Source organism: Micromonospora sp. NPDC050187 (genome assembly GCF_044459745.1).
Lineage (GTDB): Bacteria > Actinomycetota > Actinomycetes > Mycobacteriales > Micromonosporaceae > Micromonospora.
In genome coordinates, this window is record NZ_JBITJH010000032.1 from 1 (window position 1) to 56,398 (window position 56,398).

At 75.1% G+C, this 56,398-nt stretch carries 6 protein-coding genes; all 6 read left to right on the forward strand.

The window, feature by feature from the left end:
* Window positions 1–3,146, forward strand: a 3,146-nt coding sequence (locus ACIBJE_RS29420) for a type I polyketide synthase (RefSeq protein WP_396753535.1), incomplete at its 5' end; no start/stop codon positions are given.
* Window positions 3,147–3,189: 43 nt separating this feature from the next.
* Window positions 3,190–17,988: a type I polyketide synthase gene (locus ACIBJE_RS29425; RefSeq protein WP_396753536.1), complete on the forward strand. Its 14,799-nt coding sequence runs from the start codon at window positions 3,190–3,192 to the stop codon at window positions 17,986–17,988.
* A gap of 44 nt (window positions 17,989–18,032) precedes the next feature.
* Window positions 18,033–29,255 (forward strand): type I polyketide synthase, encoded by an 11,223-nt coding sequence (locus tag ACIBJE_RS29430; protein ID WP_396753537.1) that lies wholly within the window; start codon window positions 18,033–18,035, stop codon window positions 29,253–29,255.
* 46 nt (window positions 29,256–29,301) lie between these two features.
* The gene (locus ACIBJE_RS29435) at window positions 29,302–43,554 is read left to right on the forward strand and encodes a type I polyketide synthase (protein ID WP_396753538.1); all 14,253 of its coding nucleotides are present in this window, start codon (window positions 29,302–29,304) and stop codon (window positions 43,552–43,554) included.
* A gap of 44 nt (window positions 43,555–43,598) precedes the next feature.
* Window positions 43,599–54,548: an SDR family NAD(P)-dependent oxidoreductase gene (locus ACIBJE_RS29440; protein ID WP_396753539.1), complete on the forward strand. Its 10,950-nt coding sequence runs from the start codon at window positions 43,599–43,601 to the stop codon at window positions 54,546–54,548.
* 36 nt (window positions 54,549–54,584) lie between these two features.
* Window positions 54,585–56,398: type I polyketide synthase (locus ACIBJE_RS29445; protein WP_396753540.1), on the forward strand; the 1,814-nt coding region annotated here is incomplete at its 3' end.

The window sequence follows — 56,398 nt, forward strand, 5'->3', positions numbered from 1 at the left end:
AGAACCTGCGGCGGACGGTGTTGTTCGATCCGGCCGTGCGGGTGGCGGTCGAGGCGGGTCACACGACGTTCGTGGAGATCTCGCCGCATCCGGTGCTCACCATGCCGGTGACCGGCATTCTCGACGACGTCGGTGTCTCCGGGCACACTTTGGGGACGTTGCGACGGGGTGAGGACGATCCGACCCGGCTGCTGACCAGTCTCGCCACCGCCCACACCATCGGCCTGCCGGTCGACCTGGGCAGGGTGCTCGCCGAGACGGCGGTCGTCGACCTGCCCACCTACCCGTTCGCCCGGGACCGGTACTGGCTCCAGGGCACCGGCACGAGCCGGGCCGGGCTGCCGGCCGCCGGCCTGGACGCCGTGGACCACCCGCTGCTCAGCGCCGTGGCCGACCTGCCAGGCGACGAGGGACTGCTGCTCACCGGCAGGATCGGCCTGACCACCCACCCGTGGCTCGCCGACCACGCCGTACTCGGCACCGTCCTGCTGCCCGGCACCGCCCTGGTCGAACTGGTCTCCGCCAGCGGCGGACACGTCGGTGCTGCCCACGTGACCGAGCTGGTCCTGGAGGCCCCGCTCGCCGTGCCCGACGAGGGCGCGGTTGACCTGCGGGTACGGGTCGGGGCGGCCGACGGCGACGGCCTGCGGCCCGTCTCGGTCCACTCGTCCGTCGACGACGCCGACGACCAGCCGGGTACGGTCCGGCAGTGGCGGCGCCACGCCACCGGACTGCTCGCCCCCACCCGACCGGTCGACGCGGCCCCGGCCGGTGCCTGGCCCCCGGCCGACGCCGAGCCGATTGCCCTCGACGCTCTCTACCCGCACCTCGCCGACCAGGGCTACCACTACGGACCGGTGTTCCGCGCGCTGCGGGCCGCGTGGCGCAGCGGCGGCGACATCCTCGCCGAGGTGGCCCTGGACGACGACGCGTCCACCGACACCACCGCGTTCGGGGTGCACCCGGCGCTGCTCGACGCCGCCCTGCACGCCATCGGCGCCAGCGTGCTCGACCGCGCCGGGACCGCCCCCCGTGACGGTGCCGCCCAGCCGGGGCTTCCCTTCTCCTGGACCGGGGTGGCGATCCAGCCGACCCGGGCCCGGGAACTGCGGGTCCGGCTCACCGTCGGGGAGCAGTCGGTGGCGGCCACCGTCACCGACACCGGCGGGGTGCCGGTCGCCTCGCTCGACGCCCTGGTGCTGCGACCGATCACCACCGAGCAGCTCGGCGCCGCCCGGCGTACCGCCAACCGGTCGCTGCACCGGCTCGACTGGACCGAGCCGACCGCCGCGCCGGCTACCGCCCCCCGGCTCGTCGCACTCGGCGACGCCTGGCCGGGCGTCGAGAGGTACCCCGACCTGGCAGCCCTGGTCGCGGCCCTGGCCGGCGGGGCGACCCCGCCCGACGCGGTGCTCGCCCCGGTCACCGGCCAGCGCGCCGACGAGCCGGGTCCGGCGCGGGCGGCGCACCTGGTCAGCCACGAGACCCTGGCCCTGGTGCAGGAGTGGCTGACCCACCCGGAGCTGGAGGGTCCGCGCCTGGTGGTGGTCACCCGGGGCGCGGTCGGCGTCACCGCCGACGACCGGCTCACCGACCTGCCCGCCGCCACCGTGTGGGGGCTGCTCCGTTCCGCCCAGTCGGAGAACCCGGACCGGATCGTCCTGGTCGACCTCGACGACGACCCCCGCTCGGTGAACGCGCTGCCGGCGGCCCTGGCCACCGATGAGCCGCAGCTCGCGGTCCGGGCCGGTCGGCTCCGCACCCCCCGGCTCTCCCGGCTCGGCCCGCCGCCGTCCGACCGGCCGGCCCCCGACCTCTCCACCGGCACCGTGCTGGTCACCGGTGCCTTCGGGGCGCTCGGCCGGCTCGTCGCCCGGCACCTGGTCACCGGACACGCCGTCCGCCGCCTGCTGCTGGTCAGCCGGAGCGGCCCGGACGCCCCCGGCGCGGCGACGCTGACCGACGAGCTGACCGCGCTCGGCGCGACCGTCCAGGTGGCGGCCGTCGACGTCACCGACCGGGACGCGCTCGCCGTGCTGCTCGACGAGATCCCCGCCGACCAGCCGCTCGTCGGCGTCGTGCACTCCGCCGGGGTCCTCGACGACGGGGTGCTGCCCGCCCTCACCCCGGCCCGCTTCGACGCCGTCCTCGGCCCGAAGGTCGACGCCGCCTGGCACCTGCACGAGCTGACCGAGAAACTCGACCTGGCCGCGTTCGTGCTCTTCTCGTCCGCGTCCGGACTCTTCGGCGGTCCCGGTCAGGCCAACCACGCCGCCGCGAACGCGTTCCTCGACGCCCTCGCCCTGCACCGGCGGGCGCGCGGGCTGGCCGTCACGTCGATGGCGTGGGGGCCGTGGGCCAACCCGGACCAGCCCGGCGGGCAGCCCGGCCACGTCGACGAGCGGCGGATGAGCCGGAACGGCTTCCGGCCGTTCGACGGCGACGAGGGCATGGCGCTGTTCAGCGAGGCGCTGCGCTTCCCGGACCCGGTGGTCGTACCGGTGAACCTGGACCTCGGGGTGCTGGGCCGGCTCGGTCCGGCGCTGCCGCGCGTGCTGCACGGCCTGGTCCGGCCGGCCGGTGCCGCGCCGACCACCGCCGTCCCGGCGGCCGACGCGGCGGCGGCCCTGCGGGACACCCTCGCCGCCACCGGCGAGGGGGAGCGGGACCGGGTCCTCTCCGACCTGGTCCGCACCCACGCGGCGGCGGTCCTCGGGTACGCCTCGATGCGTGCCGTCGACGAGGAGAAGGGCTTCGTCGAGCTGGGCTTCGACTCGCTGACCGCGGTCGAGTTCCGCAACCGGCTCACCGCCGCCACCGGCCTGCGCCTGCCGTCCACCCTGATCTACGACCGGCCGACCACGACCGCGCTCGTCGGCTACCTGCGCGCCGCGCTGCTCGCCGAACGGACCACGTCGGCGCTGTCCGTACTGGGCGAGCTGAACAAGCTGGAGACCGCCATGCGGGCGGTCGCCACCGACGACACCGACCGTACCGCCGTCGCCGCCCGACTCCGCGAGCTGCTGTCCCTGTGGACGTACGCCGAGGCCGACGCCGACGACACCACCACGGGCGACGGCAACCTCGCCTCCGCCAGCGCCGAGGAGCTGTTCAACCTCCTCGACGACGAGCTCGGAACGGCCTGACCGCGGATGCCCCGGACCTCTGATCCCGATACGGAGTGGCCCGATGCCCACTGAGGCAGAGTTCCTCGACTACCTCCGCCGTGCCACCGCCGACCTGCGCGAGGCGCGGCGGCGGGTGCGCGAGGTGGAGTCGAAGGACCGCGAGCCGATGGCCGTCGTCGGCATGGCCTGCCGGTTCCCCGGCGGTGTCCGGGGCCCGGAGGACCTGTGGGACCTGGTCGCCGCCGGACGGGAGGGGCGGGGCGACTTCCCCACCGACCGGGGCTGGGACCTGGAACGGCTCTTCCACGTCGACCCGGACAACCCGGGCACCTCGTACACGGACAAGGGTGGCTTCCTCTACGACGCCACCGGCTTCGACCCCGGCTTCTTCGGCATCAGCCCGCGCGAGGCGCTGGCCATGGACCCGCAGCAGCGGCTGCTGCTGGAGAGCGCGTGGGAGGCGTTCGAGTCCGCCGACCTCGACCCGCAGCGGCTGCGCGGCAGCCGCACCGGCGTCTTCGCCGGGGTGATGTACCACGACTACGCCTCCCGGGTGCTGGACCTGCCCGAAGGGGTCGAGGGCTACCTCGGCACCGGCAACTCCGGCAGCCTCGTCTCCGGCCGGGTCGCCTACACGTACGGGCTGGAGGGGCCGGCGGTCACCGTCGACACCGCCTGCTCGTCGTCGCTGGTCGCCGTGCACCTGGCGGTGCAGGCCCTGCGCCAGCGCGACTGCGACTTCGCCCTGGCCGGCGGTGTGACCGTGCTCTCCACCCCCGGCGTCTTCGCCGAGTTCTCCCGGCAGCGTGGCCTCGCCCCGGACGGGCGCTGCAAGTCGTTCGCCGCCGCCGCCGACGGCACCGGCTGGGCCGAGGGCGTCGGCGTGCTGCTCCTCCAGCGGCTCTCCGACGCCCAACGCGACGGCCGGCGCGTCTACGCGGTGATCCGGGGCAGCGCGGTCAACCAGGACGGCGCGAGCAGCGGCCTGACCACCCCCAACGGCCCCAGCCAGGAACGGGTCATCCGGCAGGCGCTCGCCAACGCCCGGCTCGCTCCGACCGACGTGGACGCCGTCGAGGCGCACGGCACCGGCACCACCCTCGGCGACCCGATCGAGGCGCAGGCCCTGCTCGCCACGTACGGGCAGGACCGGGCCGGCACGGATCCGCTCTGGCTCGGGTCGGTCAAGTCCAACCTCGGCCACACGCAGGCCGCCGCCGGGGTCGCCGGCCTGATCAAGATGGTGATGGCGATCCGGCACGGCCGGCTGCCGGCCACCCTGCACGTCGACGCGCCGTCCCCGCACATCGACTGGACGGCCGGGGCCGTGTCCCTGCTCACCGAGGCCCGCCCCTGGCCGGCGGTGGACCGTCCGCGCCGGGCCGGCGTGTCGTCGTTCGGTATCTCCGGCACCAACGCCCACGTCATCGTCGAGCAGGCCCCCGCCGTCGAGGAGACCGAACCGGCGGCCGGGGCCGCCGTACCGCCGCTGGTCCCGGTGCTGCTCTCCGCCCGCGGCCCGGAGGCGCTCGCCGCGCAGGCCGGCCGCTGGGCCGACCACCTCGTCGCCGCCCCGGACGTCCGCCCGATCGACGTCGCGGTCTCCTCCCGCGCCCGCGCCGGGCTGGACCGGCGGGCCGTGGTGCTCGCCGGTGACCGCGCCGACCTGCTCGCCGGGCTGCGGGCCCTCGCCGTTGGCGAACCGACCGCCACGGTGGTCACCGGCACCGCCGGGCCCCGGGGACGGGTGGCGTTCCTCTTCTCCGGTCAGGGCGCGCAGCGCGCCGGGATGGGCCGGCAGCTCGCCGAGGCGTACCCGGTCTTCGCGCAGGCCCTCGACGAGGTCTGCGCCGCTCTCGACCCGCAGCTGCCCCGCCCGCTGCGCGAGGTGATGTTCGCCGAGCCCGGCACACCCGAGGCCGACCTGCTGGACCAGACCGTCTTCACCCAGGCCGGCCTCTTCGCCGTCGAGGTGGCCATGTTCCGGCTGGCGCGGTCCTTCGGCCTCACCCCGGACCTGCTGGCCGGCCACTCCATCGGCGAGCTGGCCGCCGCGCACGTCGCCGGGGTGCTCTCCCTCGCCGACGCGGCCACGCTGGTCGCCGCCCGGGGTCGGCTCATGCAGGCCCTGCCGGCCGGCGGGGCGATGCTTGCCGTCGCCGCCGACGAGGCGAGTGTGGTCGAGTCGCTGACCGGGATCACCGGCCGGCTCGGGATCGCCGCCGTGAACGGGCCCACCGCCGTCGTCGTCTCCGGCGACGCCGAGGCGGTCGACGAGCTGGCCGCCCTCTGGGCCGGCCGGGGCACCCCCACCCGCCGGCTGCGGGTCAGCCACGCCTTCCACAGCGAGCTGATGGACCCGATGCTCGCCGAGTTCGCGGCGGTCGCCGCGACGCTGAGCTTCCAGCCGCCCGGCGTGCCGATCGTGTCGAACCTGACCGGTCGGGTCGCCACCGCCGAGCAGTTGTGCAGCCCCGACTACTGGGTGCGGCACGTCCGGGAGGCGGTCCGCTTCGCCGACACCGTCGACCAACTCGCCGAGTCGGGCGTGGGCACCTACGTCGAGCTGGGCCCCAACGGGGTGCTCACCGCCATGGCGCAGGGCTGCCTCACCGACCCGTCGGCCGTGCTCGTGCCGCTGGCCCGCAAGGACCGGCCCGAACCCCGCGCCCTGCTGGAGGCCCTCGCCCAGCTCCACGCCGACGGGCTGGCCGTCGACTGGGACGTCCTGCTCGCCGACACCGGCGCCCGTCGGGTCGACCTGCCCACCTACGCGTTCCAGCATGAGCGGTACTGGCTGGAGCCGGTCGGCCGGATCGCCGACGTCTCCGGCGCCGGCCTCGGTGCGGCCGGACATCCGCTCCTCGGCGCGGCCGTCTCGGTGGCCGGCGAGGACATGGTGCTGCTCACCGGCCGGCTCGCCCTGGCCACCCACCCGTGGCTGGCCGACCACGCGGTCTCCGGCGTCGTGGTGCTCCCCGGCACCGCACTGGTCGAACTGGTCGTGCGGGCCGGCGACGAGGTCGGCGCGTCCCGGGTACGGGAACTGACCATCGCCGCGCCGCTGACCCTGCCCGACACCGGCGGCGTCCGGGTGCAGGTGCGGGTCGGCGCGGCCGACGACGCGGGCACCCGGTCGGTGACCGTGCACTCCCAGGCCGAGGAGGACCCCGACGCAGGCTGGACCCGGCACGCCGAGGGTGTGCTGGAACCCGCCACGAACGACGAGCCCGGTCTCGGCGTCTGGCCGCCCGTCGCGGCCACCGAGGTCGACCTCGCCGACTGGTACGACACCCTCGCCGGCCGGGGCCTGGCGTACGGGCCGGCGTTCCGGGGACTGCGCCGGCTCTGGACCGGCGACGGTGACCTGTACGCCGAGGTCGCCCTCCCGGAGGAGACCGCCGCGCAGGCGGGCGCGTTCGCGGTGCACCCGGCACTGCTGGACGCCGCCCTGCACCCGGTCGGCCTCCTCGTCGCCGGACAGGAGGGCGGTGCCCGGGTGCCGTTCGCCTTCGAGGGCGCGCAGGTGCACGCCTCCGGAGCGACGATGCTGCGGGTCCGGCTGACCCGCGACGGCCAGGCGGTGCGGCTGGTCGCCTTCGACGCCGCCGGCACGCCGGTGGTGTCGGTGGACTCTCTCGTCCTGCGGGAGATGGCCGGCCTGAACGCCCCGAGCGTCGCCACCCGCTCGCTGTTCGAGGTGACCTGGCCCGCCGAGGAGGTCACCGTCGGCGACGACCTCACCGGGTGGGCGCTGCTCGCCGCCCCGGACCGGACCGACCCGCCCGTACTGCCCACCTTCGCGGACGTGCCGGCGGTGCTCGCCGCCGTCGAGGCCGGCGCGGAACCGCCGCGCGTCCTCGTCCTGCCGGTCGCCGGCTCCGCCGACCTCGACCCGGCCGGTGCGCTCCGCGCCACCACCACCGACACCCTCGACGTGCTCCAGTCCTGGTTGGCCGCCGAGGCGCTGGCCGAGTCCCGGCTGGTGGTGGTGACCCGGGACGCGGTGGCCGCCGGCGCCGACGACACGGTCGCCGACCTGGCCGGCGCGGCGGTGTGGGGCCTGCTGCGGTCCGCGCAGTCGGAGCATCCGGACCGGCTCGTCCTGGCCGACGTGGACCGTGACCTGGACGCCGCCGTGCTGGCGGTGCTCGCCGGGGTGCTCGACGATCCCTCGACGACCGGCGGGCAGGTCGCGCTGCGTGCCGACGCGGTGCTGACCCCACGCCTGGTCCGGGCCGCCGTGACCGCGCCGGGCGAGACCGTGCCGACCGTCGGCGAGGGCACCGTCCTGGTCACCGGCGGCACCGGAGCGCTCGGTGCCCTGGTCGCCGAGCATCTGGTCACCGCCCACGGGGTGCGGTCGCTGCTGCTGGTCTCCCGGCAGGGCCCGGACGCGCCCGGCGCGGCCGAACTGACCGGACGGTTGACCGGCCTGGGCGCCCGGGTCGAGGTCGTCGCCGCCGACGTCACCGACCCCGACCGGGTCACCGCGCTGGTCGCCGGGGTCACCGGCCGGCTGGCCGGAGTGGTGCACACCGCCGGGGTACTCGACGACGGGGTGGTCTCCGCGATCAGCCCGGAACGGCTGGCCGGGGTGCTGGCGCCCAAGGCGACCGCCGCGTGGTGGCTGCACGAGGCCACCCGCGACCGGGACCTGGACCTGTTCGTGCTCTTCTCGTCCGTCGCCGGGGTGCTCGGCTCGCCCGGTCAGGCCGCGTACTCGGCGGCGAACACGTTCCTCGACGCGCTCGCCGCGTACCGCCGGGGGGCCGGCCTGCCGGCGACCAGCCTCGCCTGGGGCATGTGGGACACCGCCGGCATGGCCGCCACGATCGGTGCCGCCGACCGGGCCCGTTCCGTGCGGGCCGGCATCACCCCGATGAGCGCCGCCACCGGCCTGGAACTCCTCGACGCCGCTCTCGCCGCCGGCCGGCCCGCCCTGGTGCCGGCCGTGATCGACGTGCCGGCGATGCGGGCCCAGGTCGTCGCCGGCCGGGTGCCGTCGATGCTGCGGGTGCTGCTCGGCGCGGTGACCGTCCGCCGGCAGGCGGGCAAGGGCAACTGGGCCGACCGGCTCGCCGGACTGGACCCGCAGGAGGCCCGCGACCAGGTCGACGTCCTCGTCCGTGGCCTCGTCGCGCAGGTCCTCGGACACGGTGGCGCGGACGCCGTCCCGGCCGACCGGGCGTTCCGGGAACTGGGCTTCGACTCGCTGACCGCGGTCGACCTGCGCAACCGGATCAACGCGGCGACCGGGCTGCGGCTCGCCGCCACCCTGGTCTTCGACTACCCGACCCCGCAGATCCTCGCCGGCCAGGTGTACGCGGAGTTGGCCGGCGGCCGGTCCACCGTCACCACCGACGTGGTCACCCCCGTCGGCTCCGACGACCTGGTCGCGATCGTCGGCATGGCCTGCCGGTTCCCGGGCGGGGCGGACAACCCCGACCAACTCTGGGAGCTGCTGGCCACCGGCGGGGACGGGGTGGGCGAGTTCCCCGCCGACCGGGGCTGGGACCTGGACACGCTCTTCGATCCCGACCCCGCCACCAGCGGCACCTCCTACGCCCGGCAGGGCGGCTTCCTGTACGGGGCGGCCGAGTTCGACCCCGGCTTCTTCGGCATCAGCCCGCGTGAGGCCCTCGCCATGGACCCGCAGCAGCGGCTGCTGCTGGAGACCTCGTGGGAGGCGTTCGAGTCCGCCGGCCTCGACCCGCACCGGCTGCGCGGCAGCCGCACCGGCGTCTTCGCCGGGGTCATGTACCACGACTACGCCTCCCGGCTGATGGACCTGCCCGCCGAGGTGGAGGGCTACATCGGCACCGGCACGTCGGGCAGTGTGCTGTCGGGTCGGGTGGCGTACACGTTCGGTCTGGAGGGGCCGGCGGTCACCGTCGACACGGCGTGTTCGTCGTCGTTGGTGGCGTTGCACCTGGCCGCGCAGGCGCTGCGGTCGGGCGAGTGCGACCTGGCCCTCGCCGGTGGCGTGACCGTGATGGCCACCCCGGGGACGTTCATCGAGTTCTCCCGGCAGCGGGGCCTGGCTCCGGACGGTCGGTGCAAGGCGTTCGCCGGGGGAGCGGACGGCACCGGCTGGGGCGAGGGTGTGGGCGTGCTGCTGGTGCAGCGGCTCTCCGACGCCCGTCGGGACGGTCGGCGGATCCTCGCGGTGGTGCGGGGCACCGCCGTCAACCAGGATGGTGCGTCGAACGGGTTGACCGCGCCGAATGGTCCGTCGCAGCAGCGGGTGATCCGGCAGGCCCTGGCGAACGCCCGGCTGACCGTGGCGGATGTGGACGCGGTGGAGGCGCACGGCACGGGCACCACGCTGGGTGACCCGATCGAGGCGCAGGCGCTGCTCGCCACCTACGGGCAGGATCGTGCCGAGCCGTTGCTGCTGGGGTCGATCAAGTCGAACATCGGTCACACGCAGGCCGCCGCCGGTGTGGCGGGTGTCATCAAGATGGTCCTCGCCATGCGGCACGGGCTGGTGCCGCCGACCCTGCACGTGGACGAGCCGTCCCCGCACGTCGACTGGAGCACCGGGGCCGTCACCCTGGCCACCGAACCGACGCCCTGGCCGCAGACCGGCCGGCCCCGTCGGGCCGCCGTCTCGTCGTTCGGCATCAGCGGCACCAACGCCCACGTCGTGCTGGAACAGGCACCCGAGCCGGCCGCCACCGACCCCCAGCCGGGTGTCGTCGACGACGCCGGACTCGTCCCGCTCGTGCTCTCCGCCACCGACCGGGTCGCCCTGCGCGAGCAGGCCGCCCGGCTGCGCGGCCACCTCGCCGCGCACCCGGAGGTCGAACCCGCCGAGGTGGCGTACGCCCTCGCCACCAGCCGGTCGAGGTTCCCGCACCGGGCCGTCGTGCTCGGTGCGGACGGACCCGACCTGGCCCGTGGGCTCACCGCGCTGGTCGACGGCGAATCCACCGGCACAGTGGTGTCCGGGACGACGCTGCGCAACACCGCCCCCGTCTTCGTCTTCTCCGGACAGGGCTCCCAGTGGCCCGGCATGGCCGTGGACCTGCTGGACACCTCGCCGGTCTTCGCCGCCAGCATCGCCGAGTGCGAGGCCGTCCTCGCACCCTGGGTGGACTGGTCCCTGACCGACGTGCTGCGCGGTGCCGAGAACGCCCCACCGCTGGTCGCCTCCGGTGTGGTGCAGCCCGCGATCTGGGCGGTGATGGTCTCCCTGGCCCGGCTCTGGCGGTCGCTGGGGGTACGTCCCGGCGCGGTCGTCGGGCACTCCCAGGGCGAGATCGCCGCGGCCTGCGTGGCCGGCGCCCTCTCCCTGGAGGACGCGGCCCGGATCGTCGCGCTCCGCAGCCAGGTGCTGATCGACATCACCGGCCAGGGCGGCATGGTCTCCGTGGCCCTCCCGTCCGACCAGGTCCGCGAGCGGCTGCGCCGGTGGGACGACCGGCTCTGCGTCGCCGTCGTCAACGGCCCGGGATCGGTGGTGGTCGCCGGGGAACCGGACGCCCTCGCCGAACTGGTCGCCGAGTGCGCCACCGACGGGGTCCGCACCCGAGGCGTCGACGTCGACTACGCCTCGCACTCGCCGCAGGTCGAGGTGGTCGCCGACCGGCTCCTGGAGAGCCTGGCCGGGATCACCGCCCGCCCCGCCGAACTGCCGTTCTACTCCGCGCTCACCGGCGAGCAGACCGACACCACCACCCTCGACGCCGGCTACTGGTACCGCAACCTGCGCGAGACGGTGAACTTCGAGCGGGCCGTGCGTACGCTCCTCGCCGACGGGCACCAGGTCTTCCTGGAGGTCGGCCCGCACCCGGTGCTCAGCTTCGGCATGCAGGAGACCATCGACGCCAGCGAGCAGGACGCGGCTGTGGTCAACACGCTGCGCCGGGGCGCGGGTGGCCTGCCCCGGCTGCTCACCGCCCTGGCCGAGCTGCACGTGCACGGCGTCGAGGCCGACTGGACCGCCGTCTGCGGGGCGCGCAGCGGCCCGGCCGTCGCGCTGCCCACGTACGCCTTCCACCGGCAGCGGTACTGGCCGGAGACCCCGGTCCGGTCCGGCCCGGCGTCCACCGCCGACGACCCGGCCGACCGGCAGTTCTGGGACGCCGTCGAGCGGGCCGACGCCGACGCCCTCGCCGCCGCGATGCGCATCGACGCCGCCGAGGCCCGCAGCCTCGGCGACGCGCTGCCCGTGCTCTCCTCGTGGCGGCAACGCCGACGCGACGAGACCACCGTGGACGGCTGGCGCTACCGGGTCCAGTGGAAACCGCTGACCGAGGTGCCGAGCACCCCGCTGCGCGGCACCTGGCTGCTCGTGGCGTCCACCGCACACGCCGGTCACCCGCTGGTCGGGCAGGTCGTGCAGGCACTCGGCGAGGCCGGGGCGGACGTGCTTCCGCTGACCGTCGACGGCCCCGACCGGCAGGTGCTCGCCGCGCACCTCGCCGACCTCGACACCGACGCCGTCACCGGCGTGCTCTCCCTGCTCGCCCTCGACGAGGACGAGCACCCCGACCGGCCGGTGGTCCCCCTCGGTCTCGCCGGCACCCTCACCCTGGTGCAGGCCCTCGGCGACCTCGGGATCACCGCACCGCTCTGGTGCGCCACCACCGGGGCCGTCTCCACCGGTCGCGCCGACCCGCTCGACCACCCCCGGCAGGCCCTGGTCTGGGGACTGGGCCGGGTCGCCGCCCTGGAGCACACCGACCGGTGGGGCGGTCTGGTCGACCTGCCGGCGAAGCTGGACCGGCGCTCCCGCAACCGGCTCGCCGCCGCGCTCGCCGGGGTCGGGCACGAGGACCAGGTCGCCGTACGCCCCTCCGGGCTCTTCGTCCGCCGGCTCGCCCGCGCCGACGCGGACCTCAACCGGGCCGCCACCGGCTGGCAGCCGACCGGCACCGCCCTGATCACCGGCGGTCTCGGCTCGCTCGGCGCGCACGTGGCCCGCTGGCTGGCCCGCGCGGGCGCGTCCCACCTGGTGCTGACCAGCCGGCAGGGCCCGGCGACCACCGGGGCCGCCGAGTTGGAGGCCGAGCTGACCGGCCTCGGCGCACGGGTCACCGTCGCCGCCTGCGACGTGGCCGACCCGGACTCGCTGCGCACCCTGCTCGACCGGCTGGCCGGCGACGGGACCCGCGTCGACGCGGTGTTCCACGCCGCCGGGGTCGCCCCCGCCTGCCCGCTCGCCGACACCGACCTGACCGGGCTGGCCGACGCCCTGCACGCCAAGGTCGCCGGCGCGGTCAACCTCGACACGCTCGTCGGCGACGTCGACGCGTTCGTGCTCTTCTCCTCCGGGGCGGGCGTCTGGGGCGGTGGCCTCCAGGCCGGCTACGCCGCCGGCAACGCCTTCCTCGACGCCCTCGCCGAGGACCGGCGTCGCCGGGGCCGGGCCGCCACCGCCGTGGCCTGGGGCGCCTGGGACGGCGGCGGCCTGCTGGAGACCGAGGGCGCCGCCGACCACATGTTCCGCTCCGGGGTCCGCCCGATGCGGCCCGAACTGGCCGTCTCCGTGCTGGCCGGTGCACTCGCCCACGACGAGACCGCCCTCACCGTCGCCGACATCGCCTGGGACCGGTTCCACCAGACCTTCGCGATGACCCGCCCCCGGCCGCTGATCGAGGACATCCCCGAGGTGGCCCGCAACCTGGCCGCTCGGACCCGCGACGACGAGGAACCGGCCGAGGCGTCCCCGCTGCGCGGCCGGCTCGCCGGTCTCGCCGAACCGGAACGCCGTCGTACCCTGCTGGACCTGGTCCGGGTGCACGCCGCAGCGGTGCTCGGACACGCCTCCGCCGAGGCCGTCGGCGCGGACCGGCCGTTCCGGGAGATCGGCTTCGACTCGCTCAGCGCGGTGGAGATGCGCAACCGGCTCGGCGAGGCCGTCGGGCTGAAACTGCCCGCCACCCTGGTCTTCGACCAGCCCACCCCGACGCTGCTCGCCAGCTGGCTCGCCGACCGGATCCTCGGTGTCACCGCCCAGGTCGACGCACCCACCCGGGCCGTCGCCGCCCTCGACGAGCCGATCGCCATCGTCGCTATGAGCTGCCGCTACCCGGGCGGGGTGGAGAGCCCCGAGGAGCTGTGGCGGCTGGTCGCCGAGGGCCGGGACGCGATCGCCGCGTTCCCCGCCGACCGGGGCTGGGACCTCGACGCCATCTACGACCCCGACCCCGACACCCCCGGCACCTCGTACGTGCGGGAGGGCGGGTTCCTCACCGACGTCGGCGGGTTCGACGCGGGCCTGTTCGGCATCTCCCCGCGCGAGGCGCTGGTGATGGACCCGCAGCAGCGGCTGTTGCTGGAGACCGGCTGGGAACTGTTCGAACGGGCCGGAATCGCCCCCGCCGACATGCGGGACAGCAGCACCGGCGTCTTCGTCGGCACCAACGGCCAGGACTACGCGACCCTGCTGATGGCCGCCCGGACCGAGACCGAGGGCTACCAGGCCACCGGAAACGTCGCCGCGGTCCTCTCCGGCCGGCTCTCCTACACCTTCGGCCTCCAGGGACCGGCGGTCAGTGTCGACACCGCCTGCTCGTCGTCGCTGGTCGCCCTGCACCTGGCCGTGCAGGCGCTGCGGGCCGGGGAGTGCGAGATGGCGGTGGCCGGTGGCGTGACCGTGATGGCCACCCCCGGGCCGTTCCTGGAGTTCGCCCGGCAACGCGGCCTCGCCTCGGACGGGCGGTGCAAGTCGTTCGCCGGGGCCGCCGACGGCACCGGCTGGGGCGAGGGCGTCGGGCTGGTGCTGCTCCAGCGCCTCTCCGACGCCCGCCGGGACGGCCGCAGGATCCTCGCCGTGGTGCGCGGCTCCGCCACCAACCAGGACGGCGCGTCCAACGGGCTCACCGCCCCCAACGGCCCCGCCCAGCAGCGGGTCATCCGGCAGGCCCTGGCCAACGCCCGGCTCGACCCCGCCGACGTGGACGTCGTCGACGGCCACGGCACCGGCACCCGGCTCGGTGACCCGATCGAGGCGCAGGCGCTGCTCGCCACGTACGGGCAGGACCGGCCCGCCGACCGGCCGCTGCTGCTCGGCTCGGTCAAGTCGAACCTCGGCCACACCCAGGCCGCCGCCGGGGTCTCCGGCGTCATCAAGATGGTGCTGGCCCTCCAGCACGACGTGCTCCCGCCCACCCTGCACGTCGACGAGCCGACCCCGCACGTGGACTGGTCCGAGGGGGCCGTCACGTTGCTCGCCGAGCCCACCCCGTGGCCCGAGGTGGACCGTCCGCGGCGGGCCGCCGTGTCGGCCTTCGGGGTCAGCGGCACCAACGCCCACGTCATCCTCGAACAGGCCCCCGAGCCGGACGACGTCGCGGAACCCGCCGTCGAGGACACCACCCCGGCGGACACCGGGGTCACCGCGTTGCCGCTGCTGCCCTGGCCGGTCTCCGGCAACGACGAGGACGGGCTGCGCGCCCAGGCCGCCCGGCTGGCCGACTGGGCCACCACCGGGTCCGCCACCGACGACGCGGTGGCCCGTGCGCTGGCCACCGGCCGGTCGCACCTGCGGCACCGGGCGGTGCTGCTCGCCGCCGACCGGGACACGTACCTGGCCGGGCTGCGGGCGCTCGCCGCCGGGCAGGGCCACCCGGCCCTCACCCGGGACGTCGCCGAGCCCGGCGGCACCCTCGCCATGCTCTTTTCCGGCCAGGGCGCCCAGCACGCCGGCATGGGACGCGCGCTGTACCGGACGTTCCCGGTCTTCGCCGCCGCCCTCGACGAGGCCTGCCAGCACCTCGACGCCCACCTGCCCCGGCCGCTCCGGGAGGTGCTCAACGCCCCCGAGGACAGCGAGACGGCCGCCCTGCTCGACCAGACCGTCTTCACCCAGGCCGGGCTCTTCGCCGTCGAGGTCGCCCTGTACCGCCTGGTGGAGAGCTGGGGGATCACCCCCGACCTGGTGGCCGGGCACTCCGTCGGCGAACTCGCCGCCGCCCACGTCGCCGGTGTGCTCACCCTGCCGGACGCCTGCACCCTGGTCGGCAACCGGGGACGGCTCATGCAGGCCCTCCCGGCCGGCGGCGGGATGCTCGCCGTCGCCGCCGGGGAGGCCGAGGTGCGCGACCTCCTCACCCCGTACGCCGACCGGGTGGCCGTCGCCGCCGTCAACGGCCCGGCCGCCGTGGTGGTCTCCGGCGACGTCGACGCGCTCAGCGAACTGGCCGAGCAGGTCACCGCCCTCGGCGTACGGGTCAAGCGGCTCAGCGTCAGCCACGCGTTCCACAGCCCGCTGATGGAGCCGATGCTGGCCGGGTTCGCCGCCGTCGCCGCCACCGTCGACTACGCCGCCCCGACCATCCCGCTGGTCTCCAACCTGACCGGCCGGGTCGCCGACCCCGACGAGATCCGCACCCCCGACTACTGGGTGCGGCACGTCCGGGAGGCCGTCCGCTTCGCCGACACCGTCACCCACCTGCACGCCCTCGGGGTGGGCACGCTGCTGGAGGTCGGCCCGGACACCGTGCTCACCGCCCTGGCCGCCGAGGCCCTGCCGGACGACGGCCGCACCCTGGTCACCGGCCTCCAGCGGCCCGGCCGCGACGAGGTGGCGACCCTGCTCGGCGCGCTGGCCCGGCTGCACTGTCACGGCGTACCGGTCGGCTGGGCGGCGCTGCTGCCCACCGCCGACCCGGTCACCCTGCCCACGTACGCCTTCCGGCACCAGCGGTTCTGGCCGGTCGGTGACGGCACCGTGGTCGGCGCCGCCGCGCCGGCACCGGCCGCCGGCACCGTCGACGAGGCGTTCTGGCAGGCGGTGACCGCCGAGGACGGCGACGGGCTGGCCGCCCGGTTCGGCGTCGACCCCGACCAGCCGCTCCGCGCCCAGCTGCCCACCCTCGCCCGCTGGCACCGGCAGCGGCAGACCGACGCGCTGGTCGACGGGTGGCGCTACCGGATCACCTGGCCGCAGCGGCAGCCCACCGCCGGCCCGGTCACCGGCGACTGGCTGCTGGTCGTCCCGACCGGCCCGGACACCGGGACCGGTGACCGGATCGCCGCGCTGCTCGGCGAGCACGGCGGCACGGTCCGTACCGTGGCCGTCGACCCGGCCACGGTCACCCGCAGCAGCCTGGCCGGGACGCTCACCCCGGGCACCGGCACCCCGTCCCGGGTCGTGTCGCTGCTCGCCCTCGACGAGCGACCGCACCCCGACCACCCGGCGGTCCCCGCCGGACTGACCGGGAACCTCGCCCTCGTCCAGGCGGTCACCGACGCCGCCCCGGCCGGACCGCTCTGGCTGCTCACCCGGCAGGCCGTCAGCACCGGACCGGGCGACCCGATCGCCCACCCCGCCCAGGCCACCACCTGGGGCCTCGGCCTGGTCACCGCCCTGGAACACCCCGCCCACTGGGGTGGTCTGCTCGACCTGCCGGCCGAGCTGGACCCGACCGCCGAGGCGCACCTGATCCGGGCGCTGACCAACACCGACGCCGAGGACCAGCTCGCCGTCCGTCCCGCCGGGCTGCACCTGCGGCGGCTCGCCCGGGCCGCCCGGACCGAGCTGCCCGACACCCCCGCCTGGCAGCCGCCCGGCACGGTGCTCATCACCGGCGGCACCGGGGCGATCGGCCGGTACGCCGCCGCCTGGTTCGCCCGGCACGGCGCCCGCCGGCTGATCCTGGTCAGCCGGCGCGGCGCGGACGCCCCCGGCGTCGCCGACACCCTGGCCGAGCTGACCGACCTCGGCGCGCAGGGCCGCGTCGTCGCCTGCGACCTGGCCGACCGGGAGGCGGTCGCCGCCCTCGTCGCCGGGCTGCGGCGCGACGGCGAGACGGTGCACGCTGTCGTGCACGCCGCCGGGGTGGGTCGGCTCAACCCGGTCAGCGTGGTCGACGCCGACGAGCTCGCCGACGTGGTGGCCGGCAAGACCGCCGGTGCCCGGCACCTCGACGAGTTCCTCGACCCCGACGAGCTGGAACTGGTCGTCTACTTCTCCTCCATCGCCGCCGCATGGGGCGTCGGCGACCACGGCGCGTACGCCGCCGGCAACGCGTTCCTCGACGCGTGGGCGCAGTCCCGGCCCGCCGGGAAGGCCCGGGTGGTGTCGGTCAACTGGGGACCGTGGTCCGGCGGTGGCATGGTCAGCGACCAGCACGCGGTGGCGATGAGCCGGCGAGGGGTGTCCCTGCTGGACCGGGAGCCGGCGATGGCCGCCCTGCGCGCGGCGATCGAGGGCGACGGCACGGTGCTCACCGTCGCCGACGTCGACTGGGCCCGCTTCGCCCCGGTCTTCGCCTCCGCCCGGCCCCGGCCGCTGATCGACGACCTGCCCGAGGTGGCGGCGCTGCGGACCGGAGTTGACCCGGCCGCCGACGGCGGCGACGAGGTGCTCACCGGCCTGCGCAAGCGGCTCGCCGACCTCACCACCGCCGAGCAGAACCGGCTGCTGGTCGACCTGATCCGCACCGCCGCCGCCGAGGTGATCGGTCACGACAGCCCGCACGCCCTGGAGGCCGACCGGCCCTTCCGCGACCTCGGCTTCGACTCGCTGACCGCCGTGGAACTGCGCGGCCGGCTGGCGAAGGCCACCGGGCTCAGCCCGGCCAGCTCCGTGGTGTTCGACTACCCGACCCCGCAGGCCCTCGCCGAGCACCTGCGCGCCGAGCTGGTCAGCGAGGCGTCGGTGGAGGCGCTGCCCACCGTCGAGGAACTCGACCGGCTGGAGGAGGCGCTCGCCGGCCGCGAGACCGACGACATCGGCCGGGTCCGGATCACCATGCGGCTGCACCGGCTGCTGGAGCGCCTCGGCGCCGCCGAGCGGGGCGTCGGCGAGCGGGCCGACGAGGCGGCCGACGTGGCCGACCGGCTGCGGACGGCCAGCAACCAGGAGCTTTTCGATCTTTTGGACAGGGACCTCGGGCTCTCCTGAGGCACGCGTCACGTACCGCTGCAGAACGAGGAAGTGAGACAACCATGGCGAACGTGCCGGTGGAGAACGAGGGCTCCCGACCGACGATGTCGGACGAGGAGAGGCTCCGCGAGTACCTGACGCGGGTCGTCGCCGAGCTGCACCAGACCCGCCAGCGGCTGCGTGAGGTCACTGCCGAGGAGTCCGAGCCGGTGGCCATCGTCGCCATGAGCTGCCGCTACCCCGGCGGCATCAGCTCGCCGGAGGAGCTGTGGCGGTTCGTCGCGGACGGCGGGGACGCCATCGGCGGCTTCCCCACCGACCGGGGCTGGGACCTCGACCGGCTGCACCACCCCGACCCCGACAACCCCGGCACCTCGTACGCCGCCTCCGGCGGGTTCCTCGACGACGCCGGGCAGTTGGACGCCGCCCTGTTCGGCATCTCGCCCCGCGAGGCCGTCGCCATGGACCCCCAGCAGCGGCTGCTGCTCGAGGTCAGCTGGGAACTGTTCGAGCGCGCCGGCATCGCGCCACTGTCGCTGCGCGGCAGCCGTACCGGCGTCTTCATGGGCACCTCCGGCCAGGACTACGCCGCCGTCATGCACCGCGCCCCCGGCGTCGAGGGGTACGTCCTCACCGGCACCGCCGCCAGCGTCGTCTCCGGCCGGATCGCGTACACGTACGGGCTCGAAGGCCCCACGGTCACCGTGGACACCGCCTGCTCGTCGTCGTCCGTCGCCGTCCACCTCGCCTGCCAGGCCCTGCGCGAGCGCGAGTGCGGCCTGGCTCTCGCCGGTGGGGCCACCGTGATGGCCACGCCGAGCGCCTTCGTCGAGTTCTCCCGGCAGCGCGGTCTCGCCTCCGACGGGCGCTGCAAGTCGTTCGCCGCGTCCGCCGACGGCACCGGCTGGGGCGAGGGCGTCGGCGTGCTGCTGCTCGAACGGCTCAGCGACGCCCGCCGCAACGGTCACCCGGTGCTCGGGATCATCCGCAGCTCCGCCGTCAACCAGGACGGCGCCAGCAACGGGCTCACCGCCCCCAACGGCCCCGCCCAGCAGCGGGTCATCCGGCAGGCCCTCGCCAGCGCGAAGCTCACCCCCGACCTGGTCGACGTCGTCGAGGCGCACGGCACCGGCACCACCCTTGGCGACCCGATCGAGGCGCAGGCGCTGCTCGCCACGTACGGGCAGGACCGGGGCGACGCCGCCCCGCTGCTGCTCGGCTCGATCAAGTCGAACATCGGCCACACCCAGGCCGCCGCCGGCATCGCCGGGATCATCAAGATGGTCCAGGCCATGCGGCACGGCGTCGTCCCCGCCACCCTGCATGTCGACGAGCCGACCCCGCACGTCGACTGGGCCGCCGGTGCGGTCGACCTGGTCACCGAACCGACCCCGTGGCCGGCCGCCGACCGGCCCCGCCGGGCCGCCGTCTCCTCGTTCGGCATGAGCGGCACCAACACGCACATCATCCTCGAACAACCCGAGGACGTCCCCGCCGAGGCCGACCGGCCGGACCTCACCGCCCCCGCGCCCGTCCTGCTCACCGGCCGTACCCGCACCGCGCTGCGGCAGCAGGCCGAGCGCTGGTCGCGGTACGTCGCCGACGAGGCCGACCTGACCCCGGCCGACGTCGCCTGGACCTCGGTGGTCTCCCGCTCGCCCCTCGAACACCGGGCCGTGGTCTTCGCCGCCGACCGGGACGACCTGGCCGCCGCGCTGCGCGGACTCGCCGACGACCGTCCGGTGTCGGAGGCCGTCGTCGGGGCTGCCGGTGCGCCCGGTGAGGTCGCCTTCGTGTTCCCGGGTCAGGGTTCGCAGTGGGTGGGGATGGCGGCGGAGTTGTTGGAGACGGCTCCGGTGTTCGCGGAGAAGTTGGCGGCGTGTGCGGAGGCGTTGCGTCCGTACGTGGACTGGTCGCTGTTCGATGTCGTGCGTGGCGTGCCGGGTGCGGCGTCGTTGGAGCGGGTCGACGTGGTGCAGCCTGCTCTGTTCGCGGTGGGTGTGTCGTTGGCCGCGTTGTGGGAGTCGTACGGGGTCCACCCCTCGGCGGTGGTGGGTCACTCGCAGGGGGAGATCGCCGCCGCGCACGTGGCGGGGGCGTTGACGCTGGAGGATGCGGCGGCGGTGGTGGCGTTGCGGAGCCGGGTCATCGCGGAGATGGCCGGTGCCGGTGGGATGGTGTCGGTCGCGACCACGGCCGACGAGGCGACGGAGACGATCGCCCGCTGGGACGGTCGGATCGCCCTCGCCGCCGTCAACGGGCCGACCTCGGTGGTGGTGTCCGGTGACGTGGCCGCTCTCGACGAGTTGGTGGCGCACTACGAGTCCCAGCAGGTGCGGGTGCGTCGGGTGCCGGTGGACTACGCCTCGCACTCGGCGCATGTGGAGCCGTTGCGGGAGCGGCTGGTGGAGTTGTTGGCGGGGTTGTCTCCGCAGAGCGGGCAGGTGCGGTTCTGGTCGACGGTGGTGGGGGAGTGGCTGGACACCACCGGTCTGGACGCGGAGTACTGGTACCGGAACCTGCGGCAGACGGTCCGTTTCGACGAGGCGGTACGGAGTCTGGTCACGGCCGGCTACTCCACGTTCGTCGAGGTCAGTGCGCATCCGGTGCTGACCATGGCGATGCAGGAGACCGTCGAGGCCGTCGCCGACGCCGCCGTCACGGTCACCGGGAGCCTACGTCGGGACGAGGGCGGCCTCGACCGCTTCCACCGCGCCCTCGCCGAGGTGTACGTGGCCGGGACGCCGGTCGACTGGCGGCCCGCCTTCGCCGGTGGCTCCGGACGCCTGGTCGGCCTGCCCACCTACCCGTTCCAGCGCCAGCACTACTGGGTGCCGGCGGAGGAGCCCGCCGCTCCCGCCACCGCCACCGGCCTGCTCGACCACCGGTTCTGGGACGCCGTCGAACGCGCCGACCTGGACGCCCTGCGCGGCACCCTCGCCGTCGACGACGCCGAGGCGATCGAGTCGCTGCGCACCCTGCTGCCCGTTCTCGCCGGCTGGCGACGCCAGCAGCAGGAACACTCCCTGCTCGACGGCTGGCGGTACCGGGCCGACTGGCAGGTGACGCCCGAACCGGCCGCCGCCCGCCTCGACGGCACCTGGCTGCTGGCGCTGCCCGCCGGTCTCGACGACGACCCGGCGGTGCACGACGTCCGGGCCGCGCTGACCGACGCCGGTGCCGACCTCCGGCCGCTGACCGTCGGACCGGACGCCGACCGGGCCGGGCTCGCCGCGTCCCTGGCCGGCGCCGACGTCGCCGGGGTGGTCTCCCTGCTCGCCTGGGAACCCCCGGCCGGCGCGGATGCCGTCCTGCCCGGCCTGGCCGGCACGCTCGCCCTTACCCAGGCGCTCGGCGACGCCGACCTCGACGCGCCGCTGTGGCTGGTCACCCGGGGAGCGGTCGCCGTCGCCTCGTACGACCGGCTGGCCGACCCCGGCCAGGGCGCGATCTGGGGCCTCGGCCGCGTGGTCGGCGTCGAGGCTCCCCACCGCTGGGGCGGCCTGGTCGACCTGCCGTCCCGCCTCGACAGCCGGGCCGCCGGCCGGCTCACCGCGATCCTCGCCGGGCCGGCCGGCGAGGACCAGCTCGCGGTACGCGCCTCCGGAGTCTTCGTCCGCCGCCTGGTCCGCGCGGGACTCGGCGACCGTCCCCCGGTACGGCGCTTCACGCCCACCGGAACCGCGCTGATCACCGGCGGCACCGGCGGCCTCGGTGCCCGTGCCGCCCGCTGGCTCGCCACCGCCGGCGTCGAGCACGTCGTGCTGGTCAGCCGGCGCGGACCCGACGCCCCCGGCGCCGACGAGCTGGCCGCCGAGCTGCGCGACCTCGGTACCCGGGTCACCGTGGCCGCCTGCGACGTCGCCGACCGGGTCGCCCTCGCCGCCCTGCTCGACCGGGTCCAGGCCGACGGCCCACCGGTCCGCACCGTCGTGCACACCGCCGGCGTCCCCCAGACCACCCCCCTCATGGCGGTCACCCCGACCGAGCTGGCCGAGGTGGCAGCCGGCAAGGCCGCCGGTGCCGCGCACCTGCACGACCTCCTCGCCGACCAGGACCTCGACGCGTTCGTCGTCTACTCCTCCATCGCCGCCACCTGGGGCAGCGCGGGCCAGGCCGGGTACGCCGCCGGCAACGCCTACCTCGACGCGCTCGTGCAGCAGCGGCGCGCCGACGGGCGGGCCGGCACCGCCATCGCCTGGGGTTCCTGGGGTGAGGGCGGCATGCACACCGCCGACGCCGACCAGAAGCTGCGCAACCGGGGCGTGCCCCCGATGGACCCGACCGTCGCGATGAACGCCCTGCACCAGGCCCTCGACCACGACGACGTCACCCTCACCGTCGTCGACGTCGACTGGTCCCGGTTCGCCCCCACGTACGCCTCCGCCCGGCGTCGGCCGCTGCTGGAGGGCGTACCGGAGGCGAAGGCGGCCCTCGACGGAGGAGCGCCGCTGGACGGCGACGACGGCGACGACGGGGTCGCGGCGACGCTGCGCCGCCGGCTGGCCGGGCTGACCCCGGCCCGCCGGGAGGAGACCCTCACCGACCTGGTCCGGGAACTCGCCGCCGACGTGCTCGGCCACGACGCCGCCGCCGCGATCCCGGCCACCACCGCGTTCCGGGACCTCGGCTTCGACTCGCTGACCGCGGTCGAGCTGCGCAACCGGCTCGTCGCCGCGACCGGGCAGCCGCTGCCCGTCACCCTGGTCTTCGACCACCCCAACCCGGTGGTGCTGGCCCGCTTCCTGCTCGCCGGACTGGTCGGCGACGATGCCGCACCCACCGGGACCGTCGCCCCGTCCGCCGTCAACGGCGACGAGCCGGTGGCCATCGTGGCGATGTCCTGCCGCTTCCCGGGCGGCGTCACCGACCCGGAGCAGCTGTGGCGGCTCGTCGCCGACGGCGTGGACACCGTCGGCGAGTTCCCCACCGACCGGGGCTGGGACCGCGATCGCCTCGTCGACCCGGACCCGGAGAAGCCCGGCACCACGTACACGGACAAGGGCGCCTTCGTCTACGACGCGGCGGACTTCGATTCGAGTTTCTTCGGGATCAGCCGACGTGAGGCGCTGGCGATGGACCCCCAGCAGCGGTTGGTGCTGGAGGCGTCGTGGGAGGTGCTGGAGCGGGCAGGGGTTGTCCCAGGGGCCTTGCGGGGTTCGCGAACAGGGGTGTTCGTGGGCACGAACGGCCAGGACTATAGGTCCCTGCTGATGCTGACCAGCGAGCAGGTGGAGGGGTTCGGCGGCACGGGGAACGCGGCGAGCGTGGTGTCGGGTCGGGTGTCGTACGCGTTGGGGTTGGAGGGGCCTGCGGTGTCGGTGGACACGGCGTGTTCGTCGTCCCTCGTCGCGCTGCACCTGGCCGTGCAGGCGCTGCGTCAGGGGGAGTGCGATCTCGCCCTGACGGGTGGGGCGACGGTCATGGCGACGCCGGCCCTGTTCGTGGAGTTCTCCCGGCAGCGCGGGATGGCCGCCGACGGGCGGGTCAAGGCGTTCGCGGCGGCGGCGGACGGCACCGGCTGGGGCGAGGGCGTCGGCATGCTGCTCCTCGAGCGGCTCTCCGACGCGCGGCGCAACGGCCACCAGGTACTGGCGGTGGTGCGCGGCTCGGCGGTGAACCAGGACGGCGCGTCGAACGGGTTGACCGCGCCGAACGGCCCCTCGCAGCAGCGGGTGATCCAGCAGGCGCTGGCGTCGGCGGGGTTGACCCCGCGCGACGTGGACGTGGTGGAGGCGCACGGCACGGGCACGACCCTGGGCGACCCGATCGAGGCGCAGGCGCTGCTCGCCACGTACGGGCAGGACCGGGACGTGCCGCTGCTGCTGGGGTCGGTGAAGTCGAACATCGGGCACACCCAGGCCGCCGCGGGGGTGGCCGGCGTGATCAAGATGGTCCTCGCGATGCGGGAGGGCGTGGTCCCGGCCACGCTGCACGTGGATGCCCCGTCGCCGCACATCGACTGGTCGGCCGGCGCGGTGGAGCTGGCGACCGAGACGCGCCCCTGGCCGGCGGTGGACCGGCCGCGTCGGGCGGCGGTGTCGTCGTTCGGCGTCTCGGGTACGAACGCGCACACGATCATCGAGCAGGCCGACGATCTTCCCCCGGCCGACGACGCGGAGCCCGCAGTCGACGGCGGCGTGCACCGGACTCCGGGTCTGGTGGACTCGGACGTGGTGGTGTGGCCGGTGTCGGCGCGGTCGGCGGCGGCGCTGGCGGGGCAGGCGTCGCGGTTGGCGCGGCTGGTGCGCGAGCACGACGGGCTGGAACCGGCGGCGGTCGGCTGGTCACTGGCCACGACGCGGTCGACGTTCGAGCACCGGGCCGCCGTGGTCGGCCACAGCGTCGGTGAACTGCTGTCCGGGTTGGACGCGCTGGCGGCGGGTTCGTCGGCGGGGAACCTGGTGACGGGTTCGGCCGGTGAGCACGGGTCCGGGGTGGTGTTCGTGTTCCCGGGCCAGGGCGGTCAGTCGGCGCGGATGGCCGCCGGCCTGGTCGGCCGGTGCCCGGTGTTCGACGCGCGACTTGCCGAGTGCCAGCGGGCGTTCGCGCCGTACCTGGACGTGGACATCGTCTCCGTGCTGACCGGCGACGACGAGTCGTGGCTGGACCGGGTGGAGGTGCTCCAGCCGGTGCTGTTCGCGGTGGGCGTCGCGCTCGCGGAGGTGTGGCGGCACGCCGGGGTGGTCCCACGGCTCATGATCGGTCACTCGCAGGGCGAGATCGCGGCGGCCTGCGTGGCGGGTGTCCTGTCGCTGGAGGACGCCGCGAAGGCCGTGATCCTGCGGGCCCGTGCGCTCGCCGGTCTCGCGGGCACCGGGGCGATGGCGGCGGTGGACCTGCCCGCCGACGAGGTCGCGGCCCGCCTGGCGGACTTCCCCGAGGTGGTCGTCGGGGTGGTGAACGGGCCGGCGACGGTGGTGATCTCCGGTCCGCCGGAGCAGGTGGCGGAGCTGGTGGAGGCGTTCCGGGCCGACGGGGTGCGGGCGCGGCCGATCCGTTTCAACTACGCCTCGCACTCCCCGGCGGTGGAGCGGATCCGCGAGCGGATGCTGGCCGACCTGGCGGATCTCGCCCCACAGGCCGGGCACACCCCGCTGGTGTCCACGCTGACCGGTGAGTGGGCCGATCCGACCGCGATGGACGGCGGCTACTGGTACGAGAACCTGCGCAACCCGGTGCGGTTCGACGCCGCCGTGCGGGTGGCGATCGAGGCCGGGCACACGACGTTCGTGGAGGTGTCCGCCCATCCGGTGTTGACCCTGCCGGTGTCGGCGATCCTCGACGACGCCGGTGCCACCGGCCACACCCTGGGGACCCTGCGTCGGGGCGACGACGATCCGACGCGCCTGCTGACCAACCTCACCACGGCCCACACCATCGGTCTGCCCGTCGACCTGACGTCGGTTCTCGCGCCGGCGTCGACCGTCGACCTGCCCACGTACGCCTTCGACCGGGAACGGTACTGGCTGGCGGTCCCCGCCCACCGGGTCGGGGACGTCAGCTCGGCCGGCCTCCAGGACGCCGGGCACCCGCTGCTCGCCGCGGCCGTACCGGTCGCCGACGACCAGACGGTGGTGCTCACCGGACGGCTGTCCGTGCACACCCACCCGTGGCTGGCCGACCATGTCGTCGGCAAGGCGGTGGTCGTTCCCGGCACCGCCCTGATCGACATGGTGGTTCGCGCGGGCGACGAGGTCGACGCCGGCCAGGTGGGAGACCTGGCCCTGATCAGCCCGCTCGTGCTGCCGTCCACCGGCGCCGTCCAGGTGCAGGTGCGCCTCGGCGCGCCCGGAGCCGACGGCGAGCGGAGCGTCACCGTGCACTCGCGGCCCGAGGAGAGCGGGGACGGGGAGTGGACCCGGCACGCGGAGGGCCTGCTGCTGTCGGAACTCCCCGCTCCCGTGGTGGTGTCGGGGGAGTGGCCGCCGGCCGGCGCCGTCGAGGTCGACGCCGACCTGGACGCCTGGTACGCGCAGTCGGCCGAGGACGGCCTCACCTACGGCCCCGCGTTCCGGGGCCTGCGCCGGGTGTGGCAGCGCGACGACGAGGTGTACGCGGAGGTGACGCTGCCCGACGCGGTGGCCGCCGACGCGCCACTGTTCGGCCTGCATCCGGCCCTGTTCGACGCGGCTCTCCAGGCCACCGGACCCAGCCGGCTGCTCGGCAACCCGACGGACCCCGCCGGCACCGGCTGGCTGCCGTTCGCCGTCCGTTCGGCCAGCCTGCACGCCCACGGCGCCACCCGGCTGCGGGTGCGACTCCGCTCGCTCGGCCCGGACACGATCGCCGTCACCCTGACCGATCCGGCCGGACAGCCGGTCGCCACGGTGGAGTCGCTGACCTTCCGTCCGGTCGGCGCCAACCGGGCCGACGAGACCGCCGCGCTGCGCCGCAGCTCCCTGTTCCACCTGGACTGGACGCCCCTGCCGGCGACCGACGCGGCCGTCGGGGGCACGGCCCGTTGGGCGCTGCTCGGCGACGACTCCCTCGGCCTGGCCGACACGCTGGCCGCCGCCGGGCACCCGGTGGTGGGCCACGCCGACCTGGCGGCGTTGGTCGCCGCGCTCGACGGCGGCGACGTACCGGAGGTCGTGGTCGACCTGCGGGCCGACGCGGAGACGGATCCGGTCCGGGCCGACGTGGACGCGCACGACGCGGCCCGGGACGTCCTGGCGCTCGTGCAGGGGTGGCTCGCCGAGCCGCGACTGGAACAGACCCGACTGGTCCTGCACACCCGGGGTGCGGTCGCCGCCGCGCCCGGCGAGGCCCCCCGTGACCTCGCCGGTGCCGCCCTGTGGGGACTGGTCCGCTCGGCGCAGACCGAGAATCCCGGCCGGTTCACGCTGCTCGACACCGACGACGCCGCCTCCTCCCTCGCCGCGGTCCTGGCCGCGGTCGGCTCCGGCGAGCCGCAACTCGCGGTCCGCGACGGTGCCGTCCTGGTGCCCCGGCTCGTCCGGGCGCGGGACGCCGGGGTGTTGTCGCTGCCCGGCGACGAGGCGCCGTGGCAGCTCGACGTCACCGAGAAGGGCACCCTGGAGAACCTGGCCCTGCTGCCCGTCCCGATCGAGGCGGGCGAGGTGCCGGAGGGACACGTCGTCGTCGGCATGCGCGCCTCGGGGCTCAACTTCCGGGACGTGGTGCTGGCCCTCGGCATGGTCCCGGACCAGCAGGTGCTGGGCAGCGAGGGGGCCGGCGTGGTGCTCCAGGTCGGCCCGGGTGTCACCGGCCTCGCCCCCGGTGACCGCGTCATGGGCATCATCTCCGGCTCGTTCTCCACCGTCGCGGTCACCGACCACCGCATGCTCACCCGCATCCCGGACGGCTGGTCGTACGCCGAGGCGGCGGCCGTACCGGTGGTCTTCCTGACCGCCTGGTACGGACTGGTCGAGCTGGGCCGGCTCACGGCCGGGGAGTCGGTGCTGGTGCACTCGGCCGCCGGTGGCGTCGGCATGGCCGCCGTGCAGATCGCCCGTCACCTCGGCGCCGAGGTCTACGGCACGGCCAGCCCCGGCAAGTGGCCGGCGCTGCGCGACACCGGCTTCGACGACGCCCACATCGCGTCCTCGCGCACCCTCGACTTCGTCGACGAGTTCCTCACCCGCACCGGTGGACGCGGCGTGGACGTGGTGCTCAACGCGCTCAGCGGCGAGTTCGTGGACGCGTCGCTGCGGCTGCTGCCCCGGGGCGGCCGGTTCGTCGAGATGGGCAAGACGGACAAGCGGGACCCCCAGCGGATCGCGGCCGACCACCCCGGCGTCAGCTACCAGGTCTTCGACCTCCTGGTGGCCGGCCCGGACACCATCGCGCGGATGCTGGACGAGCTGATGGCGCTGTTCGCCAGCGGCGCGCTGCGGCCGCTGCCCCGGCGCACCTGGGACGTCCGGCGTGCCCCCGAGGCGTTCCGCTTCCTCAGCCAGGCCCGCCACGTCGGCAAGCTGACCCTGAGCATCCCGCAGGCGCCGCTGCTCGACGGCACGGTCCTGGTCTCCGGTGCCACCGGGACCCTGGGCGCGCTGCTCTGCCGCCACCTGGTCACCGCGCACGGGGCCCGGAACCTGTTGCTGGTCAGCCGGCGCGGCCCGGACGCCGCCGGCGCGGACGAGCTGCTGGCCGACCTCAAGGCGCTCGGGGCGGACGTGTCGATCGTCGCCGCCGACCTGGCCGACCCGGACGCCGTCACCCACGTGTTGTCCCTGGTGGACGCCCGGTACCCGCTGCGCGCGGTCGTGCACACCGCCGGTGTCATCGACGACGCCACCGTCGAGTCGCTCACCCCGGACCGCCTCGCCTCGGTGCTGCGGCCGAAGGTCGACGCGGCCTGGAACCTGCACCGGGCCACGCTCGACCACGAGCTGACCGCGTTCGTGCTCTACTCCGCCGCCGCCGGCGTGTTCGGTGGACCGGGTCAGGGCAACTACGCCGCCGGCAACGCGTTCCTCGACGCGCTCGCCGAGCACCGGCGGGCGCTGGGCCTGCCGGCGGTCTCCCTGGTCTGGGGCCTGTGGGCGCAGGCCAGCGGCATCACCGGGCACCTCGACACGGTCGACCTGCGGCGGCTGGAGCGCAGTGGCCTGGTGGCTCTCGCCAACGACGAGGCCCTCGCCCTGTTCGACGCGGCCTGGCGGTCGGAACGGGCGGTGCTGATGCCCGCGAAGATCAACACGGCGGTGGGGGCGTCCGGCGCACCGGTCCACCCGTTGCTGGCGGCCCTGGTCCGCCCCGCCAACCGGCGGGCCGTCGCCGCCGAGGCCGCCGGTGGGCAGGCGTTCGTCGACACGCTGCGTGCCCTGCCCGGGGAGAAGCGGGAACGCGCCCTGCGTGACCTGGTGCTGTCGCACGTCGCCGTGGTCCTCGGCCGGGGCGACGCGGCCGGCATGGAACCGACCAGGGCGTTCCGGGAACTCGGCTTCGACTCGCTCACCGCGGTCGAGTTGCGCAACCGGATCGGGGCGGCCACCGGGCTGCGGCTGCCGGCGACGCTGGTCTTCGACAACCCGACGCCGGCAGCGCTCGCCGCGTACCTGGCGACGCAGTTCGCGGTCACGGACACGGCTGTCGACCGGTCGGCGGGCGTCGTACGGGAACTCGACCGGCTGGAGGCGGCGCTCGACGGGCTCGACCCGACCGACGCCGAGTTCCGCCGGATCACCGACCGGCTGCACGGCCTGCTGGACCGGCTGGCCGACCGGCAGGCCGACGCCGATGGCGACGACGACCTGGAGTCGGCCACCGCCGAGAACATCTTCGACCTGATCGACCGCGAGCTGGAGACATCGTGACCGCCAGCCGCAACGACCACGGCATGCCGAGTGAGGTGGGTCCACGGTGAGCAACGAGGACGAGAAGTACGTCGAGTACCTGAAGCGTACGACCTCGGAGCTGCGGCGTACCCGGCGGCGACTGCGGGAGCTGGAGGCACGGGAGTCCGAGCCCATCGCCATCGTGGCGATGAGCTGCCGGTACCCGGGTGGGGTCGACTCGCCCGAGGCGCTGTGGCAGCTCGTGCGCGACGGCGGCGACGGGATCGGCCCGTTCCCCGCCGACCGGGGTTGGGACCTCGACCGGCTCTTCCACCCCGACCCCGACCACCCGGGCACCAGCTATGTCCGGGAAGGCGGCTTCGTCTACGACGCCGGGGAGTTCGACGCCGACCTGTTCGGCATCAGCCCCCGCGAGGCCCTGGCCATGGACCCGCAGCAGCGCATTCTGCTGGAGGCGTCCTGGGAGGCCTTCGAGCGGGCCGGGCTGCCGATGCCGGCGGTCCGCGGCAGCCGTACCGGGGTGTTCGTCGGGGCGGCCTCGCACGGCTACGAGGGCGTGATCGCCCAGGCCGAGAACGGCGAGGGGCACCTGCTCACCGGTAACGCCACCAGCGTCGTCTCCGGCCGGGTGGCGTACACGCTCGGCCTGGAGGGCCCGGCGGTCACCGTCGACACCGCCTGCTCGGCCTCCCTCGTCGCGGTCCACCTGGCCGCCCAGGCGCTGCGCAACGGCGACTGCGAGCTGGCCCTCGCCGGCGGCGTGACGGTCATGCCCACCCCGGCGGTCTTCGTCGGCTTCAGCCGGCAGCGGGGCCTCGCCCCCGACGGCCGCTGCAAGGCGTTCGCCGCCGGCGCGGACGGCACCTCCTGGTCCGAGGGCGCCGGCATGCTGCTGCTCGCCCGCCTCTCCGACGCGCAACGCCACGGGTACCCGGTCCTCGCCGTGATCCGGGGCAGCGCGGTCAACCAGGACGGCGCGTCCAACGGCCTGAGCGCCCCGCACGGCCCCTCCCAGGTGCGGGTCATCCGACAGGCCCTCGCCAACGCCCGGCTCGCCCCCGCCGACGTGGACGCCGTGGAGGCGCACGCCACCGGCACCCGGCTCGGCGACCCGATCGAGGCGCAGGCCCTGCTCGCCACGTACGGACAGGACCGGGGCGACGGCGCCCCACTGCTGCTCGGCTCCATCAAGTCCAACATCGGCCACACCCAGGCCGCGGCCGGCGTCGCCGGCGTGATCAAGATGGTGCTGGCCATCCGGCACGGCATCGTCCCGCCGACCCTGCACGTGGCCGAGCCGTCCCCGCACGTCGACTGGTCGGCCGGGGCGGTCGAGCTGGTCACCGAGGCGACGCCGTGGCCGGCGGTGGACCGGCCGCGCCGGGCGGCGGTGTCGTCGTTCGGGGTGTCCGGCACCAACGCGCACGCCATCATCGAACAGGCCCCGGTGCCGGAGGCCGTCGCCGACGAGGCGGCCCCCGTCGCCGACCGCCCGGTCGTCCCGGTCCTGCTCTCCGCCCGATCCGACGCCGCCGTCGCCACCCAGGCCGGCCGCTGGGCCGCCTGGCTGGCCGACGCCGACCGCGACGCCCGACCGCTCGACGTGGCGTACTCGTCGGTGGTCTCCCGGTCCGTGCTGGACCACCGCGCGGTGGTCGTCGCCACCGGCCACGACGACCTGCTGGCCGGGCTGCGCGCCCTGGCCGCCGGCTCGCCGGCCGGCAACGTCCTCGCCGGTACGGGTTCCGCGCGCGGCCAGCTCGCGGTGCTGTTCTCCGGTCAGGGCGCGCAGCGTGCCGGCATGGGTCGGGAGCTGTACGGGACCTTCCCCGTCTTCGCGTCGGTGCTGGACGAGGTGTGCGGGCACCTGGACCGGGCGCTGCCGCAGCCGTTGAAGACGGTGCTGTTCGCCGAGGCGGGCACGCCGGAGGCCGGGTTGCTGGACCAGACGGTGTTCACGCAGGCCGGGTTGTTCGCGGTCGAGGTGGCGTTGTTCCGCCTTGTCGAGTCGTTCGGTGTGGTGCCGGACTTCGTGGGTGGGCACTCGATCGGGGAGGTCACCGCCGCGCACGTCGCGGGGGTGTTGTCCCTGGAGCACGCGTGTGCGCTGGTCGCGGCGCGGGGCAGGTTGATGCAGGCGCTGCCGGCCGGTGGCGGGATGCTCGCGGTCAACGCGGCCGAGGCCGACGTGCGGGCCACCCTGGACGGGCTGACCGACCGGGTGGGAATCGCCGCCGTGAACGGGCCGACCTCCGTCGTGGTCTCTGGGGACACCGAGACCCTGGACGAGGTGGAGCGGACCTGGCGGGACCGGGGCGCGCGCACGCGGCGGCTGACGGTCAGCCACGCGTTCCACAGCCCGCTGATGGAGCCGATGCTGGCGAGGTTCCGGGCCGTCCTCGGCCGGCTGACCTTCTCCGCTCCGACGTTGCCGGTGGTGTCGAACGTGACCGGGGCGTTCGCTGACGGCGAGGAGATCCGGAGCGTCGACTACTGGGTGCGGCACGTCCGGGAGGCGGTCCGGTACGGCGACGGGGTGGCCGCGCTGCGGGCCGCCGGGGTCGACACGTTCCTGGAGGTCGGTCCGCAGAGTGTGTTGACCGCGATGGCCGCCGACATCCTGCCCGGCGACGATTCCGTGCTCGTCGTGCCCGTGCAGCGCAAGGACCGGTCCGAGGTTCACGCGCTGTTGGCGGCGCTGGCCGAGCTGCACGTCCACGGTGTGCCGGTCACCTGGCAGCCGTGGTTCGCCGACACCGGCGCCACCCGGGTCGACCTGCCCACGTACGCCTTCCAGCACCAGCGCTACTGGCCGGAGACCGACGGCATGGCCACCCCGTCGGGCGAGCGCGCGGACGGTGCCGAGGGCGACTTCTGGGCCGCCGTCGAACGCGGCGACCTGCCCGCCGTGGCGTCCCACCTGGCCGTGCAGGACGACCCGGACGCCGTGGCGGCCCTCGCCCCGGCCGTACCGGTGCTCTCCTCGTGGCGCCGGGCCCGGCTGCGCGACGCCGTCGTGGACACCTGGTCGTACCGGGTCGTGTGGGACCCGATCCGCCCCGCCCCCGCGCCGGCCCTCCCAGGCCGCTGGCTCGTCGTCACCCCCACTCCTCTTCGCGCCGATCATGGAGATGTGGCGCCCGAGTCGGCTGGTATGGAGCCTTCCTCGGAGCCAGCAGTCCACGATCGAGAAGAGTGGGGCGGGATTGTCGACGCGCTCCGGCGCGGTGGAGGGGACGTCGACGTCCTTCGGGTCGCGGCCGGGGTGGGGCGCGAGGCGCTGGGTGGGCTGCTGCGGGAACGCGGGGAGCAGGGCTGGGCCGGTGTGCTCTGCCTGCTGCCCGAGCGGGACGAGCCGCTGCCCGACACGCCCGCTGTGCCCGCCGGGACGGCGCTGCTGCTCACTCTCGTCCAGGCCCTCGCCAACGCAAGCCTGGCGGGCCGGCTGTGGTGCCTCACCCGGGGCGCGGTGGCCGTCGGCGGCGGGGAGACCGTCGCCGACCCGTACGCGGCGGCAGCCTGGGGCCTCGGCCGGGTCGTCGCCCTGGAACAGCCGGACCGCTGGGGCGGCCTGATCGACCTGCCTGCCGTGCCCGGACCGGTCGCCGCCGGCGCCGGGTCGCACCGCGCCGGTCGACTCGACCCGGCCGCCGGGGACGCGCTGCTCGCCGTCCTCGCCGACGCCGGCCACGACCAGGTGGCGATCCGCCCGCAGGGCGTGTTCGAACGGCGGCTCGTTCCCGCCGCGCCGACCGCCGGAGCGGCCTGGCGTCCCTCCGGAACCGTGCTGGTCACCGGCGGGACCGGCGCGCTGGGCGGGAACGTGGCCCGGTGGCTGCTGGCCAACGGCGCCGCCGAGGTGGTGCTCGCCTCCCGCCGTGGCCCGGACGCCCCCGGTGTGACCGACCTGCTCGACGAGCTGACCGGACTCGGCGCGGCCCGGGTGGTCGCCTGCGACGTCACCGACGTCGACGCCGTGACCGCCCTCGTCGCCGGCCTGCCCGCGCTGACCGCCGTCGTGCACACCGCCGGGGTGGTCGACGACGGCGTCCTCGACGGCCTCGACCCGGCCCGGATGCAGGCCGTCCTCGACGGCAAGGTCCGCGCCGCGCGGGTGCTGCACGAGGCCACCGCCGGGCGGGACCTCGACGCCTTCGTGCTCTTCTCCTCCCTCGCCGGCGTCATCGGCAGCGCCGGGCAGGGCAACTACGCGGCAGCCAACGCGTACCTCGACGCGTTCGCCGCGTGGCGGCGCGGCCAGGGGCTGCCCGCCACCGCCATCGGCTGGGGCGCCTGGGCCTCCGCGGGCATGGCGGCGGCGACCGCCGAACTGACCGCCCGCCTGACCCGGGGCGGCGTCAACCCGCTGCCCGCAGCCGAGGCGGTCACCGCGCTCGGCCGGCTGGTCAACGCCGACGACCCGGCGGTGACCGTCGCCGACGTCGACTGGGGGCGCCTGGCCGCCGCCTGGGGCGGGCCGACCCCGCTGATCGCCGGCCTGCCCGGGGTGCCCGTCGGGCAGAGCGGCCCGGTCCGCGCCGTCGTCGTCGGCCGGTCCCTGCCGCAGCTCACCGAGCTGGTCCGGGCCCAGGTCGCCGCCGTGCTCGGCTACCCGGCCGGCCAGCCGCTGCCCGACCGCACGTTCCGCGACCTCGGCTTCGACTCGCTCACCGCCGTCGAGTTGCGCAACCGGCTGACCGCCGAGACCGGCATGACGCTCTCCGCCACCCTCGTCTTCGACCACCCCACGGTCACCGAACTCGCCGCCCACCTGCACGGCCTGACCGCCGGACACACCCCCGGCGAGGTGGTCGCCGACGGTGCCGGTCTGCACCGGGAGCCCATCGCCATCGTGGCGATGAGCTGCCGGTTCCCCGGCGGCGTCTCCTCGCCCGAGCAGCTCTGGGATCTCGTCGCCGCCGGCACCGACGCGATGACCCTGATGCCCGGCGAGCGCGGCTGGAACCTCGCCGAGCTGTACCACCCCGACCCCGAGCACCTCGGCACCAGCTACGTCCGCGAGGGCGGCTTCGTCGCCGGGGCCGGCGAGTTCGACCCTGCCTTCTTCGGCATCAGCCCCCGCGAGGCCGTCGCCATGGACCCGCAGCAGCGACTGCTGCTGGAGTCCACCTGGGAGGCGTTCGAGCGGGCCCGGATCGACCCGACCGCGTTGCGCGGCAGCCGCACCGGCGTGTATGTCGGCACCAACGGGCAGGACTACGGCTCGCTGCTGATGGCCGCCGGGGACGTCGACGAGAACTACCTCGCCACCGGCGTCTCGGCCAGCGTCCTCGCCGGTCGGCTGTCGTACACGTTCGGGCTGCACGGTCCGGCCGTCACGGTCGACACGGCCTGCTCGTCGTCGCTTGTCGCGCTGCACCTCGCCGCACAGGCCCTCCAGGCGGGGGAGTGTGATCTGGCGCTGGCCGGCGGGGCCACCGTCATGGCCACCCCCGGCATCTTCGTCGGCTTCTCCCGGCAGCGCGGCCTCGCCGCCGACGGGCGGTGCAAGCCGTTCGCCGGCGCGGCCGACGGCACCGGCTGGGGCGAGGGCGTCGGCCTGCTGGTGCTCCAGCGGCTCTCCGACGCCCGCCGGGACGGCAACCCGGTCCTCGCGATCGTGCGGGGCAGCGCCGTCAACCAGGACGGCGCCAGCAACGGGCTCACCGCCCCCAACGGCCCCGCCCAGCAGCGGGTCATCCGGCAGGCCCTCGCCAACGCGCGGCTCACCCCCGACCTGGTGGACGCGGTCGAGGCGCACGGCACCGGCACCACCCTCGGCGACCCGATCGAGGCGCAGGCGCTGCTCGCCACGTACGGGCAGGACCGCCCCGCCGACCGTCCGCTCTGGCTCGGCTCGATCAAGTCGAACATCGGGCACACCCAGGCCGCCGCCGGCGTCGCCGGGATCATCAAGATGGTGCTCGCCATGCGGCACGGCGTCCTGCCGCGCACTCTGCACGTCGACGAACCCACCCCGCACGTCGACTGGTCCGCCGGCCGCGTCGAGCTGCTCACCGAGGCCCGCCCCTGGGAGCCCGTCGACGGCGTACGCCGGGTCGGGGTGTCCTCGTTCGGCATCAGCGGCACCAACGTGCACACCATCCTCGAATCGGCACCCGTCGAGGAGTCCGCGCCGCGACCGGCGGCCGACGGGCCGGCCGGCGAGCTGCCCTGGGTGCTCTCCGGACGCACCGCCGACGCCCTCGCCGACCGGGCGCGCGACCTGCGGGGCTACCTGGAGGAGGTGCCGGACGCCGCGCTCGGCGACGTCGGCTGGTCGCTCGTCGCCACCCGGGCGTCCCACGACCACCGTGCGGTGGTCTTCGCCGCCGATCGGGGCGAGTTGGTTGCCGCCTTGGACGGGCTGGCTGATGGGCGGCCGATGGCGGAGGCGGTTACCGGCGTCGCCGGTTCGCCGGGTGAGGTGGCTTTCGTCTTCCCCGGGCAGGGGTCCCAGTGGGTGGGTATGGCGGCCGAACTGCTGGACACCGCTCCGGTGTTCGCGGAGAAGCTGGCCGCCTGTGCGGAGGCGTTGCGTCCGTACGTGGACTGGTCCCTGCTGGACGTGGTACGGGGCGCGGCGGACGCGCCGTCCCTGGAGCGGGTCGACGTGGTCCAGCCTGCCCTGTTCGCCGTCGGTGTGTCGTTGGCGGCGTTGTGGGAGTCGTACGGGGTTCGGCCGTCGGCGGTGGTGGGTCACTCGCAGGGTGAGATTGCTGCCGCGTGTGTCGCGGGGGCGTTGAGCCTGGACGACGCGGCGGCGGTGGTGGCGTTGCGGAGCCGGGTCATCGCGGGGATGGCCGGGGACGGTGGGATGGTCTCCGTCGCGACGACGGCCGACGAGGCCGCCGCGACCATCGCCCGCTGGGACGGCCGGGTGGCCTTGGCGGCCGTGAACGGGCCGACCTCGGTCGTGGTCTCCGGTGATGTCGCCGCGCTCGACGAACTGGTGGCGCACTACGAGTCCCGGGAGGTCCGGGTGCGTCGGGTGCCGGTGGACTACGCGTCGCATTCGGCGCATGTCGAGCCGTTGCGGGAGCAGTTGCTGGAGCTGTTGGCCGGGCTGCGTCCACGCACCGGTGGGGTGCGGTTCTGGTCGACGGTGGTGGGGGAGTGGCTGGACACCGCTGCTCTGGACGCCGGGTACTGGTATCGGAACCTGCGGCAGACGGTGCGTTTCGACGAGGCGGTGCGGGGTCTGGTCGCGGCCGGCTGTTCGACGTTCGTGGAGGTCAGTGCGCATCCGGTGCTGACCATGGCGATGCAGGAGAGCGTGGAGCTGGTCGCGGCCGATCCCGCGACGGTCACCGTGACCGGCAGTCTGCGTCGTGCTGAGGGTGGTCTCGGCCGGTTCCATCGTGCGGTCGCGGAGGTCTACACCGGGGGTGTGCCGGTCGACTGGCGACCGGCGTTCGCCGGACTTCCCGGCCGCCTGGTCGACCTGCCCACCTACCCGTTCCAGCGGCAGCACTACTGGCCGCAGCCGTCCGCCGTGGCCGGCCCCGCCGGTCCGGCCGCCGGACCGATGGCCGACGACGAGGTCGACGCCCGGTTCTGGGCCGCCGTCGAGGCGGAGGACCTGACCGCGCTCACCGCCGAACTCGCCGACGCCACCGACGCCGACGCGGTGCCCGAGGCGGCCTTCGCCGACGTGCTGCCCGTGCTCGCCGCCTGGCGGCGCCGGCACCGCGACCAGGCCACCGTCGACTCGTGGCGGTACCGCGACGCCTGGCTGCCGGTCGCCGACGGCGACGAGCCCGCCGTCACCGGCACGTGGTGGCTCGTCACCGGCCCCGATGACACCGCCGTCGACCAGGCCGCGTTCTGCCGGGACGCGCTCGTCCGGCACGGGGCCACGGTCGTACCTGTGGAGCTGGCGGCCGAACGGACGGACCGGGTCGCCCTCGCCGCCCGGGTCCGCGACCTCACCGAGGCCGGACCCGTCGCCGGAATCGTCTCCCTGCTCGCGCTCGACGAGACCCCGGCCCCCGCCCACCCGGCGGTGCCCGTCGGCTTCGCCGGCACCGTCACGCTGACGCAGGCCCTCGGCGACGCCGGTGTCCGCGCGCCGCTGTGGTGCCTCACCCGGGGTGCCGTCTCCACCGACGCCGGTGAGCCACTGTCGTACCCCGGGCAGCAGCTCGCCTGGGGCTTCGGCCGGATCGCCGCCCTCGAACACCCCGACCGTTGGGGCGGCCTGCTCGACCTGCCCGAAACGCTGGACGACGCCGCCGGTCGGCGGCTCGTGCAGGTCCTCGCCGGCAGCGACGACGAGGACCAGGTGGCGCTGCGGCGGGCCGGCACCTTCGCCCGCCGGCTGCTGCGCGCCCCGCTGGGCGACGCTCCGGCCGCCCGCACCTGGCGGCCCACCGGCACCGCCCTGGTCACCGGTGGCACCGGCGCTCTCGGCCGGCACATGGCCCGCTGGCTCGCCGCCAACGGCGCGTCCCACCTGGTGCTGGTCAGCCGTCGCGGCCGGCAGGCCGAGGGCATCGCCGAGCTGGAGGCCGAGCTGGTCGGCCTCGGTGCCCGGGTCACCGTCGCCGCCTGCGACGCCGCCGACCGGGCGGCCCTCGCCGCCGTCATCGACGACCTGCCGGCCGAGCATCCGCTGACCACCGTCGTGCACACCGCCGCCGTGCTCGAGGACTGCGTGATCAGCGCGCTCACCCTCGACCAGGTCGACCATGCGCTCAGCGCCAAGGTCACCGCGGCGGTCAACCTGCACGAGCTCACCCGCGACCGGGACCTCGACGCGTTCATCCTGTTCTCCGCCATGGCCGGCACCGTCGGCAGCTCCGGGGTCGGCAACTACGCCCCCGGCAACGCGTTCCTCAACGCCCTCGCCGAGCACCGGCGCGGCCTCGGGCTGCCCGCCACGTCGATCGCCTGGGGTGCCTGGGGCGGCGGCGGCATGGCCGAGGGCGAATTCGGGCGGATGCTGCACCGCCACGGCGCCCCCGAGATGGACCCGAGGCTCGCCGTCGCCGCGCTGCACCAGGCCGTCGAGCACGACGAGACGTTCCTGACGATCTCGAACATCGCCTGGGACCGGTTCTACGTGGCGTTCACCGCGACCCGGCCCGCGTCGCTGATCGCCGAGATCCCCGAGGCACAGGCGCTCGCGGCCACCAAGGGCCTCGCCGAGGCGAAGGAGGCCGACGATGCCGGCCCCGCCGCCACCCTGGCCCGGATGAGCGCCGCCGAGCGTCAGCAGGCGCTGCTCGACCTGGTCCGCGACCAGGCGGCCACGGTCCTCAAGTACGCCGGCGGCCAGGCCGTCGACCCGCACCACGCCTTCCGGGACCTCGGCTTCGACTCGGTGACCGCCGTGGAGCTGCGTAACCGGCTCGCCACCGCCACCGGGCTGCGGCTGCCGGTGACCCTCGTGTTCGACTACCCGACCCCGACCGTGCTCGCCCGGCACCTGCACGAGGAGCTGGGTGGCGGGGCCGAGACGGCGGTCGCCGCCGCTCCCGTGGCCCTGGCCGACGACGAGCCCGTCGCCATCGTCGCCATGTCCTGCCGGTTCCCCGGCGGTGCCAACGACCCGGAGCGGTTCTGGCAGATGCTGCACGCCGGCCGCGACGCCGTCTCCGACCTGCCGGGCGACCGCGGCTGGGACATCGACCAGCTGTACGACCCCGACCCCTATTCCACCGGCACCTCCTACGTTCGCAACGGCGCATTCCTGTACGACGTGGCGGATTTCGACCCTGGTTTCTTCGGAATCTCGCCGCGTGAGTCCCTCGCGATGGATCCGCAGCAGCGGTTGTTGCTGGAGACGTCGTGGGAGGCGATCGAACGGGCAGGGGTTGACCCGGGGGCGTTGCGGGGTTCGCGAACAGGGGTGTTCGTGGGCACGAACGGCCAGGACTATGGGGCCCTGTTGGTGATGTCCGCGGATGACGTGGAGGGGTTCGGGGCGACGGGGAGCGCCGCGAGTGTCTTGTCCGGTCGGGTGTCGTACGCGTTGGGGTTGGAGGGACCTGCGGTGTCGGTGGACACGGCGTGTTCGTCGTCCCTTGTCGCGCTGCACCTGGCGGTGGAGGCGCTGCGGCGGGGCGAGTGTGATCTTGCCCTGGCCGGCGGGGTGACCGTGATGGCGACGCCGGGCCTGTTCGTGGAGTTCTCCCGGCAGCGTGGGCTGGCGGCCGACGGGCGGTGCAAGGCGTTCGCGGCGGCGGCGGACGGCACCGGCTGGGGTGAGGGCGCGGGCATCCTGCTGGTCGAGAGGCTGTCGGACGCGCGGCGGTTGGGGCACCCCGTGTTGGCGGTGGTGCGCGGCTCGGCGGTGAACCAGGACGGCGCGTCGAACGGGCTGACCGCCCCGAACGGCCCCTCGCAGCAGAGGGTGATCCGACAGGCCCTCGCCGGCGCCCGGCTGTCGACGGCCGACGTGGACGTGGTGGAGGCACACGGCACCGGCACCACCCTGGGCGACCCGATCGAGGCGCAGGCCCTGCTGACCACGTACGGGCAGGACCGGGACGTGCCGCTGCTGCTGGGGTCGGTGAAGTCGAACATCGGGCACACCCAGGCCGCCGCGGGGGTGGCCGGCGTGATCAAGATGGTCCTCGCGATGCGGGAGGGGGTCGTCCCGGCCACGCTGCACGTGGATGCCCCGTCGCCGCACATCGACTGGTCGGCCGGCGCGGTGGAGCTGGCGACCGAGACGCGCCCCTGGCCGGCGGTGGACCGGCCGCGTCGGGCGGCGGTGTCGTCGTTCGGCATCTCCGGCACGAACGCGCACGTGATCATCGAGCAGGCCGACGAGGCCGAAACGCCGCTGGACGTCGCGCCGGGACTGGTGGTCTCGGACGTGACGGTGTGGCCGCTGTCGGCGCGGTCGAGGACCGCCCTGGCAGGTCAGGCGTCACGGTTGGCGCGGCACCTGCGTGAGCGCGACGGGCTCGACCCGGCGGCGGTCGGCTGGTCCCTGGCGACCACCCGCGCGGTCTTCGACCAGCGTGCCGCCGTGGTCGGGGCGAGCGTCGAGGACCTGCTGTCCGGGCTGGACGCCCTGGCCGCCGGCGCGCCCGCCGGCAACGCGGTGACGGGCACGGCGTCCGGTCACGGTGCCGGTGCCGTGTTCGTGTTCCCGGGCCAGGGCGCGCAGTCGGCGCGGATGGCTGCCGGACTGGTGGGTCGTACGCCGGTGTTCGACGACCGGCTCGCCGAGTGCCAGCGGGCGCTGGCCCCCCACCTCGACGTCGACCTGGTGGCGGTGCTGACCGGGGACGACGAGTCGTGGCTGGACCGGGTGGAGGTCGTGCAGCCGGTGCTGTGGGCGGTGGGTGTCGCCCTGGCGGCGGTGTGGCGGCACGCGGGTGTGGTCCCGCAGGCGGTGATCGGTCACTCCCAGGGTGAGATCGGCGCGGCCTGCGTGGCGGGCATCCTCAGCCTGGAGGACGCGGCGAAGACCGTCGCGCTGCGGTCGCGGGCTCTGGCGGTGCTGCGGGGCACGGGCACGATGGCGTCGGTGGACCTCTCCGCCGAAGCCGTCGCCGAGCGGCTGCCGGCGTTCCCCGGTGTCGGAGTCGCGGCCGTCAACGGTCCGTCGACCGTGGTCGTCTCCGGGCCGCCGCAGCCGGTGGCCGACCTGGTCGAGGCATGCCAGGCCGACGGCGTCCGAGCCCGGCTGATCCCGGTGGACTACGCGTCGCACTCTCCGGCGGTCCAGGAGGTCGCCGAGCAGCTCCGCACCGACCTGGCCGACGTCACCCCGCAGGCCGGGCACACCCGCCTGGTGTCGACCCTGACGGGGGACTGGGTGGCGCCGGAGACCATGGACGCCGGCTACTGGTACGACAACCTGCGCCGGTGGGTGCTGTTCGACACCGCCGTGCGCGCCGCGATCGACGCCGGGCACACCACGTTCGTCGAGATCTCCCCGCACCCGGTGCTGACCATGCCGGTCACCGCGATCCTGGACGACACCGGCACGACCGGGCACACGCTGGGCAGCCTGCGCCGAGGCGACGACGACCCCGCCCGCCTGCTGACCAACCTCGCCACCGCGCACGCCATCGGCCTGCCCGTCGACCTGGCGAAGGTCCTCGCCGGGACGCCGGCGGTCGACCTGCCCACGTACGCCTTCGACCGGACCCGGTTCTGGCCGACCAGGGCCGACGGTCCGGGGGTGGCGGACACGGCGTCGAGCGGCGTCGACTCGGCGTTCTGGGCGGCCGTCGAACGGGAGGACCTGGCGGCGCTCGCGGAACTCACCGCGCACAGCGCCAGCGAGTCGCGGGAACGGCTGGGCGCCGCCCTGCCCCTGCTCGCCTCCTGGCGGCGTCAGCAGCGGGAGAGGTCCACCCTGGACGACCTGCGCTACCGCAGCGTCTGGCAGCCGTACCCGGGCACGCCCGTGAGCTTCCTGCCGGGTGCCTGGTGGGTCGTCGCGGACGAGCACCGCGCGGCCGCGGGCGAGACCGCCGTGGCCGAGCTGACCCAGCGGGGCGCGGAAGCCCGGCTCGTGCTGCTGCCGGAGCAGCTGGCCGACCGGGCGGCCGTCGCCGGGCACCTGGCCGCCGCGACCCGGACCGACGACGGCGGGCGCGCACCCGTGGACGGCGTGCTGTCCCTGCTCGCCCTCGCCGACGCCCCGGTCGACGACACCCAGCCGGTGCCGCCCTTCCTGGCCCGGTCGCTCGCCCTGGTGCAGGCGCTCGGCGACCTCGACGTGGCCGCCCCGCTGTGGTGCGTCACCCGGGGTGCCGCCGGTGCCACGCGGGGCGGAACCCCGGCCCGGCCGGAGCAGTCGCTCCTCTGGGGCCTCGGCCGGGTCGTCGCCCTCGAACACCCGGAGCGCTGGGGCGGGCTGGTGGACGTGCCGGCCACCCTCGACGGCCACGGCTGGGACCTGCTCTGCGCCGCGCTGGCCGGTCTCGACGGCGAGGACCAGCTCGCCGTCGACGGGGCCACGATCCTGGTACGCCGACTGGTGCGGGCACCCGGTGGCGCCGCCGCTCCCGAGGAGACCGACCACGCCGGTACGACGCTGGTCACCGGCGGCACCGGCGCCCTCGGCGCGGAGGTGGCCCGCTGGCTGGCCTCCCAAGGTGCCGAGCACCTGCTGCTGGCCAGCCGCCGGGGCCCGGACGCGCCCGGCGTGGCCGACCTCGTCCGGGAGCTGACCGACGCCGGTGCGCGGGTGACCGTCGCCGCCTGCGACGTGGCCGACCGGGCCGCGCTGGCGAAGCTGCTCGCCGAGGTGCCCGCCGACGCGCCCTTGACCGGAGTGGTGCACGCGGCCGGGGTCCTCGACGACGGCGTCCTCGACGGCCTCACCGCCGACCGGATCGCCACCGTGCTGCGGCCCAAGGTGCTCGGCGCGCTGCACCTGCACGAGCTGACCGCCGACCTGCCGCTGCGCGCGTTCGTGCTGTTCTCGGCGATGGTCGGTCAGCTCGGCGCCGCCGGGCAGGGCAGCTACGCCGCCGCCAACGCGTACCTCGACGCGCTCGCCGAGCAGCGGCACCGGCAGGGCCTGGCAGCCACCTCGATCGCCTGGGGCCCCTGGGCCGCCGGCGGGATGGCCGCCGCCGACCCGGCGGTGGAGGAGCGCCGCCGCCGCACCGGCGTCGCCCGCCTCGACACCGCCACGGCGTTCGCCGCGCTCGCCGCGTGCGTGGCGCGCCGCGAGCCGGCGACGCTGGTGGCCGGGATCGACTGGGCGCGGTACGTGCCCGGGTTCGTCGCCGTCCGGCCCAGCCCACTGCTCACCGGCGTCGCCGAGGCGCAGCGGGCCGCCGCCGAGCGGGCCGAGGACGCCGGGTCGTCCGCGGAGTCCCTCGCCGCCCTGCTCGCCGGGCAGACCGACGTCGAACGGCGCAAGACGCTCCTCGACCTGGTACGCGGCCAGGCCGCTGCCGTGCTCGGGCACGCCTCGGCGGACGCCGTCGAGCCGGACCGGGCGTTCCGGGAGCTCGGTTTCGACTCGCTCACCGCGGTCGAGCTGCGCAACCGGCTGACGGCGGCGACGGGCGTGCGGCTGCCCGCCACGGTCGTCTTCGACTACCCGACCGCCGCCGGCCTCGCCGAGTACGTCCGGGCGGCGATCGTCGACGGCGGCGTGGTCGGCGTCGCACCGGTCTTCGGGGAGCTGGACAGGTTGGAAACGGCGCTGGCCGGCTCGGCGCCGGACCGCAGCGCCCGGATTCGGATCACGGAGCGGCTGCGGGCGCTGCTGGCCTCCCTCAACGAGGCCGACGCCCCGGCCGGCGGCGGGGACGCCGTCGCCGAGAAGCTCCAGGACGCCACGCCCGACGAGGTCTTCGACTTCATCGACCGGGAGCTGGGGGTGTCCTGACGTGGTCGCTGCGTGCACGGCTCAACACAAGGAGTGGGCGGTCCATGGCTAACGAGGCGAAGCTTCTCGACTACCTCAAGCGGGTCACCGCCGACCTGCACCAGGTGCGGCAGCGTCTGCGCGAGGTGGAGGCCGGCGAGCAGGAACCGGTCGCCATCGTGTCCATGAGCTGCCGCTTTCCGGGCGGGGTACGGTCCCCGGAGGACCTGTGGGAGGTGGTCGCGTCCGGGCGGGACGTGATCTCCGACTTCCCCGAGGACCGGGGCTGGGACCTCGCGTCCCTCTACGACGGTGACCAGGAGCAGGGCGGGCCCGGCACGACGTACACGGCGCAGGGCGGCTTCGTCCACGACCTGCCCGACTTCGATCCGGGGTTCTTCGCCATCTCCCCCCGCGAGGCCCTGGCCATGGACCCGCAGCAGCGGTGGCTGCTGGAGACCTCCTGGGAGGTCCTGGAGCGGGCCGGCATCGACCCGCACTCGCTCAAGGGCAGCCGGACCGGCGTCTTCGCCGGCAGCACCGGCCAGGACTACGGCAGCGTGCTGATGGGCGCCGCGCAGGGCCTGGAGGGGCACCTGATGACCGGCAACGCCGGCAGCGTCGTCTCCGGCCGGATCGCCTACACGTTCGGCCTGGAAGGCCCGGCCGTCACCATCGACACCGCCTGCTCGTCCTCGCTGGTCGCCCTGCACCTCGCCGCCCAGGCGCTGCGCCAGCAGGAGTGCACCCTGGCCATCGTCGCCGGGGTCACCGCCATGTGCACCCCGGCCGCGTTCGTCGAGTTCTCCCGCCAGCGCGGCCTCGCCGCCGACGGCCGGTGCAAGGCGTTCGCCGCCGCCGCCGACGGGACCGGCTGGTCCGAGGGCGTCGGCGTCCTGCTGCTGGAGCGGCTCTCCGACGCCCAACGCAACGGTCGTCCGATCCTCGCCGTCCTCCGGGGCAGCGCGGTCAACCAGGACGGTGCGTCGAACGGCCTGAGCGCCCCGAACGGGCCCGCCCAGCAGCGCGTCATCCAGCAGGCCCTCGCCAACGCCGGCCTCGCCGCCGGCGGCGTCGACGTCGTGGAGGCGCACGGCACCGGCACCCGGCTCGGCGACCCGATCGAGGCGCAGGCGCTGCTCGCCACGTACGGGCAGGACCGGGGCGGCGCGGAGCCGCTGCTGCTCGGCTCGGTCAAGTCGAACATCGGGCACGCGCAGGCCGCCGCCGGCGTCGCCGGTGTGATCAAGATGGTGATGGCGATGCGGCACGGCGTCGTGCCGCCGACCCTGCACGTCGACGAGCCCACCCCGCAGGTCGACTGGTCGGCCGGGGCGGTCGAGCTGGTCACCGAGGCGACGCCGTGGCCGGCGGTGGACCGGCCGCGCCGGGCGGCGGTGTCGTCGTTCGGGGTGTCCGGCACCAACGCGCACACCATCCTGGAGCAGGCCCCCGCCCCCGCCGAGGTCGACGCCGCCCCGGCGGTGGAGCGTCCGGTCGTGCCGGTGACGGTGTCGGCCCGCGACGCCGCCGCGCTCGCCGCCCAGGCGGGCAACTGGGCCGACCGGGTGGCCGCCGACCCGGCCCTGCGCCCCCTCGACGTGGCCTTCTCGTCGGTGACCTCCCGGTCCGCCCTGGACCACCGGGCCGTGGTCGCCGCCACCGGTCGGGACGACCTGCTGGCCGGGCTGCGCGCCCTGGCGGCGGGGGAGTCGTCCGGCGCGGTGGTCGCCGGCCAGGTCGGGGACCGGGGTCCGCTCGCGGTGCTCTTCTCCGGTCAGGGCGCCCAGCGCGTCGGCATGGGTCGGGAGTTGTCCGCGACGTTCCCGGTGTTCGCGTCCGCGTTGGACGAGGTGTGCGGGCAGCTCGATCCGCTGCTGCCGCGTCCGCTGCGGGAGGTGTTGTTCGCCGAGGCGGGGACGCCGGAGGCGGAGCTGTTGGACCAGACGGTGTTCACGCAGGCCGGGTTGTTCGCGGTCGAGGTGGCGTTGTTCCGCCTGGTGGAGTCGTTCGGTGTGGTGCCGGACTTCGTGGGTGGGCACTCGATCGGGGAGGTCACCGCCGCGCACGTCGCGGGGGTGTTGTCCCTGGAGCACGCGTGTGCGCTGGTCGCGGCGCGGGGCAGGTTGATGCAGGCGTTGCCGGCCGGTGGTGGGATGCTCGCGGTCAACGCGTCCGAGGCCGACGTGCGGGCCACCCTGGACGGGCTGACCGGCCGGCTGGGAATCGCCGCCGTGAACGGGCCGACGTCCGTGGTGGTGTCCGGGGCGGTCGAGGCACTGGCTGAGGTGGAGCGGACCTGGCGGGACCGGGGCGCGCGCACCCGCCGGCTCACCGTCAGCCACGCGTTCCACAGCCCGTTGATGGAGCCGATGCTCGCCGAGTTCCGCACCGTCCTGGCCGGGCTGACCTTCTCCGCTCCGACGTTGCCGGTGGTGTCGAACGTGACCGGGGCGTTCGCTGACGGCGAGGAGATCCGGAGCGTCGACTACTGGGTGCGGCACGTCCGGGAGGCGGTCCGGTACGGCGACGGGGTGGCCGCGCTGCGGGCCGCCGGGGTCGACACGTTCCTGGAGGTCGGTCCGCAGAGTGTGTTGACCGCGATGGCCGCCGACATCCTGCCCGGTGACGATTCCGTGCTCGTCGTGCCCGTGCAGCGCAAGGACCGGTCCGAGGTTCACGCGCTGTTGGCGGCGCTGGCCGAGCTGCACGTCCACGGTGTGCCGGTCACCTGGCAGCCGTGGTTCGCCGACGCCGGCGCCACCCGGGTCGACCTGCCCACGTACGCCTTCCAGCACCAGCGCTACTGGCCGGAGGCCGGTGCCGGGTGGACCGGGGACGTCACCGCGGTCGGCCTGCGCCCCGCCCGGCACCCCCTGCTCGGCGCCGCCGTCGGGGTCGCACACGCCGAGGGCTTCCTGTTCACCGGCCGGCTGGCCGGGCGTACCCACCCGTGGATCAGCGACCACGTCGTGTTCGACACCGTGCTGCTGCCCGGCACCGGTTTCGTCGAGCTCGCCCTCCAGGCCGGCGCGCACGTCGGCGCGGACCACGTCCGGGAACTCACCCTGGAGTCGCCGCTGATCCTGCCCGAGACCGGCGGGGTCGACATCCAGCTGTGGATCGGCCCGGCCGACGAGACCGGCTGCCGGTCCGTGTCCCTGCACTCCGCCCCGGACGGCGAGTCCGCCGACGGTGCCCCCGGCGAGCGCGCCTGGACCCGCAACGCCAGCGGCGTACTGGCCAGCGGGCCGGCCGTGCCCAGCGGCCCCACCGGCTGGTCCGACCTGACCGCCTGGCCGCCCGCCGACGCCACCGAGGTGTCCACCGACGACCTGTACCTCAACCTCGCCGCCCAGGGCTACGACTACGGCCCCTCCTTCATCGCGTTGCGCTCGGCCTGGCGGCGCGGCGAGGACCTCTTCGCCGAACTGGCCCTCCCCGAGACACCCGCCGCCGAGGCCGGCGGCTACGGCCTGCACCCCGCGCTGCTCGACGCGGCCCTGCACACCCTCGGCCTCACCCCGCCCGGCGGCGCTCCGACCGGGGCGAACATCCCGCCCGGCTACGGCCGGCTGCCGTTCTCCTGGAACGACGTCGCCCTGCACGCCGCCGGCGCGGCGGCGGCCCGGGTCCGTGTCACGCACACCGGCACCGACAGCATCTCCCTGCTGCTGGCCGACGTCACCGGCACCCCGATCATCTCGGTCGGCTCCCTCGTCCTGCGGCCCGTCTCGGCCGACCAGCTCCGCACCGCCGGTGGTGGTGCCGAGTCGCTGTACCGGATCGACTGGACCCCGCTGGCCGCACCCGCCGGGCCGTCCACCGCCACGTGGGCGGTCGTCGGCGACACCGACCTCGTCGAGGCCGTCGCGGCCACCGGTACCGCCGTCGCGGCGTACCCCGACATGGCCGCCCTGCGCGACGCCATGGACGGCGGGTCGGACACCCCCGACGTGCTGGTCGTGCCGTTCCCCGCGCCGGCACCCGGCCCGGACGTGCCACGCGCGGTGGCCGAGGCGACCCACCGGGCGCTCGCCGTGCTCCAGCAGTTCCTCGCCGACGACCGGTTCGCCGCGTCCCGGCTGGTCGTGCTGACCCGGGGTGCGGTCGCCACCGCCCAGGACGCCGACCTGACCGACCTGGCCGGCGCGGCGATCATCGGTCTGGTCCGCTCCGCGCAGTCGGAGAACCCGGACCGGTTCGTGCTCGTCGACGTGGACGACGTGGCCGGTGCCGCCGCCGCTCTCGTCGCGGTCGCCGACACCGACGAACCACAGGTGGTGATCCGCTCCGGCGTCGCGGCCGGGGCCCGGCTCACCCGCGTACCGACCCCGGCCGAGCCGCCCGTCGCACCGTTCGACGGCGACGGGACCGTCCTGATCACCGGCGCGACCGGCACCCTCGGCCAGCTCATGAGCCGGCACCTGGTGACCCGGTACGGCGTCCGGCACCTGATCCTCACCAGCCGGCGCGGCCGGGCCGCCGGCGGTGTCGCCGAACTCTGCGCCGACCTGGAGGCGCTCGGCGTCACGGTCACCGTCGCCGCCTGCGACGTCGCCGACCGCGACGCGGTGGCCGAGCTGCTCGCCGGCATCCCCGCCGCCCACCCGCTCACCGCCGTCATCCACGCCGCCGGCGTCCGCGACGACGGCGTCATCTCCTCGCTCACCCCCGAGCGGATCGACGACGTCCTGCGGCCGAAGGTCGACGCGGCGTGGAACCTGCACGAGCTGACCGCCGACCTCGACCTGAAGGCCTTCGTCTCGTACTCGTCGCTCGCCGCCACCGCCGGTGGACCCGGCCAGGGCAACTACGCCGCCGCCAACGCCTTCCTCGACGGCCTCGCCCACCACCGCAAGGCACACGGCCGCGCCGCGCTCACCCTCGCCTGGGGCCTCTGGGCCGACCGCAGCGGCATGACCACCGAGCTGGACGACGTCCACCTCAACCGGATCTCCCGCTCCGGCGTCGCCGCGATGGAGGCCGAGGAGGGCCTGGCCCTCTTCGACGCCGCCTGCCGGACCCCCGACGCGGCGCTCGTCCCGGCCCGCCTCGACCTGGCCGCCATGAAGGTCCAGTTCGCCGGCGGCACCATCCCGCCGCTGTACCGGACCCTGATCCGGCTGCCCCGCAGCGCGGCGGCCACCACCGGCGCGTCCCTGGTGCAGCAGCTCGCCGCACTCGGCGACGACGACCGGGTCAACGCGCTCGTCGAGATCGTCCGGGGGCAGGCCGCCGCCGTGCTCGGCTACCCCGACCCGGCCGCCATCGAACCGCGCCGGGCGTTCAACGAGTTCGGCTTCGACTCGCTCACCGCCGTCGAGATGCGCAACCGGCTGAACAACGCGTTCGGCATGCGCCTGCCGGCCACCCTGGTCTTCGACTACCCCAGCCCCTACGACCTGGCCGTCCACCTCGGCACCGAGATCGCCGGGACGCCCGTACCGGTCCGGTCGGCGACCACCACCGTGCCGGTACGCGACGACGAACCGTTGGCGATCATCGGCATGGCCTGCCGGCTGCCCGGCGGGGTGCGCTCCCCGGAGGACCTGTGGCGGCTCGTCGCCGATGGCGTCGACGCCATCTCCGACCTGCCCACCGACCGGGGCTGGGACCTCGACTCGCTCTACAACCCTGACCCGGACGCCTCCGGCACCTTCTACACCCGGGGTGGCGGCTTCCTGGCCGACGTCGACCAGTTCGACTCGGCGTTCTTCGGCATCTCGCCGCGCGAGGCGCTGGCCATGGACCCGCAGCAGCGGCTGCTGCTGGAGACCACCTGGGAGACGTTCGAGTCCGCCGGCCTCGACCCGGCCACCATGCGCGGCAGCAGCACCGGTGTCTTCGTCGGCACCAGCGGCCAGGACTACAGCAACCTGGTCGCGTACGCGGGGGAGGGCACCGAGGGGTACGCGCTGACCGGGCTCACCAGCAGCGTCATCTCCGGCCGGGTCGCCTACACGTTCGGGCTGGAGGGGCCGGCGGTCTCGCTGGACACCGCCTGCTCGTCGTCCCTGGTCGCCCTGCACTGGGCCGGCCAGGCGCTGCGCAGCGGCGAGTGCGACATGGCGCTCGCCGGCGGCGTGATGGTGATGACCACGCCGACCGCGTTCGTCGAGTTCTCCCGGCAGCGTGGTCTGGCCGCCGACGGTCGGTGCAAGTCGTTCGCCGCGTCGGCGGACGGGACCGGCTGGTCCGAGGGTGTCGGCCTGCTGCTGGTCGAGCGGCTCTCCGACGCGCGTCGCAAGGGTCACCGGGTCCTCGCCGTGCTGCGCGGGTCGGCGATCAACCAGGACGGCGCGTCCAACGGGCTCACCGCCCCGAACGGCCCGTCGCAGCAGCGGGTGATCCGGCAGGCTCTCACCTCGGCCCGGCTTTCCACCGCAGACGTGGACGTGGTGGAGGCGCACGGTACGGGTACGACGCTGGGTGACCCGATCGAGGCGCAGGCGTTGCTGGCGACGTACGGGCAGGGCCGTCCGGGGGATCGGCCGTTGTTGTTGGGGTCGGTCAAGTCGAACATCGGGCATGCGCAGGCGGCTGCGGGTGTGGCGGGTGTGATCAAGGTGGTGCAGGCGATGCGGCACGGTGTGGTGCCGGCCAGTTTGCATGTGGATGAGCCGTCGCCGCATATCGATTGGTCGGCGGGTGCGGTGGAGTTGGTGACCGAGGCGCGTGCGTGGCCGGTGGTGGATCGGCCGCGTCGGGCGGCGGTGTCGTCGTTCGGCATCTCCGGCACGAACGCGCACGTGATCATCGAGCAGGCCGACGAATCCCTCGACGAGGCCGTCCAGACCCACGACCCGGCACCGGGCCTGACGCCCGCCGCGGGCGTGACCGTCTGGCCGCTGTCCGCTCGCACGAAGACCTCCCTGGCCGGCCAGGCCGCCCGGCTCGCCGACCATGTCCGGGCGCACGGCGACCTGGACCCGGCGGCGGTCGGCTGGTCCCTGGCGACCACGCGCGCCGTCCTCGACCAGCGTGCCGCCGTCGTCGGCACCGACACCGACACGCTTCTCGCGGGTCTGGACGCCTTGGCGTCGGGGCTGCCGGCGGGGAACGTCGTCACGGGTCTGGCGGGTTCGTCTGCTGGTCCGGTGTTCGTGTTTCCGGGTCAGGGTGCGCAGTCGGCGCGGATGGCGGCCGGTCTGGTGGGTCGGGTGCCGGTGTTCGACGGCCGGCTGGCCGAGTGCCAGCGGGCTCTCGCGCCGTACCTGGATGTGGACCTCGTGTCGGTGTTGACCGGTGACGACGAGTCGTGGTTGGACCGGGTGGAGGTTGTGCAGCCGGTCCTGTGGGCGGTGGGTGTTGCCCTGGCGGCGGTGTGGGAGCACGTCGGCGTGACTCCGGCGGCGGTGATCGGTCATTCGCAGGGTGAGATCGGTGCGGCCTGCGTCGCCGGGATCCTGTCGCTGGAGGATGCGGCGAAGACGGTGGCGTTGCGGTCACGGGCGCTTGCTGTTCTTCGGGGTACGGGTGCGATGGCGTCGGTGGACCTGTCGGCCGACGCGGTCGCCGAACGTCTTCTGTTGTTCCCGGGTGTGGGTGTGGCGGCGGTGAACGGTCCGTCGACGGTGGTGGTGTCGGGTCCGCCGCAGCCGGTGGCGGATCTGGTGGCCGCGTGTCAGGCCGATGGTGTGCGGGCGCGGGTGATTCCGGTGGACTACGCGTCGCATTCTCCTGCCGTGCAGGAGGTCGCCGAGCAGCTCCGGACCGATCTGGCCGACGTCACTCCGCAGCCCGGCACGGTCCGGCTGGTGTCCACCTTGACCGGGGAGTGGGTGGTGCCGGAGTCGATGGGTGCCGACTACTGGTACGAGAACCTGCGGCGGACGGTGTTGTTCGATCCGGCCGTGCGGGTGGCGGTCGAGGCGGGTCACACGACGTTCGTGGAGATCTCGCCGCATCCGGTGCTCACCATGCCGGTGACCGGCATTCTCGATGACGTCGGTGTCTCCGGGCACACTTTGGGGACGTTGCGGCGGGGTGAGGACGATCCGACCCGGCTGATGACCAGTCTCGCCACCGCCCACACGATCGGCCTGCCCGTGGATCTGGGGAAGGTGCTGGCGGAGACGGCGACCGTCGACCTGCCCACCTACGCCTTCGACCACCAGCGCTACTGGGTCGACCTGCCCGTCGGACCCGCTGGGGACGTCGCCTCCGCCGGTCTTCAGGAGGCCGGTCACCCGCTGCTCAGCGCCACGGTGACCTTCCCGGACAGCGAGCGGATGGTGTTCACCGGCCGCCTGTCGGTGCGTACCCACCCGTGGCTCGGCGAGCACCGGGTGATGAACGCGATCCTGCTGCCCGGCACCGCCTTCGTGGAACTGGCCGCCTACGCCGGTGAGCAGGCCGGCACGCCGGTGGTGGAGGAGTTGACCCTGCTCGCCCCGCTCGTCCTGCCCGAACTCGGCTCCCTCCAGGTGCAGCTCACCGTCGGTGACCGGGACGCGGACGGCCGTCGTACGGTGCAGTTCCACTCCCGCCCGTACCGGGACGGATCGGATGAGATCCTCGCCGACGTGGCCTGGACCTGCCACGCCACCGGTCTGCTCGCGCCCCGCCCGGCCGAACCGCCCGCGTTCGACCTCGGGGTCTGGCCGCCGCCCGGTGCGACCGCCGTCGACTCCACCGACTTCTACTCCGGTATCGAGGCGACCGTCTTCGCCTACGGCCCGGTCTTCCAGGGCCTACGCGCCGCGTGGGTACGCGGCGACGAGGTCTTCGCCGAGGTCGAACTGCCCACGGGTCACCACGCCGAGGCCGGCCGGTTCGGGGTCCACCCGGCGCTGCTGGACGGCGCGTTGCAGGCCATGTCCATCGGCGGCTTCCTCGCCCGGATGGGCGACGGAGCCGACCCCGACGCCCCCCGGCTGCCGTTCGCCTGGACCGGTGTCACCCTGCTCGCGGCCGGGGCCACCGCCCTGCGGGTCCGGGTCGCCTCGGCCGGTGAGGTCGGGGTCTCCTTCCAGGTGGCCGACGCCACCGGCGCGCCCGTGCTGCACGCCGAGTCGCTGATCATGCGGCGGGTCACCGGTGACGCCCTCGGGGCCGCCCGCTCCGGCCGTCACGAGTCGTTGTTCCAGGTCGACTGGTTGGCGTTGCCCGTGCCCGCCGGTCCGGTGCCTGCCGCCACCGGCTGGGTGGTGGTCGGCGACGACCTGGCCCTCAGCGCCGCCTGCGAGTCGGCGGGCGTCCGGGTCCGCGCCGACCTCGACCCGGACACCCTCGGGGACCTGCTCGCCGGGGGCGAACCGGCGCCCGGGGCGGTGATCGTCCCGGTCGGGGGTGACGGCGACGACACGGATCCGGCACTCGCCGCGCAGGCGCGTGCCACCACCCACCGCGTGCTCGGTGCGGTACGGGCCTGGCTCGCCGACGACCGGTTCGCCGACGCCCGGCTGGTGCTGGTCACCCGCGACGCGGTCGCAACGGGTGAACAGAACGTGGTGAACCTGCGCCAGGCCCCGGTCTGGGGTCTGCTGCGCGCCGCCCAACTGGAACACCCGGGCCGGCTGCAACTGGTCGACCTCGACGCGGACCCGGACAGCACCGCCGTGCTGGCCGCCGCGATCGGGTCCAGTGAGCCGCAGGTCGCGGTACGAGCCGGCCAGGTGCGCGTCCCCCGTCTCGGACGGGTGCCGGCCGGCGTGGAACTGCTGCCCGGCCGCGTCGACCCGGACGGCACGGTGCTCGTCACCGGTGGCACCGGCGTACTGGGCCGCCTCCTGGCCCGGCACCTCGCCACCACGCACGGCGTCCGGCACCTGCTGCTCGTCGGCCGGCGCGGTCCGGCCGCCGAAGGGATCGACGACCTGGTCGCCGAGCTGGCCGCCCACGGTACGGAGGTGACCGTCGCCGCCTGCGACGCCGCCGACCCCGAGGCCCTGACCGCGCTGCTCGCCGGGATTCCCGCCGCGCACCCGCTCACCGCAGTGATCCACGCGGCCGGCGTCCTCGACGACGGGGTGTTCGAGTCGATGACGCCCGAACGCCTCGACGCGGTGGCCGTACCGAAGATCGACGCGGCGTGGCACCTGCACCGGCTCACCGCCGACCGCGACCTCGCCGCCTTCGTGCTCTTCTCCTCGGCGGCGGCCACGCTGGGCAGCGCCGGACAGTCCAACTACGCGGCCGCGAACGCGTTCCTCGACGCGCTCGCCGCGCACCGGCGGGCCCGGGGACTGGCCGGCATCTCCCTGGCCTGGGGCCTGTGGGAGCAGGCCAGCGGGATGACCGGTCACCTCGGTGACGCCGACGTGCGGCGGATGGCCGAACAGGGGGCGGCCGGGCTCCCCACCGAGCAGGCGCTGCACCTGTTCGACGCCGCCTGGCGACTGGACTCGGCTGCCGTCGTACCGATGCGGCTCGACGTCGGCACGCTGCGCGGACAGGCGGAGTCCGGGACCCTCGCCCCGATGCTCCGCGCCCTGGTCCGGGTGCCGCTGCGGCGTTCCGCCGACGGCACCGGAGCCGGACCCGGCGGCGTGTCCCTCGGGCAGCGCCTGGCCGGCCTGGCCGAGCCGGAACGGCGCAAGGTGGTGCTCGACGTGGTCCGGGCGAACATCGCCGCCGTCCTCGGCCACGCGGGGGCCGACGCCATCGACCCGGGCCGGCTCTTCACCGAACTCGGCTTCGACTCGCTCACCGCCGTCGACCTCCGCAACCGGCTGAACGGCCTGTCCGGCCTCCGGCTGCCCGCCACGCTGGTCTTCGACTACCCGACGCCGACCGCGCTCGCCGAGAAGCTGGCCGGCGAGATCACCGCCGGGGAGGCCCCCTCCACCCAGCCCCTCTTCCAGGGCATCGACACCGTGGAGAGCCTGCTCACCACCATCACGCTCGATCCGGCGACCCGGGAGCGGTTCACCGCCCGGATGCGGGACCTGCTGGCCAAGGCGACCGGCCTGGCCGACGGTCCCGCCGCCGAGGAGGACCGGCCCGATCTCGAGTCGGCCAGCGACGACGAGATCTTCGACTTCATCAGCAAAGAGTTTGGAATCTCCTGACATGACCGACCCCCGGATCGAGGCAGGTGCGGCCCGATGAGCGACGACGACAAGCTGCGGTACTTCCTCAAGCGGGTGACCGCCGATCTGCACGACACGAAGCGCAAGCTGCAGACCGCCGAGGCCCGCGACCAGGAACCCCTCGCCATCGTGTCGATGAGCTGCCGGTTCCCTGGCGGCGTCCGCTCGCCCGAGGACCTGTGGGACCTCGTCGACGGCGGCCAGGACGCCCTCACCGAGTTCCCCGACGACCGGGGCTGGGACCTGGAGTCGCTCTACGACCCCGACCCCAACAAGCCGGGCAAGAGCTACACCCGGGTGGGTGGGTTCCTCGACGCCGCCGGTGACTTCGACGCGTCCCTGTTCGGGATCTCCCCGCGCGAGGCCCTCGCGATGGACCCGCAGCAGCGACTGCTGCTGGAGACGTCCTGGGAGGCGGTCGAGCGGGCCGGCATCGACCCGCTGTCCCTTCGCGGCAGCCAGACCGGCGTCTTCGTCGGGGTCACCACCTCGAACTACGGGATGGGTCTGCCGAACGTTCCCGAGGGCGTCGACATGTACCTCGGCACCGGCAACACCACCAGCGTCGCCTCCGGCCGGATCTCGTTCACCCTCGGCCTCAACGGCCCGGCCGTCACCGTCGACACCGCCTGCTCGTCCTCGCTGGTCGCCCTGCACCTCGCGGCCACCGCGCTGCGCCGTCGGGAGTGCGACCTGGCCATCGCCGGTGGTGTCACCGTGATGGCCACCCCCGGCGTCTTCGTCGTCTTCTCCCGACAGCGCGGCATGTCCGTCGACGGGCGGTGCAAGGCGTTCGCGGCCGGCGCGGACGGCACCGGCTGGGGCGAGGGCGGCGGCGTGTTCGTCCTGGAGCGGCTCGCCGACGCGGAACGCAACGGCCACCCGATCCTCGCCGTGATCCGGGGCAGCGCCCTCAACCAGGACGGCGCGTCCAACGGCCTCACCGCCCCCAACGGCCCGTCGCAGCAGCGGGTCATCCGGCAGGCCCTCGCCAACGCCCGGCTCGGCACCGCCGACGTCGACATGGTGGAGGCGCACGGCACGGGCACCACCCTCGGTGACCCGATCGAGGCACAGGCGCTGATCGCCACCTACGGACAGGACCGCCCCGCCGACCAGCCGTTGTGGCTCGGCTCGGTGAAGTCGAACATCGGTCACACCCAGAGCGCCGCCGGGGTCGCCGGCATGGTGAAGATGGTGATGGCCCTGCGCAACGGCGTGATGCCGGAGACCCTGCACGTGGACGAACCGTCCCCGCACGTGGACTGGACCGCCGGAGCAGTCTCGCTGCTCACCGCGCGTCGCGCGTGGCCGGAGATGGACCGGCCCCGCCGAGGCGGCGTGTCGTCGTTCGGCGTGAGCGGCACCAACGCCCACGTGATCGTCGAGGAGTACCGGCCGTCCGCCGCCGACCCCGAGCAGACCGACGAGCCCACCACGACCGCGTACCGGCCCGGCCTGGCCGCGTCGGGCGTGACCGTGTGGCCGGTGTCCGCGCGGTCCCGGGACGCCCTCGCCGGGCAGGCGGGCCGGCTGGCCGGGTACGTGCGGGAACACGGTGACCTCGACCCGGCGGCGGTCGGCTGGTCGCTGCTGACCACCCGGTCGACGTTCGACCAGCGGGCCGTGGTCGTCGGCTCCGGTGTCGACGAGTTGCTGTCGGGTCTGGACGCGGTGGCGTCGGGTCTGCCGGCGGGCAACGTGGTGCTGGGTACCGCTGGTGGTTCGTCTGCTGGTCCGGTGTTCGTGTTTCCGGGTCAGGGTGCGCAGTCGGCGCGGATGGCGGCCGGTCTGGTGGGTCGGGTGCCGGTGTTCGACGGCCGGCTGGC

Bases quoted from the DNA above. Each gene is read 5' to 3' on its own strand.
- ACIBJE_RS29440 (WP_396753539.1), top strand. From the start codon at position 43,599: ATGGCTAACGAGGCGAAGCTTCTCGACTACCTCAAGCGGGTCACCGCC.
- ACIBJE_RS29430 (WP_396753537.1), top strand. From the start codon at position 18,033: ATGGCGAACGTGCCGGTGGAGAACGAGGGCTCCCGACCGACGATGTCG.
- ACIBJE_RS29425 (WP_396753536.1), top strand. From the start codon at position 3,190: ATGCCCACTGAGGCAGAGTTCCTCGACTACCTCCGCCGTGCCACCGCC.